41 protein-coding genes, 2 tRNA genes, 1 other RNA gene and 1 pseudogene (2 of these 45 cut by a window edge) are annotated in these 57,671 nt (G+C 65.2%); 12 read left to right on the forward strand and 33 right to left on the reverse strand.

The features are described 5' to 3' along the window. A protein-coding gene (locus PA01_02170; protein ID KON80607.1) for an AMP-binding protein crosses the window boundary here: on the forward strand, positions 1-977 show its 3' portion. Its footprint begins 799 nt before the window's first position; only the last 977 of its 1,776 coding nucleotides appear in the window; its start codon lies off the left edge, out of view; it ends in the stop codon at positions 975-977. Further along, entirely contained in the window at positions 974-2,104 is a 1,131-nt protein-coding gene (locus PA01_02175) for an SDR family oxidoreductase (protein KON80608.1), read from the forward strand. The genes PA01_02170 and PA01_02175 overlap by 4 nt, the downstream gene beginning before the upstream one ends. Before the next feature lie 207 nt (positions 2,105-2,311). Here the strand turns inward: PA01_02175 and PA01_02180 are convergent, their stop codons facing one another. The 6 genes from PA01_02180 to PA01_02205 all read right to left on the reverse strand — a co-directional run bounded on the left by PA01_02180 (position 2,312) and on the right by PA01_02205 (position 11,352). Then, a complete protein-coding gene (locus PA01_02180; protein KON80609.1) occupies positions 2,312-3,124 on the reverse strand; it encodes a THxN family PEP-CTERM protein in 813 nt (270 codons plus the stop codon). Between the two features lie 566 nt (positions 3,125-3,690). Beyond that, the gene (locus PA01_02185; protein ID KON80610.1) at positions 3,691-4,494 is read right to left on the reverse strand and encodes a PEP-CTERM sorting domain-containing protein; all 804 of its coding nucleotides are present in this window, start codon (positions 4,492-4,494) and stop codon (positions 3,691-3,693) included. 424 nt (positions 4,495-4,918) lie between these two features. Next, positions 4,919-6,811, reverse strand: a complete 1,893-nt coding sequence (locus PA01_02190) for a propionate--CoA ligase (protein KON80611.1) — start codon at positions 6,809-6,811, stop codon at positions 4,919-4,921. 124 nt (positions 6,812-6,935) lie between these two features. Beyond that, the gene (locus PA01_02195; protein ID KON80612.1) at positions 6,936-8,117 is read right to left on the reverse strand and encodes a response regulator; all 1,182 of its coding nucleotides are present in this window, start codon (positions 8,115-8,117) and stop codon (positions 6,936-6,938) included. A 43-nt stretch (positions 8,118-8,160) separates the two neighbouring features. Next, positions 8,161-9,159: an oxidoreductase gene (locus tag PA01_02200; GenBank protein KON82248.2), complete on the reverse strand. Its 999-nt coding sequence runs from the start codon at positions 9,157-9,159 to the stop codon at positions 8,161-8,163. Positions 9,160-9,429: 270 nt separating this feature from the next. Next, positions 9,430-11,352 (reverse strand): ATP-binding cassette domain-containing protein, encoded by a 1,923-nt coding sequence (locus PA01_02205; GenBank protein ID KON80613.1) that lies wholly within the window; start codon positions 11,350-11,352, stop codon positions 9,430-9,432. 112 nt (positions 11,353-11,464) lie between these two features. On the opposite strand from PA01_02205, the gene PA01_02210 reads away from it, so the two are divergent. Next, positions 11,465-13,588, forward strand: a complete 2,124-nt coding sequence (locus PA01_02210) for a site-specific recombinase (GenBank protein ID KON80614.1) — start codon at positions 11,465-11,467, stop codon at positions 13,586-13,588. 12 nt (positions 13,589-13,600) lie between these two features. Further along, a tRNA-Arg gene (locus PA01_02215) sits at positions 13,601-13,675 on the forward strand. Positions 13,676-13,706: 31 nt separating this feature from the next. Here PA01_02215 and PA01_02220 read toward each other — a convergent pair. The 11 genes from PA01_02220 to PA01_02270 all read right to left on the reverse strand — a co-directional run bounded on the left by PA01_02220 (position 13,707) and on the right by PA01_02270 (position 29,172). Continuing rightward, the gene (locus PA01_02220) at positions 13,707-14,435 is read right to left on the reverse strand and encodes a serine protease (GenBank protein ID KON82249.2); all 729 of its coding nucleotides are present in this window, start codon (positions 14,433-14,435) and stop codon (positions 13,707-13,709) included. Between the two features lie 65 nt (positions 14,436-14,500). After that, positions 14,501-15,457, reverse strand: a complete 957-nt coding sequence (locus tag PA01_02225; GenBank protein ID KON80615.1) for a transglycosylase SLT domain-containing protein — start codon at positions 15,455-15,457, stop codon at positions 14,501-14,503. A 55-nt stretch (positions 15,458-15,512) separates the two neighbouring features. Next, positions 15,513-16,793, reverse strand: coding sequence for a nucleotide sugar dehydrogenase (locus PA01_02230; GenBank protein KON80616.1), 1,281 nt, complete (start codon positions 16,791-16,793; stop codon positions 15,513-15,515). Positions 16,794-16,843: 50 nt separating this feature from the next. Next, the gene (gene prsT / locus PA01_02235; protein KON80617.1) at positions 16,844-19,633 is read right to left on the reverse strand and encodes a PEP-CTERM system TPR-repeat protein PrsT; all 2,790 of its coding nucleotides are present in this window, start codon (positions 19,631-19,633) and stop codon (positions 16,844-16,846) included. Between the two features lie 2 nt (positions 19,634-19,635). Continuing rightward, positions 19,636-20,994: a PEP-CTERM-box response regulator transcription factor gene (prsR, locus tag PA01_02240; protein KON80618.1), complete on the reverse strand. Its 1,359-nt coding sequence runs from the start codon at positions 20,992-20,994 to the stop codon at positions 19,636-19,638. Then, a complete protein-coding gene (gene prsK / locus PA01_02245) occupies positions 20,987-23,092 on the reverse strand; it encodes a PEP-CTERM system histidine kinase PrsK (GenBank protein KON82250.2) in 2,106 nt (701 codons plus the stop codon). The genes prsR and prsK overlap by 8 nt, the downstream gene beginning before the upstream one ends. 91 nt (positions 23,093-23,183) lie before the next feature. Then, complete coding sequence (locus PA01_02250) at positions 23,184-24,569, reverse strand: TIGR03013 family PEP-CTERM/XrtA system glycosyltransferase (protein KON80619.1); 1,386 nt, start codon at positions 24,567-24,569, stop codon at positions 23,184-23,186. Positions 24,570-24,792: 223 nt separating this feature from the next. Beyond that, the gene (locus PA01_02255) at positions 24,793-25,737 is read right to left on the reverse strand and encodes an alpha/beta hydrolase (protein KON82251.2); all 945 of its coding nucleotides are present in this window, start codon (positions 25,735-25,737) and stop codon (positions 24,793-24,795) included. A gap of 101 nt (positions 25,738-25,838) precedes the next feature. Beyond that, on the reverse strand, positions 25,839-26,168 hold the full coding sequence (locus PA01_02260) for a hypothetical protein (GenBank protein ID KON80620.1): 330 nt from the start codon (positions 26,166-26,168) through the stop codon (positions 25,839-25,841). Positions 26,169-26,281: 113 nt separating this feature from the next. Continuing rightward, entirely contained in the window at positions 26,282-26,545 is a 264-nt protein-coding gene (locus PA01_02265; GenBank protein ID KON80621.1) for a hypothetical protein, read from the reverse strand. Positions 26,546-26,745: 200 nt separating this feature from the next. Then, positions 26,746-29,172 (reverse strand): DUF3141 domain-containing protein, encoded by a 2,427-nt coding sequence (locus PA01_02270; protein ID KON80622.1) that lies wholly within the window; start codon positions 29,170-29,172, stop codon positions 26,746-26,748. 402 nt (positions 29,173-29,574) lie between these two features. Here PA01_02270 and PA01_02275 point away from each other — a divergent pair, with 402 nt between their 5' ends. The 3 genes from PA01_02275 (at position 29,575) to PA01_02285 (ending at position 31,573) form a co-directional block, all read left to right on the forward strand. Beyond that, the gene (locus PA01_02275) at positions 29,575-30,480 is read left to right on the forward strand and encodes a DUF808 domain-containing protein (protein KON80623.1); all 906 of its coding nucleotides are present in this window, start codon (positions 29,575-29,577) and stop codon (positions 30,478-30,480) included. Between the two features lie 223 nt (positions 30,481-30,703). Then, a complete protein-coding gene (locus tag PA01_02280) occupies positions 30,704-30,982 on the forward strand; it encodes a type II toxin-antitoxin system HicA family toxin (protein KON80624.1) in 279 nt (92 codons plus the stop codon). A gap of 126 nt (positions 30,983-31,108) precedes the next feature. Beyond that, the gene (locus PA01_02285; GenBank protein ID KON80625.1) at positions 31,109-31,573 is read left to right on the forward strand and encodes a bacterioferritin; all 465 of its coding nucleotides are present in this window, start codon (positions 31,109-31,111) and stop codon (positions 31,571-31,573) included. Between the two features lie 366 nt (positions 31,574-31,939). On the opposite strand, the gene PA01_02290 is transcribed toward PA01_02285, so the two are convergent. The 13 genes and pseudogenes from PA01_02290 to PA01_02350 all read right to left on the reverse strand — a co-directional run bounded on the left by PA01_02290 (position 31,940) and on the right by PA01_02350 (position 44,893). Beyond that, complete coding sequence (locus PA01_02290) at positions 31,940-32,179, reverse strand: hypothetical protein (protein ID KON80626.1); 240 nt, start codon at positions 32,177-32,179, stop codon at positions 31,940-31,942. Between the two features lie 138 nt (positions 32,180-32,317). Next, on the reverse strand, positions 32,318-32,845 hold the full coding sequence (def, locus tag PA01_02295) for a peptide deformylase (GenBank protein KON80627.1): 528 nt from the start codon (positions 32,843-32,845) through the stop codon (positions 32,318-32,320). A gap of 42 nt (positions 32,846-32,887) precedes the next feature. Beyond that, positions 32,888-33,318, reverse strand: a pseudogene (dtd, locus tag PA01_02300) (D-aminoacyl-tRNA deacylase). Between the two features lie 63 nt (positions 33,319-33,381). Then, positions 33,382-33,457: transfer RNA gene (locus tag PA01_02305), tRNA-Ala, on the reverse strand. 50 nt (positions 33,458-33,507) lie between these two features. After that, complete coding sequence (locus PA01_02310) at positions 33,508-34,557, reverse strand: L-threonylcarbamoyladenylate synthase (protein ID KON80628.1); 1,050 nt, start codon at positions 34,555-34,557, stop codon at positions 33,508-33,510. Next, complete coding sequence (locus PA01_02315; protein ID KON80629.1) at positions 34,544-35,704, reverse strand: 5-(carboxyamino)imidazole ribonucleotide synthase; 1,161 nt, start codon at positions 35,702-35,704, stop codon at positions 34,544-34,546. The genes PA01_02310 and PA01_02315 overlap by 14 nt, the downstream gene beginning before the upstream one ends. An 82-nt stretch (positions 35,705-35,786) precedes the next feature. Next, entirely contained in the window at positions 35,787-36,281 is a 495-nt protein-coding gene (gene purE, locus PA01_02320; protein ID KON80630.1) for a 5-(carboxyamino)imidazole ribonucleotide mutase, read from the reverse strand. Between the two features lie 4 nt (positions 36,282-36,285). Further along, positions 36,286-37,158 (reverse strand): bifunctional methylenetetrahydrofolate dehydrogenase/methenyltetrahydrofolate cyclohydrolase FolD, encoded by an 873-nt coding sequence (folD, locus tag PA01_02325; protein ID KON80631.1) that lies wholly within the window; start codon positions 37,156-37,158, stop codon positions 36,286-36,288. Between the two features lie 62 nt (positions 37,159-37,220). Beyond that, the gene (locus tag PA01_02330) at positions 37,221-37,829 is read right to left on the reverse strand and encodes an indolepyruvate oxidoreductase subunit beta (protein KON80632.1); all 609 of its coding nucleotides are present in this window, start codon (positions 37,827-37,829) and stop codon (positions 37,221-37,223) included. Between the two features lie 5 nt (positions 37,830-37,834). Beyond that, positions 37,835-39,706, reverse strand: coding sequence for a thiamine pyrophosphate-dependent enzyme (locus tag PA01_02335; protein ID KON80633.1), 1,872 nt, complete (start codon positions 39,704-39,706; stop codon positions 37,835-37,837). 107 nt (positions 39,707-39,813) lie between these two features. Continuing rightward, positions 39,814-41,454, reverse strand: coding sequence for a methyl-accepting chemotaxis protein (locus tag PA01_02340; protein ID KON80634.2), 1,641 nt, complete (start codon positions 41,452-41,454; stop codon positions 39,814-39,816). A gap of 120 nt (positions 41,455-41,574) precedes the next feature. Next, complete coding sequence (locus tag PA01_02345) at positions 41,575-42,210, reverse strand: response regulator transcription factor (protein KON80635.1); 636 nt, start codon at positions 42,208-42,210, stop codon at positions 41,575-41,577. Continuing rightward, entirely contained in the window at positions 42,185-44,893 is a 2,709-nt protein-coding gene (locus PA01_02350) for a PAS domain S-box protein (GenBank protein KON82252.1), read from the reverse strand. The genes PA01_02345 and PA01_02350 overlap by 26 nt, the downstream gene beginning before the upstream one ends. A gap of 254 nt (positions 44,894-45,147) precedes the next feature. Here PA01_02350 and PA01_02355 point away from each other — a divergent pair, with 254 nt between their 5' ends. From PA01_02355 to lpdA, 4 genes are all read left to right on the forward strand, one after another. Further along, positions 45,148-46,326, forward strand: coding sequence for an ABC transporter substrate-binding protein (locus PA01_02355; protein ID KON80636.2), 1,179 nt, complete (start codon positions 45,148-45,150; stop codon positions 46,324-46,326). A 415-nt stretch (positions 46,327-46,741) separates the two neighbouring features. Then, positions 46,742-49,417 (forward strand): pyruvate dehydrogenase (acetyl-transferring), homodimeric type, encoded by a 2,676-nt coding sequence (gene aceE / locus PA01_02360; protein KON80637.1) that lies wholly within the window; start codon positions 46,742-46,744, stop codon positions 49,415-49,417. Between the two features lie 21 nt (positions 49,418-49,438). After that, positions 49,439-51,205 (forward strand): dihydrolipoyllysine-residue acetyltransferase, encoded by a 1,767-nt coding sequence (gene aceF / locus PA01_02365; protein KON80638.1) that lies wholly within the window; start codon positions 49,439-49,441, stop codon positions 51,203-51,205. A 12-nt stretch (positions 51,206-51,217) separates the two neighbouring features. Then, positions 51,218-53,044, forward strand: coding sequence for a dihydrolipoyl dehydrogenase (gene lpdA / locus PA01_02370; GenBank protein ID KON80639.1), 1,827 nt, complete (start codon positions 51,218-51,220; stop codon positions 53,042-53,044). Between the two features lie 111 nt (positions 53,045-53,155). Here lpdA and PA01_02375 read toward each other — a convergent pair whose 3' ends face one another. Together PA01_02375 and PA01_02380 are read right to left on the reverse strand one after the other, a co-directional pair. Next, the gene (locus tag PA01_02375) at positions 53,156-54,544 is read right to left on the reverse strand and encodes a DUF3482 domain-containing protein (protein KON80640.1); all 1,389 of its coding nucleotides are present in this window, start codon (positions 54,542-54,544) and stop codon (positions 53,156-53,158) included. Next, a complete protein-coding gene (locus tag PA01_02380) occupies positions 54,537-55,958 on the reverse strand; it encodes a DUF2868 domain-containing protein (protein ID KON80641.1) in 1,422 nt (473 codons plus the stop codon). The genes PA01_02375 and PA01_02380 overlap by 8 nt, the downstream gene beginning before the upstream one ends. Before the next feature lie 385 nt (positions 55,959-56,343). Here PA01_02380 and ssrA point away from each other — a divergent pair. Beyond that, positions 56,344-56,670: a transfer-messenger RNA gene (gene ssrA / locus PA01_18460) on the forward strand. Positions 56,671-56,682: 12 nt separating this feature from the next. Here ssrA and PA01_02385 read toward each other — a convergent pair. Then, positions 56,683-57,671, reverse strand: the 3' portion of a protein-coding gene (locus PA01_02385; protein KON80642.1) for a hypothetical protein. Its footprint extends 250 nt past the window's final position; 989 of the gene's 1,239 nt are visible here — the last part of the coding sequence; the start codon falls outside the window, past its right edge; the stop codon is at positions 56,683-56,685.

The raw sequence follows: 57,671 nt of genomic DNA on the forward strand, positions 1-57,671 counted from the left end.
AGAAGTTGCACGCCGGAATCCTCGGCGAGCTCGCGAAGCAGCCTGCGCCGGTTCGGGGTCTCATCCATGGCGCATGGACTGTCGGCTGCCGCGTTGCCGAGGCGCGCCGCGCCGGCCGACGACCGGCGCGGGTGTGGCGCGCGCTGCACCCGCTCGCGACGCCTCTTCTGCGCCGGGTGCGGTCGGTCATGGGGCACGAACTGCAGTTCATGGTCAGCGGCTCTGCGCCGATGCCGCGCTGGCTGCTGGAGCGTTTCCACGGCCTGGGCTGGCTTGTCCTCGAAGCCTACGGCATCAGCGAGAACGTGATTCCGGTCGCCGTGAACACCCCGCAGCGCTTTCGCTTCGGAAGCGTAGGCCAGGCGCTTCCCGGCAACGAACTGCGGGTGGCCGACGACCATGAGCTATTGGTCCGCGGCCCTGGCGTGTTTTCGGGCTACTACGGCGAAACCGCGGACGTGGCGCCGCTCAGTCCCGACGGGTTCCTGCACACCGGCGATTACGCCCGCATCGACGACGACGGCTACGTCTGGCTCGAGGGACGCAAAAGCGAAGTGTTCAAGACCTCGACAGGCCGCCGCATCGCTCCAGCGCCGATCGAGGCGGCACTGAAGCAGCTTGACTACGTCGATCACGCGGTCATCGTCGGGCGGGATCGACCCTACCCGGTCGCCATTCTTGCGCTCGACGCCCGGCATCCGCTCGCCGGTGAAATTCACACCGCCGCAACATCCACCGCAATCTCGGCTGACGTCGCTGCCGCCTGCGAGGGCTTCAGTGATTACCAGCGCCCCGGAGCGATCATTCTCAGCGTGCATGCGTTCACGGTCACCGGCGGCGAACTCACGGCCAACCTCAAGCTTCGGCGCAAGCCGATCGAAGAACGATTTCGCGCACAGATCGAGGAAGCATATGACCGTGCTTCACATCGCGCGCCAACCACCCCCTCCCGACCCCGAGTGATCAACGCACCATGAATACCTATTTCGTCACCGGCGCGTCAGGCGCTGTCGGCAGCGCCCTGGTTCCTCTGCTGTACGCGGATACGCGCACGCGCGTGCGGATTCTCCTGCGGGCAAAGTCGGAACATCACCTGAATGAACGCCTGGAGGAGTTGTGCCGGTTCTGGAACCTGCCTCCGAACGCCGAAGCTCGCACGCGGCTGACAGCGCTGCGCGGCGATGCGTCGCAGCCCAAGTTCGGCTTGAACGACACCGAGTACGCGACGCTGGGCGCCGACACCACACACATCATTCACTGCGCGGCCAGCGTGCGCATGAATGACACACTCGATGACGCGCGCCGCTCGGCCGTCGGTTCGGCGCAAGAGATTCTGTCGCTGGCCCGCACGCTTGCGCACAACGGAACCTTGCGCAAAGTGGATTTCGTCAGCACCGTAGGCATCGCCGGCAAACGTCCCGGCGCATTGCCCGAACGCTGGATCGACGAACCGCGCGCGTTTCACAACACTTACGAGCAATCCAAAGCAGAAGCCGAAATTCTCGTTCGCGCCGCGATCGAACAGGAGCATCTGCCGATCACGGTGCATCGGCCGAGCATGGTGATCGGCGATTCGCGTGACGGCCGCATCATCCATTTCCAGATCTTCTACTTCATCTGCGAATTTCTTTCCGGCCGCCGTACTTACGTGGTGCTACCGGATCTGGGCGAGGTGCGGCTCGACATCATCCCGGTCGATGCCGTCGCCAGCGCAATCGCACGTGCGACCGTCGATGAGCAGACCGTGGGTCGGATCTACCATCTGTGCTCGGGCCCCGAGCGTTCGATTCCGCTCAAGACACTGCGATCGCGCGTCCAAGAGATATTCGCCCGCCACGGTCTCGCCGTCCCGTTCGGCATCCTGTTGCCGCACCGCTTGTTCTCGGTGCTGCAACAGGCCGCCCTACGTTTCGCTCCGGCACATCGCAGGGGAGCCCTTGCGACTCTTCCGATCTATGTCGACTACCTCGGCGACCAGCAAGGGTTCGACAACAAGGAATATCTGGCTTGGCTAGCGACCAGCGGCACGAGCCTGCCGCGCTGGGAAGACTATCTGCCGCGGGTTCTCGAGCGCTACCTGGATAAAAAACATCCGCGTGGATGAACGAAGCGGGCCTCTCGAGCGCAGTCCTGCCGAATAAGCACGACGCACGCTGCAGGCACGGCAGGAAAAGCGTGGAGGGGCATTCTGGCGAAATGCCCCTCCCGGTTGAAGCTTCGAACACCATTCAATGAAATGCGGAGTAACCCACAGGATTTTTCAGGTCCTGGCGGTTACTCCGCATCCGGTCAACAGGCTGAAACTCTCTCTTCAGGCCTTCTTCGTGCCAGCCTTTTTCGCCTTGCGCCACATGCCCGCTCCGGGCAACGCAGCCAGGCCGATACCCAGCAATGCGAGCGTACCCGGCTCCGGCACCTCGACCTGGTCGATTCGTGCCTGGATAAACAACTGGCTTGTCTCCGCTTCCGCCGTGAAGATGATGTTGCCTTCGTCGTCGAAGAACGTGCCTGTATCCTCGTCGGGATCAATTTGGAAAGAGAGCATCCACCTCTCGCCCAGGGCGGAGAACAGGAACGTGTTGATCACGGCGTCCAAATTCGGTACCGCGAAAATGTCGTCGCATTGGCTCCCGAGCGGATTCGGTGGGTCGCACTCAGTCAGGTTCGGCGTTTCGGTGAAGCTTACATCCAGAATGACTTCCGGAAGGCTGCTGGTGCCCGTGAGATCGAAGGTTGCGCCGGCGAGGGTGAAATTGTCGCGCATATCGACAGTGAAATTGAACGTCGAACCCGGAATGACATTGTTCTCGTGCTCAATCAGGGCGACGTTAAACCACCCGGCATCGGATACGAGGTCAACAGGATCGTTGCTCGGGGGAAGAATCCTCAGGAAGCTATGGGCACTGGCTGGGTTGCCGGTGTCGCGCCATTGTAACTCGTCCTCGGTGGCACTGACAAAACCGCCGAGTCCGACGCCCGGGACGACGGAGCCGGGAATAAACTCGAGGAGGTCTACTGCCTCGAATACCGTTCCTGGCGTTGCATGAGCGACTCCGCCCATGATCATTCCGCCTGCCATCAGGCTAGCTGCCAGCAAAGTGTTGCGGAATCTGCTCGTTGTCATGACAAATCTCCTTTTCCAACATCGAACCTTCGGATCTGGCCGGCCAGAGTCGCGCCTCCCTTGAGGAGCTTCGACGTTTCTCCGCCCGGTTGTCCTCTTGCACAATCCATGCCACATCATTTATCTCTTTCATTTAAATGGGGTTTATGCATGACGCACGGACGCAGAGTGTAAAATATTTCGACGCCGCGAGAGCGGTGCCTGCGCCAGCCTGCGAATGGAGAGAATCCAGGTGATTCGACTTGTGGAGACGCTCCGCCGTACATGGCATGGAAATGCGCACCGATTCCAGAGACGATTGATCGTCCGGGGCAGCGCGTCGATGCGGCGGAGGCGATACGCTCCATGAGCCGTGCCGAATGGGACTCCGCCAAACGGACGAAGGCCCGCGAGGGGGCCTTCGTCATCGGGCGAAAGGTTGCGGGTCAAGCCGGCCAGCTAGGTCCTGATCTTCTCGAGCGTGCGTGGAATGTGCCCGGATCTAGCGGCGCACCATCTTGCCCGAGCGCGCCTTCGGCAGCGGCGGGACAACTCCGACAATACCTTTCTCGTTGGCACCATACTCATTAGGCCGTCTTTACGCCGGCCTTTTTCGATTTGCGCCACATGCCCGCTCCCGGCAACGCAGCCAAGCCGATACCCAGCAATGCGAGCGTACCCGGTTCCGGCACTTGGTCGATACGCGCCGTGATGACGATCTCGCTTATAAAATTTTCCGCCGTGTAGATGATGTTGCCCGCATCGTCAAAGAACGTTCCCTCGCCCGCGCTGGCGTCTACGTCGAACGTGAGGACAAATTGTTCTCCATTGGCCGTAAACAGGAACGAGTCGATGACGAGGTCCAGGTTTCCAATCTGGAAAATGTCGTCGCAGGTGCTGCCGAGCGGATTCGGTGCGGGACACGGTAGACTGTTAGGCGTTTCGGTGAAATCGACGTTCAAGGTCAGTTCGGGAAGTTGGTTGGTTCCGGTGAGGGCGAACGTCGCATCCGAAAGAGTGAACTGGTCGATCAGGTCGACCGTGAAATCGAAGCTCCCCACCGGGATGATGTTGTTCGTATGGCGAATCCGCGCGACCTCTTCCGCTCCCAGATCGGAGGCAATGACCACATCCGTGTTGCTCGGCGGAATAATCGTCAGGAAGCTGTGATTATCGGTCGGGTCGCCCGTCTCGACCCATTCCAGCTGGGTGGAGGACACGCTGACAAACTCACCCGGTCCAATGACGGTAGCGCTGTCGGGGTCGAATGCAAGGCTGTTGTTTCCGGTAAAGAGAGTTCCAGGCGTTGCATGAGCGACTCCGCCCATGATTAATCCGCCTGCCATCAGGCTAGCTGCCAGCAACGTGTTGCGGACTGTGCTCGTGGTCATGACAAATCTCCTTTTCCAACATCGAACCTTCGGATCTGGCCGGCCAGAGTCGCGGCTCCCTCGTGGAACTTCGACGTTTCTCCGCCCGGCTTTCAGCTTGCACAGTCCATGCCAGACGACTTATCTCTTTAATTTGATTGGATTTTATGCTGATGTACGAAAACGGGGTGTAAAAGATCCCGACGGAATCGAAGATGTACTGACGCTAACCTTCGAGTGCGGAGACTTCACGGGATTCGACTTGTGGAGACACACTGCCGCTGGATGACGGGGGAGTTCCCAGATTCGCGGAGCGAGGATGCTCCCGGGCGGCGCTTTGATGCGGCAGAGGCGAGACGGTGCCTGAGCGGTCGTGAATGGTACTCCGCCCACGCGACGAAGGCCCGCGCGAGGAGCCTTCGTCCTGGTGAGAAAGGGCTTCGGGTCAGCTCGCCAGCGACGTCCTGATCTGCTCGAGCGTCGCCGGATCGTCGATCGTCGTCAGGTCGCCCGGATCACGGCCTTCGGCGAGCGCCTGAATCGAGCGGCGCAGCATCTTGCCCGAGCGCGTCTTCGGCAGTCCGGAGATGAAATGCACGCGACCGGGGCGCGCGATTGCACCGAGCAGGGTGTCGACGGTCTTCATGACATCTTTCTCGAGTTCGGCGCGTTTCTCGGCGGTATCGACGCGCGAGGCGTCCTTGACCACCGCGAAAGCCATCGGCATCTGCCCTTTGAGCGGATCTGCGACGCCCACGACCGCGACTTCGGCGATCGCCGCGTTCGCCTGGATCGCCTCCTCGATCTCGCGCGTGCCGAGACGGTGGCCGGCGACGTTGATGACATCGTCCATGCGCCCGAGAATCGTGTGGTAGCCGTCTTCGTCCTTGATGCCCCAGTCGGACGACGAGAAGACAATCGGATCCTTGAACAGCGTGAAATAGGTGCTGACGAAACGGTCGTCCTGGCCCCACACCGTCGACAGGCAGCCCGGCGGCAACGGCGGAACCACGCCGACGATGCCTTTCTCGTTGGCACCGCATTCACTGCCGTCCTCGCGGAAGATGCGCAGGTCGTAGCCATACACGGGGAAGCTCGGCGAACCGTACTTGATCGGCGTCTCCTCGATGCCCCGCACCGCGGAGAGCATCGGCCAGCCCGTTTCGGTCTGCCAGTAGTTGTCGATGACGGGGATGCCGAGCTCGTCCATGATCCACTTGTGCGTCGTCTCGTCGAGCGGCTCGCCGGCGAGGAAAAGATGCTTCAGCGACGACAGGTCGTATTTCTTCAGGAAAGCCGGGTCCTGCTTCTTCAGCACGCGCACCGCGGTCGGCGCCGAGAACATCACGTTGACCTTGTATTTCTCGACGATCTGCCACCAGATTCCGGCATCCGGGCGCAGCGGCGTGCCTTCATACATGACGGTCGCCATGCCGGCCAGGAGCGGCCCGTAGATGATGTAGCTGTGGCCGACGACCCAGCCGATGTCGGAAGTCGAGAACATCGTCTCGCCGGAAAAGCCGGTGAAAATGTGCTTCATCGACGAGGCGAGCGCAACGGCATAGCCGCCGGTGTCGCGCTGCACGCCTTTCGGCTTGCCGGTGGTGCCGGACGTATACAGAATGTAGCTCGGCTCGGAGGACTCGAGCCAGGTCACGGGCACCTGCGCGTCGAGGTGCTTCGCGCGCAGCTCGGCGTAATCGACGTCGCGGCCTGCGACTTTGGAGAAACCCTTGTCGAGCCCGCGGTCCACGATCAGGACTTTCTGCGGCGGGAATTCGGCGATCTTGCACGCTTCATCGACGAGGTGCTTGTAGGGCACCGGTTTGCCGTTGCGCATGCCGGCGTCCGAACTCACCATCAGCACCGGCTTCGCGTCGTCGATGCGGGTCGCGAGCGAACCTGCCGCGAAGCCGCCGAACACGACCGAGTGAATCGCCCCGATTCGGGCGCAGGCGAGCATCGCAAACGCCGCTTCGGCGATCATCGGCATGTAGATCAGCACGCGGTCGCCCTTGCCGACGCCAAGCTCCTGGTAGATCGCGGCCATGCGTTCGACCTCGCGCTGCAACTGCGCGAACGAGTACACCTTCTCCTCGTCGGTCTCGGTCGAGATATATACCAGCGCGCGGTCGTCGGGGCGCACCGCGGCGTGGCGATCCACGGCGTTGTAGCAGAGGTTCGTCTCGCCTCCCTTGAACCACTTGACGAACGGGGGCTGCGAAAAATCGCAGACCTGCTCGGGCTGCTTGTTCCAGTCGATGAGCCGTGCTTCTTCCGCCCAGAACTGGTCACGGCTGTCGATGGAACGGCGATGAAATTCCTTGTACGTCGTCATGAGCATTCCTCTCCCTTCAAGATTCCCGTCATTTGCAAACGACTTCAGGCGCCCCTCCGGCTCCCACTCCCGGACCTCGGGAGCGCCCCGTGACTGCCTTGTATTTTTCTGTTGGCAATGCTGTTCAACTTTCCGCCGCGATGTCGTTTTCCGCACTACCGTCCATTTGGTATTTTTCCAGACGGTCGAGCGGGATTCCGCAACGAAGCCGTGATTCTAGCAACTGCAGCAGCGGAAGCAGCGTGGCGATGACCTGCGGCAGCTGCGACGTGAGCTCGACGCTTTCTCCGGCCTGGATGCGCTCGAGAACCTGGTCGATGCTGACTGCCTGCGTGATCAGCCGATCGACGAACGCCTGCGTGACTTCTCCCCGGTCGCCGATGACACGGTTGCCGCCGGCTTGCCGGCCGGTCTGCGCGCGCTGCGTCGCAAGCCCGACCAATTCGCTGACCGTGCCGATGTCGTCGTTCGTCGCATTCGCTACGCCGATCGTCACGCTGATGCGGATCTGCTCCTCGCGATAGGTCATCACGAGCTTTTCCATCGCCTTCTGCAGGCGCAGCGCGAACGCGCAGCATCCGCCCCAGCCCGCTGCCGGCGAGAGCACGGCGAACCGTGCCGGCGCAAGCTCCGTGACGGTATCTTCCTTGCGCACCTTCGTCGAAAGTATTTTCGACAGCTTGCGCGTGACGAGCTGCGCGACGTGGGCGCCATGCAGCACCACGAGCTGCTCGTAGCGGTCGATCTCGACGACCATCGCGCTGATGTTGCCGCGGCGCCGCCGCACCAGGGCGAGTTCCTGCTCCGCGCGCCAGTGCAGGCAGGCTTCGGCGACGAGGCCCGAGACCGGATCGACGGGACTGTGCTTCGCGTGGGCCGCCCTGCTTTCCTCGAGCTCGCGCCGCGTCTGCGCGAGCCGGGTCAGCGAATCGAGGCGGGCAAGCAGCTCGGCAGCGCCGATGCCTTTGGTGATGAAGTCGTTGGCGCCGAGGCGGCGCGCGCGTTCGCGCGCCGAATCGTCCTCGTCGCCGGAAATCACGATCACCGGCAGGTCATGGATGCGCGACAGCTTCGACGCCCGGACGCGCTCGAGCAGGCCGTACCCGTCGAGCTGCGGCATGCCGATGTCGGTCAGCACCACGTGAATCGTCGGATCCACGAGCAACGCCTGCCAGCCGGCTTCGCCGTCGGCCTCTTCGCGGAACTCGAAACGCCCGCGGATCAGCTTGATGACCGATGCCCGCACCATGCGCGAGTCGTCGACGATCAGCACCTTCGGCAACGGCTGGCGTTCTTCCTCGCTCATGTTCGGGAATCTCCGGTAACGCTCGCCGCGCCGTCGGATGCCTTCAGGCGCCTATGCGCACGACGGTACGGCCTTTCACTTCGCCCTTGATGAAGGCGTCGAACGCGTTCGGCAATTCGTCGAACGCAAGGGTACGGGTAACGGCGGCGAGATGACGCGGCTTGAGATCGCCCGCCAGACGCTGCCAGACGCGCTGCCGCGTCGGAAAACTCATGTAGCCCGAATCGACGCCGAGCAGGCTCACGCCGCGCAGGATGAACGGGAACACCGTCGTCTCCAGATGAAAGCTCGCGGCGTTGCCGATGCTCGCGACGGTGCCGGCCTGCTTCATGGTCGCGAGGATCCAGTGCAGGACCTTTCCGCCGACGTTATCGACCGCGCCGGCCCATTGCGCCGCTTCGAGCGGGCGCACGTTGTCGAAGTCGATCGTGCTGCGCAGGCGCACCTCGGCGGCGCCGAGCCTCTTGAGGTAATCGGTTTCGGCCTCCTTGCCGGTCAGCGCGACGACGTGATAGCCGAGGCGCGACAGCATGTCGATCGAAAGTCCGCCGACGCCACCTGTCGCACCGGTGACGACGACCGGGCCGCGCTCGGGGGCGAGCCCGTTGTCTTCCATCCGCACGATCCCGAGCGCGGCCGTGAAGCCGGCCGTGCCGAGCGCCATCGCTTCGAAGAGATCCAGCCCGTCGGGCAGCGGCACGACCCACCCGGCCGGCACGCGCGCATATTCCGCATAACCGCCGTGGTGCGACACGCCGATGTCGAAGCTCGTTGCGATCACCTGGTCGCCGGGCCGGAAACGGGCGTCCGAGCTTTCGACGACTTCGCCGGACAGGTCGATGCCGCCGACGCATGGAAAACGCCGGATGATCTTGCCCGCACCGGTCGCGGCGAGCGCGTCCTTGTAGTTGATGCTGGAATAATGGACCCGGATCAGCACGTCGCCCGCGTCGAGTTGCTCGCGGCTCAGCGTGGTCATGCGGCTGAAGACTTTTCTGCTTTCGTCCTGATCGATCAGGAACGCTTTGAACGGCGCAGTCACTTGCGGCAACTCCTCTCGGTTGGGATGCTTGGTGAATATGGACGGTTTCGGGTGCTACGTTTTTTGGACCGATTATAGCCAGATCGCCGGCTCGACTTTTTCACGGTCCCCCCAAGCTATGGGACTGCCACGCCCGTTCGGACGGCGCGCAAGCGGACGAATCGAAGGCTTACCGCCAAACCATGCCTCTCGTTGACGCGGCCCTCGATGCGGTCGACGCCGATGTCGAATTTCTGCCCGCGCAGAACGTGCCGGCCGCTTGGCACTCCTTCACCCGCCGGCGCGCGTCTCGAGAGCCTCCCAGCGCACCAGCGCCTCTTCGATTTCCCGCTCCACGGTGTCGAGCCGCTCCTTGATCTGCACGGCTTCGTGCGGCGCTTGCTGGTACAGCGCCGGGTCCGCCAGGCGCGCTTGCAGGGTTCCCTGTTCCGCCTCCAGCGCGGCAATGCGGTCGGGCAAGGCGTCGAGCTCCCTTTTCTCGTTGAACGACAGTTTGCCGGCGCGCGACGCTGTCATCGCGGGTGTTTTGGGTGCGGGCGCAGCGCTTTTGGTCTGCGTCGCGGCCAGCCGCGCCTGCTCCGCGCCGCGCTCCGCTTCGGCCTGCTTGACCCGCTGCCAGTCGGCATAGCCGCCGGCATATTCTCCCCAGCGCCCGTCACCTTCGGCTGCGATCACCTGGGTCACGACGTTGTCGAGAAACGCGCGGTCGTGGCTGACGAGAAACAGCGTGCCTTCGTAGGCGGACAGCAATTCCTCGAGCAGATCGAGGGTTTCGATGTCGAGGTCGTTCGTCGGTTCGTCGAGCACCAGCACGTTGGCCGGGCGGGCGAACAGCCGGGCGAGCAGCAGGCGGTTGCGCTCGCCGCCGGACAGCGATTTCACCGGCGAACGCGCACGCTGCGGCGCGAACAGAAAATCACCGAGGTAACCGATGACGTGCTTGCGCTCGCCGCCGATCTCGACGAAGTCCGAACCCGGGCTGATGACTTCGGTGAGCGGCAGCTCGGGGTCGAGCTGCTCGCGCAGCTGGTCGAAGTAGGCGACCGTCTGACGCGTGCCGCGGCGCACCGTCCCGGCATCCGGGCTGATCTCGCCGAGGATCAGCTTCAGGAGCGTCGTCTTGCCGGCGCCGTTCGGACCGATCAGGCCGATGCGGTCGCCGCGCAGGATCCGCGTCGAGAAGCCGCGCACGACGACGCGGTCGCCGAAGCGCTTCGTCACGTCCGTCAGTTCGGCGACCATCTGGCCGCTCTGCTCGCCCTTGTCGACGGCGAGCTTCACGTTGCCGAGCCGCTCGCGCCGCGCCGCCCGGTCGCGGCGCAGCGCCTCGAGCCGTCGCACCCTCCCCTCGTTGCGCGTACGTCGCGCCTCGACCCCCTTGCGTATCCACACTTCTTCCTGCGCGAGCACCTTGTCGAACCGCGCGCTCGCTTTCGCCTCGGCGTCGAGCTCTTCGGCCTTGCGCCGCTGATAGTCGCTGAAACGCCCGGGATAGCTCGCGAGTTTGCCGCGATCGAGCTCGATGATGCGGGTCGCGACGTTGTCGAGAAACACGCGGTCGTGGGTGATCACGACGACCGTGCCGCGGAAATCCCGGATCAGCGCTTCGAGCCACAGGATGCCGTCCAGGTCGAGGTGGTTCGTCGGCTCGTCGAGCAACAGCAGGTCCGGCTCCGCGACCAGCGCCCGCGCCAGCGACACGCGCTTGACACCGCCGCCGGACAAGCTCGCAACCAATGCGTCACCCGGCAGGCCGAGGCGCAGCAGGACCTCGTCGACGCGCTGGTTGAGCCGCCACGCGTCGGCAGCTTCGACCGCGTGCTGCAGCGCCTCGAGCCGCGCCAGCGTCGCTTCACTGGCCGATTCCGCGACTGCGTGCATCGCCGCGTGATACTCGACCAGAAGGCGCGCGGCATCCCCCAGCCCGTCGGCGATCGTCGCGAACACGTCGCGTTCGAGCGGGAAGTCGGCCTCCTGCGGCACGTACGCGACTTTCAGCCCCGACTGCCGCCACACCGCCCCGTCGTCGAGCGCCGACTGCCCGGCCAACACCCGCAGCAGGCTGGACTTGCCCGAGCCATTTCGCCCGATCAGCGCCACGCGCTCGCCCGCATCGAGCTGGAAGTCCGCATGGGAGAGCAGATCCACGTGTCCGTAAGCGAGACAGGCGTTGTCGACAGAAAGCAGCGGCATGGCGAGGGGACTCATTGGAATGAAAAGCCATTTTACCGGCCTGCTACCATAGCGGCGCATTCGAGCATAATGCGGTGCAACATTTTGCAGACAACACCATCGGCGAGGCGGCATGGAAGCATTGTTGGGGCGGTTCCGCGAAGAACACGACGACGACCTCGCCCTGTGGGTCGCGCTGGTCGATGAGCTGCGCCCGGCCAGTGCGTCCGACACGCAAGCGGCGATCGCGGCGTTGCGCGGCCTGACGCAGACGCTCGCCGTCCGCCACGACCTTGCAGAAGGGCTGTGCGACGCGTTGATCCGGCTCTTTCGCGAGCGCAAGCAGGTGTCGCTGTACGTCTCGTCCGGCCTGCTGCCGTCCACCGGTTTCTTTTCCGAGACGGCGCACCGCATTTCCGGACGGCTGCTGCCCGAAGTCGTCGACACCGACTACATGAAGGACGTGCTGAGCGTCGTCTTCCACCGCAAGGACGACGAGGCCTGGGTCACCGCGATCCCCGACGCGGAGTGGATCGAGTTCCTGCGCAGCGTTTTCGGATCGACTCCGCTCCAGCGCGACAACACCGAAGAGGGTTACGGGCTGCCGCATGCCGCTGCCGAGATCCTCGAGGCGCTGCGGGTATTGTCGTACCACGTGTCGGCGATCGGGCTGGAGCCCGAGCTGATCCGCGTCGATCCGACGCTCGAGGAACACGAATCGCCGTTTCTGGCGCAGAACGAAGAACTGGTGGCCTATCTCAACCACTATCGGCGCGCCTGGAAGGACGGCTCCGAGTTGGTCGAAGACGAAAAGCACCTGCAGGTGATGCTCGACCAGTGCGACGACGTCCTCCTGCGGATTCGCAAGCGCGCGGCGAAGATCGGCACGAGCCTGGCGCTCACGTTCAAGCTCGAACGCCTGCGCCAGCACCTCGACCGGATGGCCGACCTGCTGTTCCTGCTCCATCGGCTGCACGCCGAACGACGCATCGACGCGGTCGCGGCGCAGATCGTCGGGATCTTCAAGCAGCTGGTGCACGCCGAATGCCGCAAGAACAAGCTCTCCGACTACTGGGGGCAGAACGTCGAGCTGCTGTCGATGCGCATGACCGAAAGCGCAAGCAAGACCGGCGAGCACTACATCACCTCGACCCGCCGCGAATACTTCGGCATTCTCGGCTCGGCCGCGCTCGGCGGGCTGATCATCGCGGCGATGACAGGCCTGAAGATCGTGCTGGGCCGCGAGGGTTTCGCGCCGATGACCGAAGCCCTGGCGTTTTGCCTCAACTACGGCATCGGCTTCGTGCTGATCCACATTCTCGGCGGTACGGTGGCGACCAAGCAGCCTGCGATGACGGCCAACGCGATCGCCGCGTCGATCGGCGAAGCGCAGGGCAAGAACAGCAACCTCGAGAACCTCGTCGAACTCATTGCGCGCACCGTGCGCAGCCAGCTTGCCGCAATCCTCGGCAACATCGGCGTCGCGATTCCGATGGCGATGCTGATCGCGATCGGGATCGACTGGCTCACCGGCGATCCATTCACCGAAGCGGGCAAGGCGCGCGAACTGCTCAGGCAGGTCGATCCCCTCAGCGGCGCCGTCCTGTTCGCCGCAATCGCCGGTTTCTGCCTGTTCCTGTCCGGGCTGATCGCCGGCTACTACGACAACCTGTCGGCCTACGAACGCATTCCGCAGCGCCTGTTGCAGCTGCGCTGGCCTCGCCGGGTGTTCGGCGCCGCGCGCATGGAGCGCGTCGCGGCCTATATCGAGAACAACCTCGGCGCGCTGGCCGCGAATTTCTTCTTCGGTTTCCTGCTCGGTGGCGTGACGGCGCTCGGAGTTCTGTTCGGCCTGCCGCTCGACATCCGTCACATCGCTTTCTCGTCCGCGTACGTCGGCTACGCTGCGGTCGGCATGGACTTCACGTTGAGCTGGCAGCTGGCCGCGCTGTCGGCAGCGGGGATCGCGCTCATCGGACTCACGAACCTCGGGGTCAGCTTCGCGCTGACCCTCTACGTCGCGCTGCGCGCGCGTCGCATCACTTTCGCGCAGGGACGCGAGCTGGGGAAAATGATCGTCCGGCGCTTCGTCTCGCGTCCCCGCGATTTCCTGCTACCGCCATCCCCGACGGTGCAGGCCGAAGAACAGAACGGAGAAGCACCGCTTCCTCAGTCCGAACCGCACAACGGCCACGTCAGCCACAAAATCCTCGGAAATGGCAAAGGCGTGCTTGGTCACCGGCGCACGAACGGCTAGAATTGCGCGCTTCTCCTCGTAGTTCAATGGATAGAACGAGCGCCTCCTAAGCGCTAGATGTGAGTTCGATTCTCGCCGAGGAGACCACTTCCCACCCTCCTCCCCGGGGGTCGCCCCGTCACTCCAGGCCTTTCAGCAGTGCCTTCAGATACTCCACGGGAATCGCGTAGCTGATGCCGGACGGGTCGCTCAGGATGTTTTCCTTCGTCGACTTGACGAACACCATGTTGATCACCCCGACGAGTCGCCCCGTCTCGGAATCGAAGACCGGGCTTCCGCTGTTTCCGGGGTAAGTCGTCGCATCGAGCTGATAAATGCGGAAAGGATCGTTCGACAGGCGGCGGATCAGCACCTGGTCGAGATGCTGCGCACGCAGCTGCGGAATTCCGATCGGCGTGATCGCGGCGACGATGCCACGGTGCGTCACGGGCGATAGTCCCAAAACGCTGCCGATCGGAAAACCGGTCAGGGCGATGCTCTGCCCTTCGCGGACGCGGTCGGAAGTCTCGTCGACGGACAGCGAAGGCAGCGGCGGTCCGCCTTCGAGCCGCAGCACCGCGAGATCGTGGTTCTTGTCGACTGCAAGCTTGCTGACTTTGCGGATCGTCGCCTGCCGCTCGCCGGGCACTGCCACCGCGAGCGTTTCCATCTGATCGTCGGCGAGCGCATCGGGTACGACATGCGCATTGGTCGCGATCATCATTCCGTTCCCGACAGCGAAACCGGTGCCGAAGAACTTGAAGGCGGGAGCCCGGGTGCGCTGGAAAGTGCCGATCGCAACCACCGACGGCTTGATGCGCGACACGGTATCGACGAGATCGGCCCCCGCCGGGAGCGAAGTCAGCATCGCACCGGCCGTCGTCGCGGCGACAATGAGGCTGCGCCTAAGCGCACTGTGCGCCGCGCTGAAATTCATGTATCGCTTGCTCCCTCGCTTGCCGGCTGCCCTGCCGGCATCACTGCACTGGGCCGGGCAATCCGGCTGTCGAACGGATGCTCCCGACGCGCGACGAAGTTCAATATGCGCGCCACATAGGCTCGCGTTTCGGGGTAAGGCGGCACCCCGCGGTAGCGGTCCACCGCGCCTTCGCCGGCATTGTAGCCGGCAGCCGCAAGCGCGATGTCGCCGCGAAAATACGCAAGCAGCCAGCGCAAATAGGCGAGTCCTCCCTTGATGTTTTCACGCGGATCGAACGGATCGCGGACGTTGAAGCGGGCGGCCGTGTCCGGAATCAGCTGCATGACGCCCAGTGCATTCTTCGGCGAAACGGCTGCTGCATCGAGCCGCGACTCGGCCAGCGCGATCGCGAGCGCAAACCGGGGGCTGATCTGATAGGTGGGGGCGAGTTCGATGATCATGCGGGCAATGCGCTGCCGTTCGGCTGACAGCGATCGGATGTGGGTTTCCGGATTCCATTCCTGATCGTCGAGCGCGACCGCCGGCGCGGCCTTCAGGCATGGAGGAACCTGCCCGCTGTGACCGCCGGTAAAGCGCAGCATCCGCCGCGCCTGCATGTCCCCTCGCGCGGCCGCCATCGCGAACAGGGTGCCGGCATATGCATCGCTGCGCTGCGTCCCTCGTCCGTTGGCATACATCCAGCCGAGGGCGTACATCGCTTCCGCATCGCCGAGGCGTGCCGCCTCGCAATAATGCGCGACTGCCCGGGCGGGATTGCGGGGCACGCCCTCGCCATGTTCGTGGGCGACGCCCTGCTGGACAAGATAGCGTGCATGCGCTGCGAGCTTTGCGTCGGTGCCACCCTGCTCCTTGCGCTCGTCCGCATATGCCGGGGGCGCCATGGCGCCGGCCGCGAGGACGAAAAGCAGCGCTGCATGACAGCGATCATTGCGGAGTTTGTAGCGTTTCATCATCCCCCCAATGGCATTGGCCCGGCTGCCGATACAGGTGTTCTAGCAGATGCTCCTAGAGTCGCCAAACCGTTACACCCGCCTTGGCCAATGCATCGGCGTCATAGGACGATTTCACGTCGGAGAAAACGCCGCCCGGCAGGAGCTTGCCTGCGAGCTCATCCAGCTGCATATCGAGATAGGGCGCATGGGAAACGGCCGCCACCATTGCCGCAGCCTTCGGCAGCGCTGCCCACGGCTCCAGACGAATGCCGTATTCGCGGATTGCCTCGGCAGGCGCGGCGACAGGATCATGGACATGCACAGTGCAACCGAAGCTCTCGAGTTCGCGGATCACGTCGATGACCTTGCTGTTGCGCAGGTCGGGGCAATTTTCCTTGAACGTGAGCCCCAGCACGATGACATCGCAGCCCCTGATCGAGTGCCCCGCCTGGATCATCTGTTTGACGGTTTGTTCGGCGACGTATTTCCCCATGCTGTCGTTGATGCGACGCCCGGCCAGAATGACCTGCGGATGATGACCGAGCATTTCCGCCTTGTGCGTCAGGTAATACGGGTCGACGCCGATGCAGTGACCGCCGACGAGGCCGGGCCGGAACGGCAGGAAGTTCCATTTCGTCCCGGCCGCCCGAAGCACTTCCGTGGTATCGATTCCGATCTTGTGGAAAATTACCGCCAGTTCGTTCATCAGCGCGATATTGAGATCGCGCTGCGTATTCTCGATGACTTTCGCCGCCTCGGCGACCTTGATGGAACTGGCCGGATAAAGCCCGGCGCTTATGATTGCCCCATAGACTTCCTTGACCTTCTGCAGCGTCTGCGGCGTATCGCCTGAAACGACCTTGACGATTTTCGTCACCGTGCGCTCCTTGTCGCCCGGATTGATGCGCTCAGGTGAATAACCGACAAAGAAATCCTGCTTCCACTTCAACCCCGATTCCCGTTCGATGATCGGAATGCAGACTTCTTCGGTTGCTCCCGGATACACGGTCGATTCGAACACCACGATCGCCCCGCGCTTGAGGTTGCGTCCCACCGTTTCCGACGAGCGGATCAAGGGGGTGAAATCCGGCTTGTGAGCAATATCGACCGGCGTTGGCACGGCCACGACGATAAAGTCCGCGTCGCGGATGCAGGCCGGATCGGAATGACAACCGAGATGAATCGCGGCGCGAAGATCGTCCGACGACACTTCCCCGGTCGGATCGACGAAGTCGCGGTAAGCCGCGACCTTGTCGGCCGCGAGGTCGAAGCCGATGGTCTTGAACTTCTTGCCGAACTCGACAGCCAGGGGAAGCCCGACGTAGCCGAGGCCGATCACAGCGAGAGTTGTCATGGCGGGAGTCCTTTTTTGATGTTCGTATCGGGGTGTCCGAATCCTGTGCCTTACAAGCCCTGCTTCAGACTCGTCACCTGCGCGCGGAGCGGACTGCCTTCGGGTGCCTGCCGGGCAAGGTGCTCGAGTTCCTTGAGCGCATCGCTTTTGCGATCGGCCTTGAGATATGCCTTGGCGAGATTCAGCCGGATCACTCCCGCTTCCGGCGCCAAGCTGACGGCCTTGCGCAGGTTGTCGAGGCCCTCGTCACGCTGCCCGTGCTCGACCTGAAGCATCCCCAGCGTATCGAGGATCGCGGGATTGTCGGGGAACAGGGACAACGCCTGCCGGGCAAGCTCGATCGCTGCCGGATCGCCACGCTGACCGGCGATCCAGGCGAGGTTGTTCATCACGGAAGGGTTGTTCGGAATGAGCTCGTCGAGCTTTCCGTACAGCTTCCGCGCTTCGTCGAGGCGCCCCTCGGCAACTGCCCGCTCCGCCAGATAGTTGCGCATCGCCACATCCTGTGGATGCGTGCGTATCCAGTCCGTAGCCGTCTTGGCTGCATCCGCCGCTTTCCCGGCCCTGAACTGGGCGGCATGAAGCTTTACGGCGGCCTGCGGCGATGCGGCAAGCTGGAGCGCCTTGCCATACGCCTGAACCGCTGGCGTCCAGTTGCCGGCGGCCACGTGGATATCGCCTTCGGCGAGTAGGCCGATGGACTCTTTCGGACGCTGCCGCTGAACTGTTTTCGCAACGGCCAAAGCCTCCTCGATCCGCTTGTCTTCGACAAACAGGGAGACCAGACGCTGCTGCGCGTCGAGGAAATCCGCCTTGTGCTCGAGCGCACGTCGAAGCGAGCGTTCAGCTCCCGAATGATCGTTGGCGAGCCGCTGCAGGTCTGACAGCTTGATCAGCGGACCCGGGGTCTGGGGCACCAGGCCGGTGAGCTTGTTGAGAGACGAGATCGCCTGCTGCCGATCGCCTGCCGCAAGCTGGGCCTGTGCCAGCAACCCGATCACCTGTACATCCGACGGATGGGCAACTGCCAGCTCCTGCGCTACGGTCAGCGCCTTTTTCGCCTCGCCGGCGACCAGATGATGACGCGTCACCGCGAGCCGCGGCGCTACCGCCGATGGATTGGCGCTGGCCGCACGTTCGAGCGCCGAGAGCACTTCGCCGGGTTTGGCTCCCGTGCGCTCCAACATCGTGGCGAGGAACAAATGGGCGTCGATATTTTTGGGATTGGCTGAAACGATCTTCTCGAATCGCCTCCTGGCATCGTCCGGACGACCGTCGGCAATATCCATTCGGGCGAGATTGGCGGACGCGGCGAGGTAGTCCGGATCCAGTTCGAGCGCTTTTTCGAACGCCGCGCGCGCACCCGCGACGTCCTTCTTGCCCATCAGGATTCCGCCCTTCAAGATGTGGGTCTGCGGATTATCCGGCTGCTTGGCTTCGAGTTGCTGCTGGGTAGCCATCGCCTTGTCGAATTCGCCGCGCCGCAGATGGACGAGAACTAACGCGAGATCGGCCTGTCCGCCCTCGGACTCGAGGTCGGATGCCGCTTCGAGGTCTGCGATGGCGTGCTCGGCGTCGCCGCCCATCAGGCGTGAAACCCCGAGACGCGTGCGCGCGCTCGCGTTCTCGGGCTCGGCAGCCGAAACCTTCGCGAAATATTCCGCCGCCCGGTCGAGATCGCCGCTCGCGGTGTAGATCCTCCCCGCAAGCGCCATCGTCGCACTATCCACCGACGCTGCATCGAGCAGCGGCTGCAACGTCTCCAACGCGCGGCTCGGTTCGCCCGCAACCAGTTGCGACGCCGCTAACATACGGCGCGCCAGCACCTGGCGCGGAGCCCGTTTGAGCACCACACCGAGGTGTTCCTGCGCGAGCACTTGCTGGTTCAGGCGGCCGTAGACGACGCCTGCAAGCAGGCGCGCCGCGAGAAAGTCGGGTGCAAGGCGAACAGCTTCGGCAACATGGTCCCGCGCCTCCGTCATCCGGTTGTTACGGAATTCCACCAGCGCCTGCAGGTAACGTGTCGACGGATGCCCCGGCGCGATCTTTTTCATCGCATCGAGGCGCGAAACCGCTGCCTCGAACCGGTTTTCCCGCAGCAGCGCCGACACGAGGGCAAAGTGGTAGTTGACCGCTTCGGGACGTGCCGCGACTGCAGCCTCGAGAGCAGTCACGACCTCCGCAGGCCGGCTGCGCACCATCATCACGTCGGCCCGCAACGCATGCGCTTGCGCAGCGTCGGCCTTGAGCGCGAGGGCCCGGTCCGCCTCGGCGAGCGCCCCGTCGGCATCGCCGCCGAAAAGCTTGACGCGCCCCAGGCCGATGCGGCTCTGCGCATCGGACGGCGCCACCGCCACGGCTGCCTCGTAGGAGGCCCTCGCTTTTTCGAGATCCCTCTTCGCGAAATAGGCATCCCCGAGCGCCCCGAGCAGCGCCGCCTGGCCGGCCGGATCTTCGAGCACCTTGCCGTCGAACGCCTTCAGCACCTCATCGAACTCTCCGGAGCGGACCAGGGCACGCGCAAGCAGCGGGCTGACTTGCGCCTCCGGATAACCGCGCTCGGCAGCGCGGCGCAGCTCTTTCACCGCACCGGCAACGTCGCCGTGCTCCAGATTGATCTGTCCGAGAAGGAAACGTGCCTCGGCAAGACTGCCGTCCTTCTGCAGCGCGTTCTTCAGCTGGATCGCCGCCGCGTTGGTGTCCCCTTTCGCCAGATATTCCTTCGCCGATCGGAGCATCGTCTCCGGATCGTCGCCGCAGGCGGTGAGCAGCGCCGCGCACAGCGCGGCGGTGGCGATGCGACCCGCGAAGGACCGCGCTGAAACTTTCCGCTCGGACACGATCAGTTCTCCTTCTTCAAAGCGAAACGGTTCATGAGGTCGTAAAGCGACGGGCGGCTCACACCGAGAATGTCCGCGGCGCGAGCGATGTTGCCGTTGGTGCGTGCCAACACCCGCACCACGGCACGCCGTTCCGCCTCGTCGCGTACCTGTCGCAGATTGAGGTGCTGCAGATCGGGGTCGACGCTGTCCAGCCCCAGATCGTCGGCCGTGATGCGGTTTCCCTCGGCCATGATGACCGCGCGCTTGAGACAGTTCTCCAGTTCCCGCACGTTGCCAGGCCAGCGATGCGATTCAATTGCCGCCACCGCGTCGTCGCCCAGGTGCATCGTTCCCCGTCGGTTGGCCTGCGCGAAGCGCTGCACGAAAGCATGGGCGAGAAGCACCGCGTCGCCGTCCCGATCGCGCAGTGGCGGGATTTCGATGACGATTTCGGCAAGCCGGTAATAGAGGTCCTCGCGGAACAGCCCGGCGCTGATCTGCGCCTTCAGATCGCGGTGCGTCGCGCACACGATCCGCACATCGACCGCGATCTCTTCCCTGCCGCCGATCCTCTCGATGACCCGCTCCTGCAGGAAACGCAGCAGCTTCGCCTGCAAGGCCATCGGCAGATCGCCAATTTCGTCGAGGAAAAAAGTACCCTTGTGCGCCGCTTCGATCTTGCCCTGCGTCTGTTTCACGGCCCCGGTAAAAGCCCCTTTCTCGTAGCCGAACAGTTCGCTTTCGAGCAGCGTCTCCGGGATCGCGGCACAGTTGATCGCGACAAAGCGCTCCTTGGCGCGCGTCGACATCGCGTGCAGGCCGCGCGCCAGGATTTCCTTGCCGGTGCCGCTTTCTCCGAGGAGCGCGATCGTCACGTTCGCCGGCGCGACTTTCTCGACGGTGCGGCAGACCTTGAGCATCGCCGAATCCCGCGTCAGGACGGCGGACAGACTGCTTCCCTGCAGCGTCGCCAAACGCAGGTTTTCCATTTGCAGGTCGTGCAGGCGAAAAGCGCGGTCGATCGTCAGGCCGAGCAACTCGGGTTCAAAAGGCTTGCCGAAGAAATCGTAGGCCCCCATCGCGACCGCCTTGACCGCGTTTTCGCGGTCATGCTGCCCGGTCAGGACGATGACTTTGGTATCGGGGGCGAGCGCGAGCATCTCCCCCAGCAGGCGAAATCCCTCTACCCCGTCATCGGGGGCGGGGGGCAGTCCGAGGTCCATCGTCACGACCGCCGGCTCATGACGCCTCAATTGCGTGATCGCGCTTTCCCGATCGCTCGCAACAACTGTTTCGAAAGCGTCGAAAGCCCAGCGCATCTGTTTCTGAAGCGCCGGATCGTCCTCGACGATCAGCAGCGTACGCCGCTTGTCATTCATGATTTTCGCGTACCTTTTCCCGTATAGCTGGCAAATCCGGATCGGCCCGGGCAGAAACGGGCAATACCACGGTCACGCAGGTCCCGCGCCCCGCTTCACTGTCAAAATGAATGCGGCCTCCCAGTTCGTGAATGTACTGCTGGGTCTCGTAGACCCCAATACCCATTCCCGTGGATTTACTTGTGTGAAACGGCTTGAACAGGCGCTCTTTCATGAACTCCGACGTCATTCCGCAGCCGGTATCCTCGACCGTGATACGGGCCGAAGAGAGGTCCGGCATATCCACCCTCATTGTCACCTTGCCATCGTCCTGAATCGCATCGAGCGCGTTCTGCACCAGATGCCCGATCACACGCTCGAGCCGCTCGGGATGCGCCAGGACTTCTAGGGGCTGATCGCGGTCCGCGAACACCTCCACCTTCGGCTGCTGATGGCGCTTCACTGCCTGGATACGCTCGGCCAAGGCACCAAGATCCACTCGCCGGCGCGGATCGATCGAACGTTTTTCCTGCAACTGCGCCATCAGCGCGCGCATGCGCGATTCGACATGCGCGATGGTGTCGAGCATGTCTTCCTGGAACGCCGGATTGTGTTTGTGGCGCTCGGCGTTGCGCAGCATCAGCGACAGCTGGGCGACGAGATTCTTCAGGTCGTGAACGACGAACGCCGACATGCGGTTGAAGGAGTCGAACTTGCGCGACTCGAGCAGGGCTTCGGTCACCTGCATGCGAGCGAGATAGCTCGCGGCTTGGCGCTGCGCCGTCTTGAGCAAGTCGAGCACTTCCCAGTCGACCTCGAACGCGGTGCGAGGTGAATTGAGCACCACAAAGCCGACCAGTGCGCCCGACGATTTGAGCGGCACGACGAGCCACGCGTCGGGGATCCCGGAGAGCCACATCGGCAACACCAGCCCGTCATAGTGGGCGGGACGCGAGCGGAATTCCTCGAGATTGACGATCCATTCGCGCTCGTCGAGAAAGCGGCACAGAGCGCTGCCATCGTCCTCGAAAGCATCCGAAAGTCCTTGATTGAGGCGCGCATTGACCGAGAAACGCCCGCTCGCGTCCTTCAGCCACAGCGTTCCACCGGAACTCTCGACCAGGTCCGAGAGGGCCTTTATGACCGATTGTCCGAGATCGAGGGTGCCGCCCGCAGAGGAAAGCGCCTGCGTGAAGCGCAACCATTCGTTGCGATAATCGTAGCGGTAGGGGAACAGGTGCTTGTTGATGAATACTCTCAAGCGGGCGCGCTGCGATCCGGAGAAGAGGAAAACCAGCAGCAGCAGGAACCCGGCGAACAGCAGCGTCAGCTGCAGGGCCCTGCCCCAGTTCCCGCCAAAATAGCGAACGTAATATCCGGCCGCGGCGATCACCAGCAGGTACAGGCCCGACACCGCGAGCGCAGTGGAATGGAACGCCATTTCCCGTGATACCGAGATCTGTAGCGTCCAGGACGGCGTACGTGCCGCTGAAACCGCGACCAGAGGAATCACCAGAGCATGGGCGATGCCGCGCACCCCCCACACATCCGGATCGAGCCGGCCGAACAGGAATCCGTCGGCGAACAGATACAGTTCGAACACATAGCCTGCGGCGAGGCCGAGGCACAACGGTTTCAGACCCCAGCGCGATTCCGCCGGTATCGCGCGGAACAGCTGCTCGACGAGCACGAGGCCGAACACCGCAGCCGCCAGAAAGGCGGCGAGCATCAGATTTGCCGGCTTGAGGTCGACGGTCAGATCCAGGGCGGAAAGCGCGACCGCGACCAGCTCGGCGGCGACCACGAGCGCCGCGAACCCGCCCGGCCATCGCAGCCGATTTCCCCCCAACGGGCGCAGCAGCACAAGCAGGAACGCAAACCAGCAGGCACTGCGGAAGACATCCAGCGCGGCCGCCACCACCGCCAGCCACGCGCTCGGATACAGCACGAGAAAAGTGCCCGCGAGCGCCCACGACGCGCTGCTGCCCACGGCAAGAAGCAGAAAACCGCCGGGAACGCCGCCGCGCCAAGCGAGCAGAAGGTACAGACCGAAAAGAAGGTAAGCTGCCGCGGCTCCGCCGTACCCCCACACCGCGACGTCGGACAGCTCGACACCCATCAGCTCCCCCCCGAGCAAGTCGTTTCGGCGCCCGCAGGATCCGGCTTGTCGCTTCCGCCGTGTCTGGCAAAAGGCGGCAGCCGGTATCCGGTCAGTTCGCGCCCTCTCCGGTCAGGACGACCCTGACCGTTTCGAACAGTACGAGGGTGTCGAGCACGACGGTATGGTTCTTCACGTAATACAGATCGTATTGCAGCTTTTGAATGGCATCGTCCACCGAAGCGCCATATTGGTATCGAACCTGCGCCCAGCCGGTGACGCCTGGCTTGACGCAGTGGCGAACGGCATAGAACGGGATCTCCTGCGCGAGTTGGTCGACGAAGAACGGGCGCTCCGGGCGGGGTCCGACGAGGCTCATTTCACCTTTCAGGACGTTGAAAATCTGCGGAAGCTCGTCGATGCGCAGCTTGCGGATGACCTTCCCGACCCGCGTGACCCGGTCGTCGCCGGACACCGCCCATCGCGGCTTGCCGTCCTGTTCGGCGTCGCGTCGCATGCTGCGAAACTTGATGACGCGAAACACCCGTCCGCCCAGCCCGACCCTCTCCTGCCGATAGAAAATCGGCGCGCCATCCTCGAGCACGATCAGCAGCGCGGTGACCGCCATCACCGGCAGCGCGACCAGCAACAGGATCGACGAGGCCGCCAGATCGAAGCAGCGCTTGACGAACGCGCGCGCAAGGCCTTGCCGGAAGCCGTCGCCATAGATCAGCCAGCTCGCCTTCAGCGAATCGATGCGCACCTGTCCCTGCACGCGCTCGAAGAAGGATGACAGATCCAGCACCCGGACGCCCCACACCTTGCAGTCGAGCAGTTCACGAATCGGAAGCACTCCCCCGCGGCGTTCCCGCACTGCGACGATCACCTCGTTCACCCGAAGCTCCCGGACCGTCTGAAGAAGGTCCTTGCAATCGAGCACGCGGTTCCGGTCGACATCGACCGAATCCTCCCCTTCCACCGCGTAGAAGCCGACTACTTCCATGCCGCTGCGCATCGGGCTGCCGAGCGATCGCTCGACCGTCACCGCGTCCGTTCCGGTACCGATGATCAACACGCGCGGGGCAAACATCGAAGTCGCCCAGTGGCGGTTGATCATCGCCCGCATCAGGAGAACCAGACCGAGCAAGAGCATTACCGAGAGCTGCATTGCCTCGGAGGCGAAATAGTTCCACGGAAGCACGAGGAACACTCCGAACGCAACCGGGATACTCACGACAATCGAGATCAGCACGCGCCCTATCGTGGTGCGCGTCGACCGCTCCCCTTCGGCCGGCCGATACAGGCCCATCGCGCTGTTCAGCAGAATCATCGCGAACGCGAAAAGCAGCGCCGAAGGCACGATGACGCGCCAGTCGACAGCCCCGCCGCTCACCTGTGCCGCCACCGCGAATATCACCGCCATGAAAAGCACGAGGCCGTCGAAAACGACCTGTTGCAGGACGTGGGACGGAAAATAGTGACTGAATATTTTTAGCATCGGCACATCCTGGATTACGTGAGCAATCGGAATCACGCGGCCCCGAAAGGATTCTTCCCTTGCGGACCGAAACACCTACCTGCTGCGATTTCATCCATCTCGGCTCGTCCACACGATAGTCCCTGCGGAACGGCCTGTACATCAGAAGTGCATATTCGTGGTGCCCCTTCTACCCACCGTGGGCAGCGCTGCAAATTCAGGCGACGGGCAGGTGAATCGACCCTCAGGGCTCGAATGCTTGGCGCAGGCCGGCAGTGATCCGGTCCACGGCATGCGTGGCTTGCGGAAAAAACTGTCCCAACGTGATGAAGCCGTGGACGACGCCATCCACCGTGACGTGTTCGATCTCTCCCCCCTCCGCTCGTACCCGTTCTGCAAAAGCCACGCAGTCGTCCGCCAGAGGATCGCATTCCGCCGTGACGAGAAGGATCGGCGGTAATCCGGCCAATGACGGCGCGCGCATCGGCGACGCCCGCCAGTCTTCGTCCTCGCCTGCCCGGAGGTAGTGACCGTAAAACCATTCGAGGCTCTCGCGGTCGAGGAGATACCCTTGGCTGAAAAGTTGGCGCGACGGACGCTCACTGGCGATCTGGGTGCTCGGGTAGACCAGGAACATGAACCGGATCGCGACACTTGCCCGTTTATGGGCCAGGAGCGCGCCGACAATCGAAAGGTTTCCGCCCGCACTATCCCCTCCCAACGCGATACATCCCCGGTCTATGCCCAGCAGTTGCGCCTGTTCTGCTGCCCACTCAATAGAAAAAATAGCATCCTCGACTGCGGCCGGAAAGGGATTCTCAGGCGCGAGCCGATAGTCGATCGACAGCACCGCGCAGCCGGAGCCGTTTGCCAGCTGACGACAAAGAACGTCATAACTTTCAAGGTCGCCGACGCACCAGCCGCCGCCGTGAAAGTAGATCAGCAGCGGAAGCTCGTCTTCCCCGGCGCTCTCCCGCGGGCGGTACAGGCGCGCGTTCAACGTGCTCCCGTCCGCACGCGTCATCACCACTTCCGCTGTCGCCGCAACCGCCGGAGAAGGCAGACCGCATGCCCACTGCAATTTCCGGAATGAATGTCGCGCCTGATCGACGGACAGCTCGTGAAAACGCGGGGCGCCGACACGGTAGACCATGTCCAGCAGTGCCTTCGCCTGGGATGAGAGGGGCATGCGCAGAATGCGGGGCCGGCAGGGCTGAGCCCCGATATGAAAATCAGGAGCCCCCGATTCTAACGGAGGGCAGCGACATGACGGAGGATCGAAACAGACGGTTAATATTCGGACGGAACAATGCGCGCACCGGACTGCCGCAGGATGAGTTCCATCGCCTTGCGGTCAGCGTTCGAGGCGAGTTCCACGGTAAGCACACACGCGCCGATATGCGCCATGTCGGCAACATCCGGCAATTCCTCGCCCGGCCCCTGCCCCGGCTGATTCGAATACGTCTGACCGGGAAATTCGGCCGCGACGCCGTCCGCGGTGAGATCCGTGCTGATGGCAATGCAGTTTTCCGCGATACCCGCTTCCAGAAGCCGCGCCTTCGCCTGCTGCGCCTCGCCCGGGCTGGCGAACACCCCCGTCATTACGGTGTTGCGTGTCATCTTCGACTCCTGTTTGTCGCGCACCCGCAAACGAGTTCGCACGGACGAGTTCACGCCGCCGGCATCCCGGCAACCCGGCAACCCGGCATCCCGGCCTCCAGCGCGAGATGCGATCAGTTCGCCGCCGGGTCCGTCCTGCCGCCCTCCTTGAATGCCGGGTTCGAATGGTCGTTCGCCTGCCCGGGGAGCGGCGTGGGAGGAGTCGGCTCGTTGGGCGGATCCGCTTCCGGGAGCGGCGGAGGCGGGGTCACCGGCAGCGGCGCGTTTTCCTGCTGGGCGGGCGGCTGGGCGGGAACGTCGGGAGGCGGTTCCTCTTTCTTCTCGCATCCGGCAATGAACAGTGCCGCAGCGACGACGACTGGTACGACATACGTCATGGTCCGCATCCTTCGAGAATGTCTCGTCTATTCTTAGCATCCACTGTCGTCCCTCGCCAGCGGAACGCGACGTAGGCCGTGGCCGGAGCTTGAAACGACGCAGCCGCACGAGGTCGTGCGGCTGCGTTCCTTCTCCCGACTTCCAGCCGATCAGTGAGGTTCGGCAGACGGAGGGAGCGTGGCGTGACGGCGAGGCGCGATCAGGCTTTCGGCTTGCGCGCCGCGCGTCGTCGCGGGGCCGCGGCGGGCTTGCCGCCATCCGGCGTCCGGCCGCTGTCGCCATCCTGCACGTGCTGCACCTGCGCCACCGGCAGAGCGCTCGCGACTGTTTGTCGAGCCTCCCCACTGCTGGCTAAGGGCGCAGGCGAGGCGGGCTCGGTCATCTCGACCGGTGACGATTGCGAGCCCGCGCTCGCGGACGTCGATGCCACTGCGAGGGCGTTCGGTCGCGCACGCAGGAACAGCGACTTGATGCGATCGAATCGATCGGCCGCATGCGCACTCAGGTCGCCGCTGGCGGCCAGCACGTGCTCGATCTGCTTCAGGTGCGCATCGATCTCGGCGTCGCTCTGTCCTTTGAGCAAAGTCGGGATCGCCTCCAGCGCCGCCTCGCGGTCATACTTGAGGATGAAGAATTGCTCGCGCAGCAGATGCTTGAAGTCGGCCAGTTTGAGGCCCGGCTCGAGTTCCGCACGCGACGCACGCATCCGCTTGAAGTTGCGCTCATCGGTCGCCGGGGCGCCACCAAGCACGTAGATGATCGAACGCATCTTGGCCTCGTGACTGCCCCCCGCTTCAATACGGGCATGAAGCTCGGCCTGACGGCGCTCGATGAAGCGACGATGCTCCAGTTCGGTGCCCGGACGGCGGCGGTGCGCCTGTCCGTCGGCGCGCAGGCCAACCAGAACCTGCAGCAGCGGCTGGCCATAGATGCTCAGGAAAAGCTGTTCACTGGCCTTGTCGCGCAGGTCGCGCCACGTGTCGAGACCGCGGGCGATCTGCTCGGACATGACGGTCTCGGCCCTGCGAAAGACGTTGTCCTCGCCGACCGGATGGCGGTCGGCGCGCACTTTCTCGGCGAGTGCCGGCAGCGACAGGGTGAGCGGGTTGCGGTTGGAAAGCAGGCGGTAGCCGAGACGGTTCGGATGCATGCGGCGCATCCATTTGGCCGACGCGGGCGTCGACATCGCGCGCACCCAAGGCTGCAAGAACAGGCGATAGAGGCCCAGGTTGATCTCGGAAATGCGGGCGACCGTGGCGAAACGCGCTTCATCGTCGGGACGGTGGCCGATCTCGCGATCGAGTTCGGCGACCGTGCGCGGCGTAAACTCGAGCAGGTACTCGCGCTCGATCAGCCCCGCATCGGCACGCTCGTCGGCGCGCGAAATCGACGTCTCGTAGAGTCCCGGCGGCAGCACGTCGATGTAGTCCATGTTGGCGGTGAACTCGGTGTGCTCCTTGCGCGAGACGCTGCCCGAGACGAAGATGCCCAAGTGACCGGTGCTGTCGTGCACGCAATACACAATCGTCTGTTCGTTGGCGATGATGCCGTCAACCCCTTCATAGAGGTCGCGCACCCAGCCCAGGGCCTGCGGCGGCGGGGTGATGTCATCGCCCCGCGAGCAGAACACCACGACCGGCGAGCGCACGTTGCGCAAGTCGATGCGCCGCCCGTCGGACGTCATCAGCTGGGCGGTCGAAAGACGGTTTCCAATGAACAGGTTATCGACGATGTACTGGATCTCCTGGCCGCCGAGCACGACGTGCCCGCCCCACCAGCGCTCGAACTCCAAATAGCGCACAGCCTCGGTATCGACATTCGCGAACACTCGGTACTGCTTGGTCCACCACGTGTTGGCCGGGTTGAGGTTTTCGAAGTTCTGGACCAGCCAGGCGCCATCGAACAGCCCGTTGCCCATGTCGCTCAACAGTGCCGTCATCCAGCTGCCGCCGGACAGGCCCCCGGTATAGCGCATCGGCGCCTTGCCCCGCTCGCCCGCCCAGTATGAAAGCGGCGAGCCGGCGATCAGGATCGGGCCGAACAGGTCCGGCTCCAGAGCCGCGGCCATCATGATCTGCCAGCCCGCCTGGCAGTTGCCGACGACCATCGGCTTTTCCGCGGTTTTCGGGTGACGTTCGATGACGCAACGCAGGAACGCGACTTCCGCCTCGACGACGTCTTCGACGGTCTGCCCCGGTTCGGGATAGGGCAGAAAACCGACGAAGTAGCACGGATGACCCGCGCGCAGCGCGACGCCGATCTCGCTGTCGGGCTTGAAACCGCCGATGCCGGGGCCGTGCCCGGCGCGCGGATCGACGACGACGAAAGGCCGCCGCTGCGGGTCGATCTCGATGCCCGGCGGAGGCAGGACCCGCATCAGTTCATAATTCACCGGCCGCGGCAGTTCGCGGCCGTCCATCAGCACTTCGGTCTCGAAACCCAGCACGCTGGGCTTGGTCTTCTCGATATGCTCGAGGTACTGGTTACCACGATGGCGCATCACGTCCATGAACAGCACGCTGCGCTCGACGGCATCCCGCCAGTAGTCGAAGGCGGACCGTGCGAAACCGAACGGATCCATCAGGGGCAGTGTCGCTGCCGAAGGTACCGGTATCGGGAAATTCATTCTGAACTCCATGTATTGTCGTGGCGGAAGGCAAGTGCCATGCTCCACGAAAGTCTAACTTGCCGCCCGGCCTCGTAAGCCGGGCCATGCCAGCGTTAGGTGACACTCGCAAGTGGAAAGTGTTCCAGGCGCTTTGCTGCCGATGCTGGCGTCGTCCCGGCAACGGGCGAACGAAGCGGTTGTGACCGGCGTTTCCCTGGCTTGCGTTTGTTGTCCGACGCGCGTCGGCAGCAATGTTCCGCCTACAAGCTCGAGCCGTCTACCAGGACGTCGCATTCCCGCGGCGAGATTTGGCGAAAGTACTCGCTTCAGCGCTGCGTTTGCCGAAATCCGTGCGCGCCTTCGTCCAAATCTGCTACAACCGACCATCCCCTCCTTTCTGTCCGTTACGGAGCCTTCGCCATGGCCGGAACCACCTTGCTCACGCTGATCGACGACATTGCGAGCATCCTGGACGACGTCGCCACGATGACCAAGGTGGCGGCCAAGAAGACCGCCGGCGTGCTCGGTGATGACCTGGCCCTCAATGCGCAACAGGTCACGGGTGTGCAGCCCGACCGCGAACTGCCAGTCGTCTGGGCGGTGGCAAAAGGTTCATTGCTGAACAAAGTGATCCTCGTCCCGTCGGCGCTGCTGGTCAGCTGGCTCGCGCCGTGGCTCATCACCCCGTTGCTGATGGTCGGCGGTGCATTCCTGTGTTTCGAAGGCTTCGAAAAACTGGCCCACAAGTTCCTGCACTCGCCTGCGGAGGATGAAGCGGAACACCGGAAAACCTTGCAGGCGCTGAGCGACCCAGGCGTGGATCTGGTTGCGCTTGAAAAGGAAAAGATCAAGGGGGCGGTGCGCACCGATTTCATCCTTTCGGCGGAGATCGTGGTCATCACGCTGGGCACGGTGGCGGCCGCCTCCCTGATGCAGCGGGTGAGCGTCCTGGTCGGCATATCGCTGCTGATGACGGTGGGCGTATATGGTCTGGTGGCCGGCATCGTCAAGCTCGACGACCTCGGTCTACACCTGCAGCGCGGCCCGTCCCCCCTGCGTCGCCGCCTGGGCGAAGGGCTGCTGCGCACCGCACCTTGGCTGATGAAGACGCTCTCGGTCCTGGGCACTGCAGCGATGTTCATGGTCGGCGGCGGCATCCTGCTGCACGGCTGGCCCACGCTCGCTCATGCCGTCGAAGAATTTTCGGCAGCTTTCGGCGGGCTGCTCAGTAGCTTGCTGAATACGGCGGCAGGAGCCGGGATCGGCGTGATCGCCGGCGCCGTCGTGCTGGGTGCCGTCACATTGCTGCAACGCTTGCGCCGATGACTCGAACGACATGGCTGAATGAAGAAAGTCGAGCGCGAATCGATGGTCGAGCCGCTCGCCAATTGCGTCACGGGCCGGCAAGGGCTAGGATTTATTTAATCATGTCGCATGGCTCTGGAGACTGCGATGCGTTCGACGAGGCGACTTTTCGCCATTCTTGTGCGATGCGTGCCAGCAGGGGCAGCCGACTGAGCGTGATGCCCCATTGACGGGAGGCCGGATCATGAGTCACAAACACCGGGCCGTTCTGGAATCGATTTTTCACGAACCGCCGAAAAGCAACATTCAGTGGCGCGAGGTCGAGTCCTTGCTCAACCATCTCGGCGCTGTCATCGAGCCAGGCCACGGCGGACGCTTCCGTGTCGAGTTGAACCGCCACGAGTTCTTCCTCCACCATCCCCACCACAGCAACGAGTTCAGCAAGCAATCCGTCAAACAGTTGCGCGAGTTTTTGGCCGACGCCGGAGTCACTCCCTCGCTCTACGAGGCGAATCACGAATAAGGAACGTCGACCTCGACCACGCGCGTCCGAGCTTGCCCTCCCTGCGCCGGCAGCACAGCGGCTCGTGGTCTAGAGTGAATCGACGCGCAGGCTGGTCCCGCGCGGAGTGTCACAACGGAGGGTGTCATGGGGGAATTCGACAAGGAACCGGTCGTCGCGGTCCTGAACCGCATCCTCGAATCCGAACTGGCCGGCGTCGTGCGCTACACGCATTACTCCTTCCTCGTGTTCGGCTTCGGCCGCATCCCGATTGTCTCGTGGCTGCGCGAGCAGGCCGACGAGTCGCTGATGCATGCGCGCATGGTCGGCGAATGGGTCACGACGCTCGGCGCCTACCCGTCGCTCGCGATCGGTCCGCTGCTCGACTCGCACAAGCACGATATCGGGGCGATCCTGCGCGAGTCCCTCGAAGCCGAGCGCGCCGCCCTGCAGCTGTACCGCGATCTGCTCGCGCTCGTCACCGACCGCTCGGTTGCGCTCGAGGAATTTGCACGGCGGATGATCGAGGTCGAGGAATTGCATCTTGCGGAAGTCGACAAGATGTTGCGCAAACCCGGGGACGTGTCGGCGTTCGCCCCGCAGTCGCCGTAGGAATGTGGGTGCGGGCGCTGGTCGCACCGGGGGCAGGCCAAGCGCGTTCCTCCCCGGCATAGTACGTCACGCCATCACGAAGCCGGCAAAAGGCTTCCATCCGGCTTTCCACAGGTTGCGCACTGCGTCATGTCATTTCCCTATCTCTGGCACGGGAATGTCGGAACACCAAGGGGAATGCGGATGATTAATCGAAGGATAAAAAAATTCGTTGTCTATTTTGTTGCGCCGCACAAGGTCTTCGCCTATTCTTCAGCTGTCTCCTCCACCCTCCTCCTTTGGTGTGGATTTCAGCCCGGGCCCGAAAGTGCTCGGGCTTTTTCTTGGTTTCTGAGGACCTCGTTTCTGCGGACTTCTCGAGGGACGTCAGGGGTTCGGATCGTTCTTCCTGACACCGCGCAGGTTCATCGCGAAAAGCCCGATCTGCAGTCCGATCAGTGCGTAGGCGCCGTCGTGCCAGCCCCACGCGATCCACAAGGCGTTGCTCGCGATAAAGCACCAGAAGCCCCAGTTGCGCTTGCGTGAATCCTGCGAACCGACGAACCATGCGGCGACGAGCGTGACGATCATCGCGGGCCACTGCAGTGCGTCCAGAAATTCCGTCATCACCGCCCGCCGGGGAGGAGTCGGGAAGGATTTTTCAAGGTTTGCGCGTGAGGAGGCCGACCAGAGCACTCGTGCGCTGGGCACGGAGCGGTGATTGCGACTTCGTCCGGTCGGAGCACGACCACGAATCGCATCGGACTATGCCTTGTCCAGATCGGGAAACAACACATCGGTGTAGCCGAAGCGACTGAAGTCGCGCACCCGCATCGGGTAGAGCACTCCAGCCAGGTGGTCGCACTCGTGCTGCACCACCCGGGCGTGAAAACCTTCGGCAACGCGATCGATCGTCTGGCCACGCGGATCGACGCCCTGATAACGGATACGCGTGTGGCGCGGAACGATGCCGCGCAGTCCGGGCACCGACAGGCACCCTTCCCAGCCCTCCTCGACACGTTCATCGAGCGGGGTGATCACCGGGTTCAACAAGACCGTCCGCGGCACCGGTGGAGCGTCCGGGTAGCGTTCGCTGCGCTCGAAACCGAAAATCACCACCTGCAGCCCGACGCCGATCTGTGGCGCCGCCAGCCCGACACCGCCGTGGGCCGTCATCGTGTCGAACAGGTCGACGACGAGCGCGGCGAGCGCTGCCGTGCCGAAGGCGTCGACCGGCGCGGCGGGCTGGAGCAGGCGCGGGTCGCCCATGCGAAGAAGTGTGCGGATCGTCATCGATTCGGTCGGCTATCGAAAATAATCAAAACAACGCTCGGATCAGGGCGGCGGCGCCGTCGGCACGATCCTCAACGGCCCGTGACCGGCCCGTCGTTGACCAGATGAACCTGCATCTCGGCACCGAATTCGCCGCTCTGGACCTCGGGGTACGAGGCGCGGGCACACCGCACGAAGGCCTCGTACAGGCGCAATCCGTCGGCGGGCGCGGCGGCTGCGCTGAAGCTGGGCCGATTGATTGCCGCCCGAGGTGTCGGCAGCCAGGGTGAATTGACTCACGATCAACAGTCCCCCGCCCACATCCTGCACCGACCGATTCATACGTCCTGAACGTCCGCAAAGATGCGCAGCTTGAGCAACTTGGCGAGCAGACGCGCGCCTTCGGCTTCGGTATCGCCGCGCTCGGCGCACAAGAACACCAGCAGCCCGTGGCCAATTCGGCCTACGACTTGAACGATCTGCCAGTGAATGATTGCGCCAACACTGGCGTCTGCGACCCATAAGGAAAAAGCCAGCACGAGGCTGGCTTTTGGAATTGGTGGACCGAAAGGGGATCGAACCCTCGACCTCTGCATTGCGAACGCAGCGCTCTCCCAGCTGAGCTATCGGCCCTCAAGAGCGGCGAATTATAGCGGTGGTGTTTTCATTTTGAAAGGGGTTTTTCACGTTTCGTCGGCGTCGCCCGAGCCGGCGGCGGCGCGTCCGAGGCGGTCATTGACCGCTTGCCACTCGTCGGTGGCGGGCAGGGTTTCGACGACGATGCAATCGGCGCCGCAGGCGTCGAGGTCGCGCAGGTTGGCGTAGAGCGCGTGGGCATAGCCGGCAGCATCGAGCGGCACGGCGCGCCAGGTCAGGCGCGCATCGTGCGGATCGTCGCAGCGGTGCGCGAGAACGGCGACGCGGCTTCCTTCGGCGGCGAGCGTTGCCGCGAGTTCGACGAGCTGCGAAGCGGCGACCATCTGCAGTGGCGTGCGCGGTGCGTAGTGCGCCGACAGCGAGCCCGATACGCGCGGTTCGCCGTCGTCGGTGGCACCGCCCGTTTCGTCCGCGACGCTGGCCTCGCCGGTCGGCGTGGGGCGGGAGCGCGGGAGGCGGCCGATGACGGAGGCGATGTCTTCGGCAGAGATCGCGCCGGGGCGCAGGATCTGCGGCGCGTCGCGCGACAGGTCGAGGATCGTGGATTCGATGCCGACCGCGCACGGGCCGCCGTCGAGGATCAGCGCGACCTTGTCGCCGAGTTCCTGCCGCACGTGCTCGGCAGTGGTCGGGCTGATGCGGCCGAAGCGGTTGGCGGAGGGCGCGGCGATACCGGAACCGAAAGCCTGCAGCAGCGCGAGCGCGACGGGGTGGTCCGGCACACGCAGGCCGACCGTGTCCTGACCGCCGGTGATGACGTCGGGGACGCCGTGCTGACGCTTCAGGATCAAGGTCAGCGGCCCGGGCCAGAAGGCGCGGGCGAGCGCGAAAGCATCGTCCGGAATCTCGCGCGCCCAGCGCGCCAGATGGCGAGCATCGGGCAGGTGAACGATCAGTGGGTGATCGACGGGGCGCCCTTTCGCGGCGAAGATCCGGCCGACCGCGGCAATATTGAGCGCGTCGGCGGCAAGCCCGTAGACCGTCTCGGTCGGCATGCCGACGAGTTCGCCGGCGCGCAGCAGCCCGGCGGCGCGACGGATCTCGTCGTTCGCCGCAGCGACGTCAGCGCTCGTCATCGCGAATGCCGATCACTGCCCGCCCGTGCAGCGCCGCGGCCAGCGTTTTTTCGGCGTCGTCGCCGATCACGGTGAAATGCCCCATTTTTCGCCCGGCGCGCGCGTGATATTTCGCGTACAGGTGCAGGCGGAGATTCGGTACCGCGTGGAGCACGGACCAGTCCGGTTCGCGGTATGGGCTGCCGGCAGGCGCGCCGTCGTACCAGAGTTCGCCGAGCAGATTCACCATCACGGCGATGCTGTGCGCGCGCGGCTCGCCGAGCGGCAGTCCGCACAGTGCCCGTACCTGCTGCTCGTACTGGCTGGTGACGCAGGCATCGATCGTGTGATGGCCGCTGTTGTGCGGGCGCGGCGCCATTTCGTTCACGTAAAGCGCGCCGCCGCAGACGAAGAACTCGACACCGAGCGTGCCGACATAGCCGAGCTTTCCGGCGATCTGTCCGGCGACTTCGCGGGCCCGCGCGGTGAGTGCCGGGGCGACCCGGGCTGGCGCGATGGTGACATCGAGAATGCCGTGGCGGTGGCGGTTTTCCGACGGGTCGAAGCAGCGCATGTTGCCCGACTCGTCGCGCGCGAGGACGACCGACAGTTCGCAATCGAGGTCCAGCATTTTCTCGAGCACGCAGGCTTCGCCGCCGAACTGGTGGAACGCGTGCAAGGCTTCGTCGGAGTTTGCGACACGCGCCTGGCCCTTGCCGTCATAGCCGAAGCGCGCCACCTTGAGGACTGCCGGGAACAGCCCGGGACCGGCATTGCGGACTTCGGCCTCGTTGCGCACGACCGCGAACGGGCCGTGCGGCAGGTCGTTGTCGGCAAGGAAAGTCTTCTCTGCGATGCGGTTCTGGCAGACCGCGACCGCGCTCGCCGAAGGGTGCACCGAAAGGAATTTGGCGAGGTAATCGAGCGTCGCGGCCGGGACGTTTTCGAACTCGGTCGTCACCCCGGCACAGGCCGCGGCGAGTTCGTCGAGCGCGGCGTAGTCATCGTAGGCGGCGACGAGGTGGCGGTCGGCGATCAGGCCGGCCGGGCTGTGCGAGTCCGGATCGAGGACCCACACGCGGTACCCCATTTCGTGGGCGGCAGAAACGAAGAAGCGGCCGAGTTGGCCGCCACCGAGCATGCCGAGGGTTGCGGGAGGGAGGATCATCGCGCCCTCCGCCGGGGCAGGCCCGAAAGGACGTTCGCCCGCGGGGGCAGCGTAGCGGCCAGCGCCGCAAGCGCGAGGGCCGTCATACCGGGTCCAGCGTCATGTCGAGCACCGCCTGCGTCTGCCGGGCGCGGAACGCGGCGAGTTTCTCGGCGAGTGCGGCGTCTTCGTTGGCGAGCAGCGCGACCGCGAAAAGCGCCGCATTGGCCGCGCCGGCTTCGCCGATCGCGAAAGTCGCGACCGGGATGCCTTTGGGCATCTGTACGATCGACAGCAGCGAATCCTGCCCAGACAGCGCTTTCGACTGCACCGGCACGCCGAGCACCGGCAGCGTCGTCTTCGCCGCGACCATGCCCGGCAGGTGTGCCGCGCCGCCCGCGCCGGCGATGATCGCCTTGAGGCCGCGTTCGCGCGCGCTGTCGGCATAGACGAACATCAGATCGGGCGTGCGGTGGGCGGACACCACGCGGGCCTCGTACGGCACGTCGAATTCGGCGAGCATCTTCGCTGCCGCGTGCATCGTCGGCCAGTCGGAATTCGAACCCATGATGATTCCGACGAGAGGTTTGTCGCTCATCGTCTCAACCTTTGCGGCGCGCGACGCGCTCGGCCGACTCGACGGTGTTCGCGAGCAGCATCGTGATCGTCATCGGGCCGACGCCGCCCGGCACCGGCGTGATCAGCGACGCAACTTTCCGAGCCGACTCGAAGTCGACGTCGCCGCACAGCTTGCCGGCATCCGGCCCTTCGGTCAGGCGGTTGATGCCGACGTCGATGACGACAGCGCCCGGCTTGATCATGTCGCCCGTGACGAAGCGCGGCTTGCCGATCGCCGCGACGAGGATGTCGGCGCGGCGGGTGTGGAACGCGAGGTCACGCGTCTTCGAGTGGGTGACCGTCACGGTCGCGCCGGCGTTGGTCAGCAGCATCGCCATAGGCTTGCCGACGATGTTCGAGCGGCCGATGACGACCGCTTCGGCGCCCTGCACCGGCACGTCCCCGGCTTCGAGCATCTTCATGACGCCGTGCGGCGTGCACGGCAGGAACGCTTCCTGGCCCTGCGACAGGCGGCCGACGTTCTCGGCGTGGAAACCGTCGACGTCCTTCTCGACGCGGATCGCCTCGAGCACTTCGGCTTCATTGAACTGCTTCGGCAACGGCAGCTGCACGAGGATGCCATGCACTGCGGGATCGGCGTTGAGCTCGGCGATCTTCGCCATGACTTCGGCAGCATCGACATCGGCGGCGAAATCGAAACGCAGCGAACGGATACCCGCTTTCTCGCACGCGGCAACCTTGTTGCGCACATACACTGCCGACGCGGGATTCGCGCCGACCAGGATCACCGCGAGACACGGCTGCACGCCCCGGGCGGCAAGCGCAGCGGCGCGCTCGGCGAGTTCGCCGCGGACGCGCGCGGAAAGGGCGTTGCCGTCAAGAATGCGAGCGGTCATCGTCGTTATCCCAAAAACCGGCGATTTTATCGCACGATCAGGGGCTTGTGCGCGTGCGACGCTCACGCGGCGAGCGTTTCTCCGGCAACCGCCTGCCGGCCGGCGGCGAACGCTTCGCGATTGGCGTCGACGAGCTGCGGTTTGCGGCTGCCGAAGCGCGCCAGCACCGCGTCGCGCAGCACTTCCGCCGGGAACGGCAGCCAGTCCGAACTCGCGCCGAGCATCACCGTGTTGCCGAGCCGGATGTTGCCGAGTTGCACCGCGAGCGCCGTCGCGTCGAAATCATGCACCCGCAGGCCGAGCGCGCGCATCTGCGCGACCGGTTCGTCGGGATAGTCGAACAGTCCGATATTGACGACCGGCGGCACGATGCGCCCGCTGTTGACGAGCGCGACGCCGCCGGGGCGCAGCATGTGACCCCAGCGCAGCGCTTCGGCGGACTCGAAGCCGATCAGCAGGTCGGCGTCGCCGGCAAGGATCTGCGGCGACAGCACCTCGGGACCGAAGCGCAGGTGCGACGTGACGACGCCGCCGCGCTGGCTCATGCCGGCGACTTCGGTTTTCTTGACGTCGAAGCCGAGCGAGATCGCCGCTTCGGCGAGGATTTCGGTGGCGGTCATGACGCCCTGCCCGCCGACGCCGCACACGAGAATGTTGGTGACTTTCGACATATCGCTCATTTCCTGACGAACTGCACGGGCTGCAGCGTTTGCACGGGCTCGGCGTGGATGATCGCTTCGGGGGCGCACGGCTGCACGCACAGGCCGCACCCGGTGCAGGCCGACGTGTCGATGCGTACGAACGACAGGTCGACTTCCTTGCCGGATGCCTTGACCTCCTTGTCGCGCCGCGTCACGTGGATCGCCGGACAGCCGACATCGACGCAGTTGCCGCAGCCGGTGCAGCGATCCTCCTTCACCAGGTACGGCTTCGTCGGCACGTAATGGTCGATCAGCACGCACGGGCGATCGGTGATGATGACCGACGGCTCCTCGATTTTCGTCTCTTCGCGCAGCGCCTTGAACAGCACCGGCAGCTGGTAGGGATCGAGGACGCGAATGCGCTCCTTCTTCACGCCGAGCGCTTCGCACAGCTTGGCGAAATCGACGCGGGTGGTTTCCTCGCCGTGCAGGTCGCGCCCGCTGCCGGGGTTGTCCTGGCCGCCCGTCATGCCCACGGCACGGTTGTCGAGCAGCAGCACCGTGACGTTGCCGCGGTTCCACGTGATGTCGAGCAGGCCCTGCATGCCCATGTGCATGAAGGTCGAGTCGCCGATCACGGCGACGACCTTCTTGTTCTCATCGACCTTGCCGCGGCCCTTGTCCATGCCGAGCGCGGTGCCCATCGACGCCCCCATCGAGATGCAACTGTCGAGCGCGTTCCACGGATGGCCGGCACCGAGCGTGTAGCAGCCGATATCGCCGGCGATCATCACGTTGCGCATCTGCGACAGGGTGTAATAGACGCCGAGATGCGGACACGCGACGCACATCGTCGGCGGACGCGGGAACACTTGTTGCGGCACGACGTGTTCGGGCTCGGGGACGGCTTCGCCGCGCAAGCGGGCGACGCCCAGGTGCAGCGCGTCGGGCGCGAGTTCGCCGGTGCGCGGCAGCACGTCCTTGCCGTAACATGCGATGCCGGCGGCCTTGAGCTCGGTTTCGAGCAGCGGCTCGGTCTCCTCGACGACCAGCAGGCTGTCGACGGTCGCGGCGAATTCACGGAGGCTTTCGAGCGGCGGCGGACAGGAAAGACCCAGCTTGAACACCGGCGCATCCGGGAAAGCCTCGCGCACGTGCATGAACGCCGGGCCGGAAGTCACGAAGCCGATACGCCGGTCGCTGCCGTCAACAACGAAGTTCAGCGGCGAAGTCTGGGCTTCGGCGCGCACCGCCGCTTCGCGCTCGAACATCAGCGGCAGGCGCGGCTTCGCATTGCCCGGCACCATCACCCAGCGGCGCGGGTCCTTCGTGAAGCCGCCCGGCTCGACCGCCTCGCGCTCGCCGGCGACGACAACACCCTTGACGTGGCAGATGCGCGTCGTCAGGCGCAGGATCACCGGCGTGCGAAAGCGCTCGGACAGTTCGAACGCCGCGCGCGTCATCGCATAGGCTTCCTGCGAGTCCGCCGGCTCGAGCACCGGCACGTGCGCGAATCGCCCCCAGTACCGCGAATCCTGCTCGTTCTGCGACGACGACATACCGACGTCGTCGGCAACGGCGATCACGAGCCCGCCTTCGGTGCCGGTCACGGTCATCGTCATCAACGCGTCGGACGCGACATTCAGGCCGACGTGCTTCATCGCGCAGAACGCGCGCGCGCCGACCATCGAGGCGCCGAGCGCGACTTCGAGCGACACTTTCTCGTTGATCGACCATTCGGTGTACAGGTCGGGATACTTCGCCAGCACTTCGAGAATTTCGGTCGACGGGGTGCCGGGATAGGCGGCGGCGACACGTGTGCCGGCCTCCCACACTGCACGCGCCACGGCTTCGTTGCCGGACAGGAAAAGCCGGGCCGCTGCCGGCACGGGCTGGGACGCAGACATCGGATGGACCCCGGGGATTATGGAGCGCAAAGATTACCGATCGGTCGACTTTACTCCGTTGATCCAGATCAAGCGGCGCCACGTTGCCGCAGCTGGACACGAAAAAGTCAGCCGATACGGAATCCGGCCGTCAGCTGCTCGAGCGCTTCGGCGCTGTGCCTGAGCCGCGCCGTCGACTCGTTGCTGCCGCGGATCTCGGCGCTGCTGCGCTCGGCGACCTCGGCGACTTCCTGCATGTTCGTCGCGACGCTGTTGCTCGCCGAAGACAACTCCTTCATCGACGACACCACTTCCTCGAGGCGCACCAGCGTGTCCCGCGCGCCCTCGCGAATCTCGTGCAGCGCCTCGGCCGCCTGCTTGGACAGGCGCGCGCCCGAATCGACCTTCGACACGATCTGCTCGATGCTGGCGACGGCGCTCTCCGTTTCCGCCTGCACCGAGACGATGACCTGCGAGATCTGCGTCGTCGCGGCGCCGGTGCGCTCGGCGAGCTTGCGCACCTCGTCGGCGACGACCGCGAAGCCGCGTCCCTGTTCGCCGGCCCGCGCCGCCTCGATCGCGGCGTTCAGGGCGAGCAGGTTCGTCTGGTCGGAAATCTCGCGGATGACGTTGGCGATCTTGCCGATTTCACCGGAGCGGTCACGCAGCACCTGGATCTGCGCCGCAGCGCTGGTGACGGTGGCGGAGATCTGCGCGATGCCCTCCGACGCATCCCGCGCCAGCCCTTCGCCACGCAGCGCGACTTCGACCGTGCGCTGCGAGTTGCCGCATACTTCTTCGGTGTTCTCCGACACATGCGCGATGCTCACCGCCATCTGCTCGATCGCCGCCGCAGTGCCGCCCGCGACTTCCGACTGGCGCATCGACGCCTCATGGATCGAGCGCCCGGTATCGGCCGCTTCGCGCACCGCCACCGTCACGTCGCGCGCGTTGTCGCGCACCCGCCGGATCACTTCGGCCAGGCGTGACTGCATCTGCTCCATCGCATACGTGATGCTGCGCGTGTCGTCCGCTTCGACTTCGAGGTGCGAAGTCAGGTCGCGTTCGGCGATCTGACCGGCCACCTGCTGCAGCTCCGACGGTTCGCCGCCGAGCTGGCGCAGGATTCCGCGCCCGATGCGCCACGACAGCAGGATCACGAGCAGCGCCGCAAGGGCGCCAAAAATGAACGTGTAGCGCGTGTGCTGCCAGAACGTCTCGTCGACATCGTCGACATACACGCCGCTGCCGACCAGCCAGCCCCACGGCGCGAACCCCTGCACGTAGGAGACCTTCGGCTGCGGTTCGCTCTTGCCCGGCTTCGCCCACACGTAGTCGACGTAGCCGGCGCCAGATTTGCCGACGACTTCGACGAACTCCATGAACATGCGCTTTCCGTTCGGGTCCGCGGCGCCGCGCATGTCCTTGCCATCGAGATCGGGATTGACCGGATGCATCAGCGTGTGCGGATGCATGTCGAGGATGAAGAAGTATTCTCCCTCACCGTAACGCATGCCCTTGATGACCCCCATCGCCGCGGCCTGAGCGTCGTCGCGGGTCATCTCGCCGGCGACTTCGCGCCGCTGGAAATACTCGAGCACGCCATGCGCCGACTCGACCGCGTGCCTGGTGCTGCTCTTGCGTTCGTCGAGCATCACCTCGCCCAGGGAGCTGAGCGACTGCCACATGACCACGGCGAACAGCGCGAACGCGATCAGGACGATCAGACGCAGGCGGGTGCCCACTTTCAAATGAAAAAAACTTGGCACGAAACACCCCGGGGAAATATTGAAGCGGAAACCGACGAGGTTCTTATCGGACCGGGGCAGCGAAACTTTAGGCGCGCCGCCCGCGCCGGCGTGCCGGCGCCTTCCCGGGAGGGAAACCGTTCAGCGCGCCGCGTCCGGCTCGGCGGAAATGACGTGCTGAACCAGTTGGGCGAGCGAGTGGGCGCCCATCTTCTCCATCACTCTTGCGCGATGCACTTCGACGGTCTTGATGCTGATGCCGAGGACGTCGGCGATCTGCTTGTTGAGCTTGCCGGCGATGATCAGGTCGAGCACTTCGCGTTCGCGCTGCGTCAGGCTGCCGAGCCGGCGCGTCGTGTCGGCTTCGAGCCGGCGCTTGCTGCGGCTTTCCTGTTCGGCGGCGAGGCACCGTTCGACCAGCCCGAGCATGTCGCGGTCGCCGAACGGCTTCTCGATGAAATCGACTGCGCCTTTCTTGACCGCCGACACCGCCATCGGCACGTCGCCGTGGCCGGTGATAAAAATCACCGGCAGCGTCGAACGCTGGCGGCGCAGTTCCTCGAACAGCTCGAAACCGCTCATGCCCGGCATCCGCACGTCGAGCACCACGCAGCCGGTCATCGCCGGCTGGTACGAGGCGAGAAACTGCTCCGCCGATTCGAAGGCGATCGCGCGGTAGCCGCTCGATTCGAGCAGCCACACGAGCGAATCGCGCAGCGCCTCGTCGTCGTCGACGATATAGATGTTCTGGTCAGGCACGCCGGACGACTCGCTCACTGGCAACCTCCGTAGGCAGCGTAAAGGAGAAGATGGTACCGCCTTCAGGGTTCGAGTCGACCACCAGACGCCCATCGTGGAACTCGATGATCGAACGGCAGATGTTCAGCCCCATCCCCATCCGTTCGGTCTTGGTCGTGTAGAACGGCGTGAAGAGGCGCGCCCGATCGTCGTCGCCGATGCCGTGGCCGCGATCGATGACCGACACTTCGACGGCGCTCGGCCCGAGCGCGCGCGCCCTCACGATCAGCACGCGTTCGTCGCGCGGCAGCTCGGCCATCGAATCGATGCCGTTCTTGACGAGGTTCAGCACGACTTGCTCGATCATGATGCGGTCGGCAAACACCGCCGGCAGTGCGTCGGCAACGTCCGCGACGATGCGCGAGCTCATCCTTTTCGCGTCGATTTCGGCGAACCCGATCGCGTCGTCGAGCACCTCGGAAATCTGCACCGCGCTGCGGCGCGGCTCGCTCTTTTTCACGAACTCGCGCACCCGGCGGATGATCTTGCCGGCGCGCTCGGCCTGGAAGCTCGCTTTCTGCATCGCCGCGAGCAGGTCTTCGCCGCGGACGTTCCCCGACTGGATGCGGGTCACGCAGCCCATGCAGTAGTTCGCGATCGCGGCCAGCGGCTGGTTGAGCTCGTGCGCCAGCGTCGAAGCCATCTCGCCCATCGTGATCAGGCGCGACGTGCGCTGCAGGCGCTCGGCCTGCTGGCGCGAGACTTCGGCGGTCTGCTTGCGCTCGGTGATATCGGTGGCGATCCCCATGCGCACGACGCGGCCGTCGACCCAGCGCGTCGCGCGCTCGCGCACGTGGTACCAGCGCCCCGACAGCGGATGCTGCAGTTCGCCATCGAAGAGTTCGCGCGGCACGTCGGTCGGCTTGAGGCCGCGCGGATCGAGCCGGTAGTCACCGCGCTCGGGCTGCGGCACCGCGACGCGATGCACGGTGCGCCCGACAGCGTCGAAACCGTGGATGCTCTTGAAGGCGCGGTTCGCGAACAGGATTTCGTCGCTGCCCGCGTCGGCGACGAACACTGCCGCTTCGAGCCCGTCGAGCACCGCCTCGAAGCGCTCGTGGGCGGCTTCGAGCGCCGCGCGGATGCGCTTGGGCTCGGTGATGTCGGTCACCGAGGCCATCCAGCCGGTCTGCGTCCCGCTGTTGTCGATCAGCGGCGACAGGTAGAAGCGCGCGTCGAGCCGCTCGCCGTTCTTGCGCCGGATGCGCATCTCGAACCCCGCCGACGGCGCCCGCCCGAGCAGTGTCAGGTCGAGGTTGTCGCTGCACAGCTGCAGGTCCTCGGGGGGCCAGTACGGGAACGGCCGCGACGCGCCGATGAGTTCGTCGGGTTCGAAACCGACCAGGCGGCAAAACGCGGGGTTCACATAGATGATGCGTCCGTCGAGGTCGATCGCCCGCATCCCGGTGACGACGGATTCCTCCATCGCCTTGCGGAACGACGACTCGGCGCGCAACGCATCCTCGCCCGCCTTGCGACCGGTGATGTCGTGGGCGACCGCATAGACGAGCTTCTCCTCGCGCACCGGATTGATGCTCCACGCAAGCCACTTGAAGCTGCCGTCGACGCAGCGGCAACGGTTCTCCAGGCTCACCGGCTCGCCCGCCGACAGCCGGCGCATCTGCTCGACCGTCGCGGAGACGTCGTCGGGATGCACCAGATCAAGCAGCGGGTGACCGGGCAGGTCGTCGGGCGCGTAGCCGAGAATCCGCTCGAATGCGGGGTTCGCGCGGCGGAACACGCCATCGAGGCCGACGATGCACAGCAGGTCGAGCGACAGGTTGAACAGGCGGTCGCGTTCCTTCTCGACCTGGACGCGGCGCTGCACGTGCGTGCGCAGCAGCCACAGGCTCCACAGCACGATCACCGACAGGCCGAGGATCATCGCCGTCGGCAAGGCCTGGGGCAGCTGGCCGCCGGTGCGAAACGCGGTGGCCCGCAAGGTCAGCCCGTTGCCCGGCGGGTCGAGCGGGATCTGGTACGACACGCTCTCGTCGAGATCGCGCACGCGCGAATTGACCGCGAGGCTCTCGCCCTTGTCGCTGATCAGCGCGAGCCGGTATTTTTCGGCGAACCAGCTCGGCACGAGGTGGCGGACCATGCGGTCGATCGAATACACGCCGACCACCGCGCCGAGGAATTCGCGCCCGCGCCGCACCGGCACATAGACTTCAAGCACGACCTTGTCGCGCGGATTCGCGTAGGGCGCGCCGTAGCTCGGCCGTGAAAGTTCGCGCGCGCGGTAGAACGCCTGCGTCTGCAGGCCGGACAGCCCGTCGCCGACGAGCCAGTCGGTGGTGTCGAACGGCGCCGACCAGCGCACCGCCTCCTCCGGACCGACCCACACGATGTTCACCAGCTCGGCGTTGTTCGCGATGTGCTGGTTCGCGCGCACCTGGAAGCCGTCCATGTCGAGCGCGTCGGCAGCCAGGTCGCGCGCGAGCTGCCCGAGAAACTCCTCGGTGCCCTGCATGTGCAGGCGCATCGTCTGCTCTGCCCACTGGACGTCGCGCGCCACCGCGTTGCGCTCGCTCTCGGCTTCGCGCGTCTGCAGCAGCCACACCAGCGCGAGCATCGTCAGCGCGAACACGCCCACGGCGACATAGGGCGCGGTCCAGTACCAGCGGGCTCGCGTGAAACGGGACGAATCGATGTCGTTCATGAAAGCGAAAACCAGGGCAGGCGGCAGTTCCGAAATGAAGCGCACGGCAGCGAAAGCGTCGCCCGATGGCTCGAGCGCATTCTTGCCGCGGCGCGTCATCGGCGACATCGGGTCTTTCCCCTACCATCGGCGCGGATTCAGGAGGCCCGCGCGCGGAATGGGGCGCAATCCGACGCTGCGGGTTTTCGCCAATTCTTGCCCGGACGCATGCCGCGTAAATTGCGCCTTCGACGACAACCCCGGCGGACTTCCGCGTGCGACGCCTGATCCTTGCCCTCTTGTGCCTGCTCGCGCTGTCGGTCCACGCCGCGCCGCCGCTGCGGATCGGCGTGTCCGGCCCTTTCACGGGCGGCTCGAGCCCGATGGGCATCTCGATGCGCGAGGGGATCCGCATCGCCGCGGCCGAAATCAACGCCGGCGGCGGCGTCCTCGGCCGACCGATCGAACTCGTCGAACGCGACGACGAGGCGCGCAACGAACGCGGCGCCCAGGTCGTCCAGGAACTCGTCGAGAAGGAGCACGTCGTCGCCGGCCTCGGCATCGTCAACACCGGCGTCGCGCTCGCGAGCCAGCGCGCGTACCAGCATGCGCGCATTCCGGTGATCACGTCGGTGGCGACCGGCTCGGTCATCACGAAGCAGTTCGTGCCGCCGCAATATCCGGACAATTTCGTCTTCCGCATCTCGGCGAACGATACGCTGCAGGCGGCGATGATCGTCATGGAGGCGATCGACCGGCGCGGCCTGAAGCGGGTGTCGATTTTTCACGATGCGACCAACTACGGGCAGCTCGGCCGCGAGGACCTCGAGCGCGCGCTCGCCGCACGCGGCGTCCATCCGGTCACGGTCGAACGCTTCCAGATCCGCGAATCCGACATGACGACGCAGTTGCGCCGCGCGCGCGAGGCCGGCGCCGAAGCGATCCTGACCTACGGCATCGGCCCCGAACTCGCGCAGATCGCCAACGGCATGGCGCGGATGAACTGGCGGGTGCCGCTGATCGGCAGCTGGACGCTGGCGATGTCGAACTTCATCGACAACGCCGGCCCGAACGCCGAAGGCGCGCGGATGCCGCAGACTTTCATCGCCGAGCCGACGACCCCGCGGCGCCGCGCGTTCCTCGACGCGTGGAAGAAATCGAGCGGCAGCGCGCGCATCCCGGTGCCGCCGGCCGCGGCGCAGGGGTATGATTCCCTCCTATTGCTCGCCGCCGCGATCCGCCAGGCAGGCAGCACCGAAGGCGACCGGATACGCGAGGCGCTAGAAGAACTGCGCGAGAAGGTCGAGGGAGTCATCATGACTTATCGCCAGCCCTTCTCGAAGGACAACCACGAGACCATCACCAGCGTTCATGACATTTTCATGGGCGAGGTACGAGACGGCAAAGTGGTGTTCGCCTATGACGAGGATCGGCGCAGAGCGTCAGGCAAATGAGCCGGGCGCCTCCTCTCCCGTTTTACCCATCGGCCGGGGGACCTCTCCCTCCCTCCCTCTCCCCCGGCCGATTTTTTTCCGCTGCTCCGCCCCTTCCGCAATCGCGCCGTTTTGCGCGACTCCGGACATCGTCGCGACCGCTTCCGCCGGACCCTTCGCGCGGCAGGCGCGTCGCGTTTCACCGCGGAACACGTTCGCCCGGTCCGTCCCGCCGCGCGCGGCCTGTGACCTGCCTGCACGCCCCCCGCTGCAAAACCTTCGCCGTGAAATTTGCTGCGCCTTTATTGCGCATCACGAAAACACATTTTAGAATGTGAAACTTGCTGACCGGATGCAGGGTCGGCGATCCACGCTTCAGCCCCGACTGCTCCACAAGAGCGGAAACCGCAAACCTCAATCGATGAGGAGACAGAGAATGGCCGCTACATCGAACGTGATCCTGCAGCCCGACCAGGACAGCCAGGAAACCCAGGAATGGCTCGACGCGCTTGCCGGCGTCGTCGCCAACGAAGGCCCCGAACGGGCCCACTTCCTGATCGAGAAAATGATCGAGGCCGGCCGCGAGGAAGGGATCGACATCCCTTATTCCGCGACGACCCAGTACATCAACACGATCCCCGCCAGCCAGCAGCCGAAATACCCCGGCAACCCGGACATGGAGATCAAGCTGCACTCCTACATCCGGTGGAACGCGATGGCGATGGTCGTGCGCGCGAACAAGCACACCAACGTCGGCGGCCATATTGCATCGTTCGCGTCGGCGGCCGCCCTTTATGACGTCGGTTTTTCGCACTTCTGGCGTGCGCCGACGAAGGACAACGGCGGCGACCTGATCTTCTTCCAGGGCCACTCGGTGCCGGGCGTCTATGCCCGCGCGTACATGCTCGGCCGCCTCACCGACGAACAGCTCGACGGCTATCGCCAGGAAGTCTCCGGCAAAGGCATCTCGTCGTACCCGCACCCCTGGCTGATGCCGGACTTCTGGCAGTTCCCGACGGTGTCGATGGGGCTCGGACCCTTGTGCGCGATCTACGCGGCGCGCTTCATGAAGTACCTCGACAGCCGCGGCATGGTCGAAGCGAAGGACCGCAAGGTGTGGGCTTTCGTCGGCGACGGCGAGACCGACGAAGTCGAGACGCTCGGCGCGATCGGCATGGCCGCGCGCGAGAAGCTCGACAACCTGATCTTCGTCATCAACTGCAACCTGCAGCGTCTCGACGGCCCGGTGCGCGGCAACGGCAAGATCATCCAGGAGCTCGAAGCCGAATTCCGCGGCGCCGGCTGGAACGTCATCAAGGTCATCTGGGGCACGCACTGGGATCCGCTGCTCGCGCGCGACACCAAGGGCCTCCTGAAGAAGCGCATGATGGAATGCGTCGACGGCGAGTACCAGACTTTCAAGGCGAAGAACGGCGCCTACGTGCGCGAGCATTTCTTCAACACTCCGGAACTGAAGGCGATGGTCGCCGACTGGACCGACGACGAGATCTGGCGCCTAAACCGCGGCGGCCATGACCTGTTCAAGATCTTCTCCGCGTACAAGGCAGCGGTCGAGCACAAGGGCCAGCCGACGCTGATCCTCGCGAAGACGATCAAGGGCTTCGGCATGGGCCAGGCCGGCGAGGCGATGAACATCTCGCACCAGCAGAAGAAGCTCGACACCGACGCGGTGCGCCGCTTCCGCGACCGTTTCGAGCTGCCGGTGCCCGACGACCAGATCGCGGAGGTGCCGTACCTCAAGTTCGCCGACGATTCGCCCGAGCAGAAATACTTGCTCGAACGGCGCATGGCGCTCGGCGGCTTCCTGCCGGCTCGCCGCCGCCAGGCCGAAACGCTGCCGGTGCCGCCACTCGCCACTTTCGCCGCGCTGCTGAAATCCTCCGGCGAAGGCCGCGAGCTCTCCACGACGATGGCCGTGGTGCGCATCATGAACACGCTGATGAAGGACAAGCAGATCGGCCGCCATGTCGTGCCGATCGTCCCCGACGAATCGCGCACTTTCGGCATGGAAGGCATGTTCCGCCAGTACGGCATCTGGAACCAGGAAGGCCAGAACTACGTTCCGGAAGACCATGACCAGCTGATGTTCTACAAGGAATCGAAGACCGGCCAGGTGCTGCAGGAAGGCATCAACGAAGCCGGCGCGATGGCCGACTGGATGGCCGCGGGCACCGCATATTCGGTGCATGGCGTGCAGATGATTCCGTTCTACATCTTCTATTCGATGTTCGGCCTGCAGCGCACGATGGACCTGTGCTGGGCCGCAGGCGACCAGCGCACGCGCGGCTTCCTGATCGGCGGCACATCAGGCCGCACGACGCTCAACGGCGAAGGCCTGCAGCACGAGGACGGCCACAGCCTGCTGCTCGCGAACATGATCCCGAACTGCGTCAGCTACGACCCGACTTTCCAGTACGAAGTCGCCGTCGTCGTGCAGGACGGCATGCGCCGGATGTTCGCCGAACAGCAGGACGTGTATTACTACGTCACCGTGCTGAACGAGAACTACGAGCATCCCGAGATGCCCGCCGGCGCCGAAGCCGACATCATCAAGGGCATGTATGCGTTCCGCAAGGGCGGCGAGTCGGCAAACAAGCTGCGCGTGCAGCTGCTCGGTTCGGGGGCGATCTTCCGCGAAGTCATCGCCGCCGCCGACCTGCTGAAGAACGACTGGGGCGTCGAGTCCGACCTGTGGGGCTGCCCGAGCTTCAACGAGCTCGTCCGCGACGGCCAGGACGTCGAGCGCTTCAACATGCTGCATCCGCTCGATGCGCCGCGCACGAGCCACGTCGAGAAGTGCCTCAAGGACACGAGCGGCCCGGTTGTTGCCGCAACCGACTACATCAAGATGTTCGCCGAGCAGATCCGCCCGTTCATCAAGCGCACCTACGTCACGCTCGGCACTGACGGTTTCGGCCGCTCCGACACGCGCGAGAAGCTGCGCCACTTCTTCGAAGTCGATCGCCGCTGGATTGCGGTTGCCGCGCTGAAGGCGCTCGCCGACGACGGCCTGATCGAGCGCGACAAGGTCGCCGCCGCGCTGCTGAAGTACCAGCTCGATCCGAACAAGCCGAACCCGATGACCGTCTGAGCGCCCCAGGGAGACAACAACATGAGCGAACTCATTGAAGTGAAAGTCCCGGACATCGGCGATTACGCCGACGTGCCGGTGATCGAGCTGTTCGTCAAGCCCGGCGACACGATCAAGCTCGAAGACCCGATCGCGACGCTCGAATCGGACAAGGCGACGATGGACGTGCCGTCGACCGCCGCCGGCGTCGTGCGCGAAGTGCTGGTGCAGGTCGGCGACCGCGTTGCCGAAGGCAAGGTGCTGATCAAGGTCGAGGCAGCCGGCACCGAAACCGCTGCGGCACCGGAAGCCGCCAGCAACGCGGCGGCACAGGCGACGCCCGCGAACGCCGGCGCCGCGCTGGAACAATCGAAAGCCTCCGCGCCGGCCGGTGCCGCTGCGCCCGCCCCCGCCCCGCCGCCTGCCCCTGCTCCCGCACCTGCCGCGACCGGCCGCAGCACCGAAGTGAGAGTCCCGGACATCGGTGACTTCTCGGACGTTCCGGTGATCGAGCTGTTCGTCAAGGTCGGCGACACGATCAAGCTCGAGGACTCGATCGCGACGCTCGAATCGGACAAGGCGACGATGGACGTGCCGTCGTCGGCCGCCGGCGTCGTCAGGGAAGTGAAAGTAAAGGTCGGCGACCGGGTGTCCGAAGGCACCGTGCTGATCGTCGTCGACAGCGCGGCGGGTGCGGCTGCTGCTCCGGGTGCCGCTGCAACGCCCGCTCCCGCCGCGGCACCCGCCGCCGCCCGCATCGCAGCTGCCGATGCGACGCCGGCCGATGCGCCCGAGGCGTTCGAGCAGTCGAAGCTGTCCGCTCCTGCGCTGGCGCAGGCCGGCGCCCCGTCCGCGGTGGCCTTGGGCGGCAAAGTGCATGCGAGCCCGTCGGTACGCGCCTACGCTCGCGAACTCGGCGTCGATCTCGCGCAGGTGCGCGCGAGCGGCCCGAAAGGGCGCATCGTCCGCGAAGACATCACCGCGTTCGTCAAAGGCGCGATGCAGTCGGGCATCGTGCCGGGCAAGGCCGCAGCGGCCGGCGCGGGCGTGAGCCTCGGCGGCGGGCTGGATCTCTTGCCGTGGCCGAAAGTCGATTTCTCGAAGTTCGGCGAGATCGAATCGCAGCCGCTGTCGCGGATCAAGAAGATCTCCGGCCAGAACCTCGCCCGCAACTGGGTCATGGTCCCGGCAGTGACCTACCACGAGGACGCCGACATCACCGACCTCGAGGCTTTCCGCGTCGCGATCAACAAGGAGAACGAGAAGTCCGGCAAGAAGCTGACGATGCTCGCGTTCATCATCAAGGCATCGGTGCGCGCATTGCAGCAGTTCCCCGAGTTCAACACCTCGCTCGACGCGAGCGGGGGTGAACTGACCCTCGTCTACAAGAAGTACTTCAACATCGCGTTCGCCGCCGACACGCCGAACGGGCTCGTCGTGCCGGTGATCAAGAACGCCGACAGGAAAAGCGTGTTCGAGATCGCCGCGGAATCGGGCGAGCTCGCGAAGAAGGCGCGCGACGGCAAGCTGGGGCCTGCCGACATGTCCGGCGCGTGCTTCACGATCTCGTCGCTCGGCGGCATCGGCGGCACGTACTTCGCGCCGATCGTCAATGCGCCCGAAGTCGCGATCCTCGGCGTCAACAAGTCGGTCATGAAGCCGGTGTGGGACGGCAAGGAGTTCGTGCCGCGCCTCACCTTGCCGATGTCGCTGACCGCCGACCATCGCGTCATCGACGGCGCGCTCGCGACGCGCTTCAACGTCTATCTAGCGCAACTCTTGTCCGACTTCCGTCGGGTCATGCTGTAAGGAGGCCGCGACATGAGCCAGATCGTTGAAGTGAAAGTCCCCGACATCGGCGATTTCTCCGACGTGCCGGTCATCGAGCTGTTCGTCAAGGCCGGCGACCGCATCAAGGTCGACGAGTCGATCTGCACGCTCGAGTCCGACAAGGCGACGATGGACGTGCCGTCGTCGGCCGAGGGCGTCGTCCGTGAAGTGCTCGTCAAAGTCGGCGACCGCGTCGGCGAAGGCGCCGTGTTGCTGCAGGTCGAGGCCGAAGGCGCCGGCGCGGCGCCGGCCGGTGCGGGCGACGCGAAGGTCGCGCCGGTTTCGGCCGCGGCTCCGGCAGCACCGGCCGCTGCCGCACCGACCGCGGCAAAGCATGGCGGCGGCGCGGACATCGAGTGCGACCTGCTCGTGCTCGGCGCCGGCCCCGGCGGCTACTCGGCAGCGTTCCGCGCGGCCGACCTCGGCCTGAAGACGGTGATTGTCGAGCGCTATGCGACGCTCGGCGGCGTGTGCCTGAACGTCGGCTGCATCCCGTCGAAAGCGCTGCTGCACGTCGCCCAGGTCATCGACGAAGCCGAGCACATGTCGGCCGCCGGCATCAAGTTCGCGAAGCCGGAAGTCGATATCGACGCGCTGCGCGCGCACAAGGACAATGTCGTCGGCAAGCTCACGGCGGGGCTCGCCAGCATGGCGAAAGGCCGCAAGGTCGAAGTCGTGCGCGGCTACGGCCAGTTCCTCGACCCGAACCACGTCGAAGTCGAACTGACGACCGGCAGTGGCCAAGACAAGAGCGGCGAGAAGAAGGTCGTGAAATTCCGCCAGTGCATCATCGCGGCCGGATCGTCGGCGGTGCATCTGCCGTTCATCCCGCAGGACCCGCGGATCGTCGATTCGACGGGCGCGCTCGAGCTTCGCTTCGTCCCGAAGAACATGCTCGTCATCGGCGGCGGGATCATCGGCCTCGAGATGGCCACGGTGTATTCGACGCTCGGCACGCGCGTCGATGTCGTCGAGATGCTCGACCGGCTGATGCAGGGCCCGGACGCGGACGCGGTCAAGGTGTGGGAGAAGCAGAACGCCCGGCGTTTCGACAACGTCATGCTCAAGACCAAGACGGTCGCGGTCGAGGCGAAGGACGACGGCCTGTGGGTCACGTTCGAAGGTGCCGAAGGTGGCAAAAGCGCCCCGCAAGAGCCGCAGCGCTACGACATGATCCTGCAGGCGGCTGGTCGCAGCCCGAACGGCAAGAAGATCGGCGCCGACAAGGCGGGCGTCGTCGTCACCGACCGCGGCTTCATCGAAGTCGATGCGCAGCTGCGCACGAACGTGCCGCACATCTACGCGATCGGCGACGTCAATGGCAACCCGATGCTCGCGCACAAGGCGGTACATGAGGCGCATGTTGCCGCCGAAGTCGCCGCCGGGCAGCAGCTCGGCTCGACCGAGCTCTCACGCGCGGCGTTCGACGCGACCGTGATCCCGAGCGTCGCCTACACGCACCCCGAAGTCGCGTGGGTCGGCTACACCGAAGAGCAGGCGAAGAAGGAAGGGCGGAAGGTCGAGACCGCGAAGTTCCCGTGGGCCGCTTCGGGTCGCGCGATCGCGAACGGCGCCGACTACGGCTTCACGAAGCTGATTTTCGATGCCGAGACGCATCGCGTGATCGGCGGCGCGATCGTCGGCCCGTCGGCCGGCGACATGATCGGCGAAGTGTGCCTCGCGATCGAGATGGGCGCGGACGCGGTCGACATCGGCAGGACGATCCACCCGCACCCGACTTTGGGCGAAACCATTGGTCTTGCCGGCGAAGTCGCGCACGGCAGCTGCACCGACATTCCGCCGATGCGCAAAAAGTAGGCTCGACCGCTTCAACGGCAAGCACGGGGGCGCTGCGGCGCCCCTGTTTCATCCGGCCTTGACCATCGATAAAAGTCCGGAACAGTGACTGCAGCAGGCTTTTCCCGGCCTTCAGGCGCTCGCCGTTGCCGCTTCCGACAAGAATTGCGCCAACGTATCGACCGCTTCCTGTCGCGCGTCGTCCGCCGGCCCCAGGCCGAAAAGTCCCGACCATTCACGATGCGCGCGCGCGCGCAGCAAGGGCTCCGGGATCGGCCCTTCGCGCCATTGCCGCAGCTGCGGGTCGACGAGCCGGATCGGCGCGATCGCCGCGTGGCCGCGGGTTTCGAGCGCGTCGATGAGACGCAGCTGGCGCATTGCAAGGAGCCGCAGGATCGCGTCGTCGACACTGAGCTCGCGCTGCCCGCGCAGCTTCTCGACCACGCGGTCGCCGAACTGGCGCACCGCCTGCCAGCCGCCGCCGGCGAGCGCACCGAGCGCAGCCGCGGCGCCGAGCGTCAGCCCGCCGAGCATCAGGTCGATGCCGACTCCGGCGGCCGCGCCCGCCGCCGCCCCGGTGCCGAGCCGCACGCCCATCGCGCGGAAAGTCTCCGGGTTGAACAGATCACTCTCCCAGCGCCCGTCGAGCAGCGGCAGATCGGCCGCATCGACATCATCGGAACGGAACCGGTAGAGCGCGAGCAGCGCGTCGACGCAAGCCTGTTCGCGCCGCCGCACGCGCTCGTGCAGCGCCACGACCGCGCGCTCGATCCTCTGCGCTTCGGTCGCAACGGCAACGCGCGCCGCGGCGACGTCGACCAGCAGCTCGGCAACGAGCTTCAGCGCCGCGCCATGCCGGGCATGCGCCTCGCGCTCGCGGCACGCGACGAGGCGTTCGAGCGCCGGGCGATGCGCGTCGACGAGCGTCGCGAGCTTCTCGTACAGGCGCCGCTCGCCGTCGCGCTCCGGCGCGACCGTGTCGAAGCGCACCACTGCGTGCAGACCGAGCCGCGCGAGCGCCTCGCGCCACGATGATTCGTTCGTGGCCGGATCGCGCACGAAATTCAGCACCGGCAGCAGCGGGATCGCGCAGCTGCCGAGGATCGCGAGCTCGTCACGGTGCTTCGCGAGGACCGGATCGCGTACATCGACAACGTAGAATGCCGCGTCGCTCGCGAGCGTCTGGCGCAGCACTTTCGCCTCCTGCTCGAAGCGATGGCCGGCAACCGGGGTCGCGAGGAAGCGCTCGATCCGTGCCGTGTCGTCGAGCCGCTCGTCGCCGCGGGCCTCGATCGCCTCCAGCCGCTCGAGCAGCGCGATCGGATCTTCGAGCCCGGGCGTGTCGTACAGCTCGACGAGCACTTCGCCGTCGGCGAGCAGGCGAGCGCCTTCGACGTGACGCGTCGTGCTCGGCCGGCTCGACACTTCGCCGAAACCGGTGTCGCGCGTCAGCGTGCGCATCAGCGACGTTTTGCCCGTGTTGGTGTGGCCGACGACGGCGATGCGCAGCGGTCTAGTCATTTTCGGCCCCCGTCCCGGCGTCGCGCAGCCAGTCCATCGCCGCCACCCGCGTGTCGACGACCCGTTCGGCGGTCATGCCGATGCGGTCGAGCGACTCCCGCCAGTGGGGCGCCTGCGTGCCGGTACCGGCGTCCCCTGTCAGCCATACCCGACAGTCGCCCGCGTGGCGCGACAGCTCGGCAATCAGTTCGAGGCTGCCGCGGTCCGGCGTCTGGCGCGCATCGCACGCGACCAGCAGCCGCGACGGCGGGTCGGCCTGCAGTTCGGCAACGAGGCGCTTGCGCTGCTCGCGGCTGTCGATGATTCCGGCATCGCGCACCCCCCCCGGCAGCGCGGGCGGCCACCCCGCGCCCGTCGGCAGCTCGAGGCCGACCGCGAGCGGCGAACCGCTGCCGAGCGGGTGCGCGCCGTCAGCCCGCGGCCCTGCGAAGCGTCCCGGATCGGCGTCGGTGATGCCGATCCGCTCGCTCGCCGGCGCGAGCCGCGCGGCGAGCACCGCGTAGCCGGGCAAGGTCAGGTCGAGCCGCAGACGCGCACATCCGGCCCGCCACAGCACGAGACACATCGCCCACAGCAGTGCGCGCGGCACGATGCCGTACATCGTCACGCAGCCCACGAGCCACGACGACCACGCGATGCGCGCCGCTTCGTCGACGGCGGCGGCCGCGCCGCTCGCGCGCACATGCTCCGCATCGGGTACCGCGAAGCCGACCTGCGCCGGCAGCCAGCCGACGATACGGACGAGATGCACGAACACGTCCGCCGACAGGATCGTCGTTTCCCAGACGAAGCCATAACGTCGCGCCGACAGCGTCGCGAGCAGGCCCACCAGCGCACCGCACAGCGCAGCGAACCATAATCCGTGCGTCACCGCTCCGAGCCACCAACGCAAAAGCCGCGCGCGCCCGAGCAGCCCTGCGAGCGCCTTCGCGACGTACATTGAAGCGGGACCGGCCGGCGACAGCCGCGTCGACAGCCACAGCCAGACGCGCCCGAGTGCTCCGCCCGCATCCCGCCCGCCGAACGACAGTCCGACTCCCCACAGCAGCAGGCTCAGCAGGTGCACGCCGAGCAGGCCGCCGAGCGCCCATACGACATTGACTGCGCGCGTGCCGTCGCCGAGCACCGCGAGCGCGGCACCGAACCCGCTCGCCAGCGCGACGGCCGACGCCACCATCAACACCACGCGGGACCGCGCGCGCCACGCCGCGATCATCCCGGCCATGCCTTCGCGCTCGTCGAGCAGCAGCGCGCGGCGCACGATCCGCTCCTCGACGCCCCCGTCGGTCGCGCGCACCGCGGCCAGCGCATCGCGGTCGTCGAGCGGCCCGGCCGCTTCCTCGCGCAGCCGGATCGCCTCCGCGAGCCAGCGCGATTCGAAGGCTGTCAGTCGCGTGGAATCGGGGGCAGGCATGCGCGAAATCGGGTCCGGGTCACGATCAGGACGACAGGATAGCGGATCGGCAGCTGCAGTCCCCCGCTCCGCTGCCGTCCGCCGTGTTCCTCGCCCTGCTCTGCTTTCAGCGTCGGTGCAGGATGCGGGGAGCAAGGCGGGCAGAAAACCTCGGGTGATATGATATTTGCATCAAACGAAGATATGCCTGTCAAAACAGGAATGCCCAAAGCGTGAATTAATCCGAAGGGCCGCGCGCTGCCCACAACACATTCACAACCGACTGTTGCAGAAAGGAAAAACGAACTGCCACGACGGTGTCCAGGAAAAAAGCGAGAAGGGTCGTGAAGCCCTGCTTCGATCAAAAACCCGCTTTCGCGCCGGCGCGTAAAAACTCGCTACAAAAAAACTCCCGTGCACTTGAATCGAAGGGGCACTGCCCTTATAGTGCAAAGCATGGTTGTAATTCCGGCAACCCGGAGACGTTCTGGACGCGGGTTCGATTCCCGCCACCTCCACAGTGGGCATTCTCGAGAGTGTCCAGTGTGGGGGTGCACCGGTTTCGACAGGGCGGGCAATGGTGAGCAGGCAACCCGAGAGGCGACGGACGTAATCCGCGCAAATCCACAAACGCCAACGATGAGCGTTTCGCTGTAGCCGCTTAAGGCAACAGCCGGGGCCGCCTGAGCCCTGTTACCAAAGACGGCTGGCGGGGGCTTCGGCCCCCGCTTCACGTTCACGGCATTCACCGGACCAGGAACGGCAGGTTTGCCGTCGCAGCCTTGCCGTTGCGGTCGCGCAGGGTGATGAAGAGCCGGTACGCACCGGGGTCGCGGGGGGCGACGAAGCGGACGGTGGCAGCGTCGGCATGCAGCGTCTGCACCACGACACGAGCGGGCACCGGCTCGGTATCGGCATCGGGCTTCCAGCCCGGGCTCTCGGCCAGCACTTTCCATTCGGTGCTTAACTTGGATCCGTCGAAGGAGACTGCGTCCACGCCGGCCGAGATTTCCTGTCCCGGCGCGAACTCGTCGGCAGCGATGCCGATGCCGCGGATCAGCGGAGCGGGCTCGGACACCGGTTGGCCCCACGCGCGACTTAGCACGTCGGTCATCGCCGTGAGGCTGCCGTCGGGCAGCAGAAGGCCGTGCCAGGTTTCGGTCTGCTCCTGCTTCGCGCCCCACAGGAAGGGGAAAACGCCGACGACCTGCGGCTCGCGCGCGAGATGGTCGAGCGCGTCACGGAAATAGACCGCCTTTTCGGTGCTCGTGAGCTCCACCGGCGCACCCCAGGGTTTGCGTCCGGCGTGCCATTGACCGAGCGGCCCCAGCTCGGCGATCACGATCGGTTTGGCGACGCCTGCCGCCTGCAGCCGGCGCACGATCTCGAACGCCGAGCCGCCGAACGCATTGATGCCGAGCAGATCCGCGTTCGGGCAGCAATCAGCGAGCCGTCGGAGATTCTCGTCGCTGTTGTCGGACACCACCATCAACGTCGGATGCGCCGGGTCGAGCGCCTTGACGATACCGGCGAGGCGGTTGACCTCGCGCCAGGCCGGCATCGGCCCGGGCTGCGCGAGCTCCACCTCGTTGCCGACACCCCACGCCAGCAGTGCAGGATGATTGCGATGCCGAATGACGAAGTCGCGTATGCCCTGCTCCTGCGCGCGCACCATCGCAGGGTCGTCGAGCCGGAAGCCCAGCCGCGGATGAGCCACCCACAGCCCCATCACCA

Source organism: Azoarcus sp. PA01 (genome assembly GCA_001274695.2).
GTDB lineage: Bacteria > Pseudomonadota > Gammaproteobacteria > Burkholderiales > Rhodocyclaceae > Aromatoleum.

Bases quoted from the DNA above. Each gene is read 5' to 3' on its own strand.
- PA01_02175 (KON80608.1), top strand. From the start codon at position 974: ATGAATACCTATTTCGTCACCGGCGCGTCAGGCGCTGTCGGCAGCGCC.
- PA01_02180 (KON80609.1), bottom strand. From the start codon at position 3,124: ATGACAACGAGCAGATTCCGCAACACTTTGCTGGCAGCTAGCCTGATG.
- PA01_02185 (KON80610.1), bottom strand. From the start codon at position 4,494: ATGACCACGAGCACAGTCCGCAACACGTTGCTGGCAGCTAGCCTGATG.
- PA01_02190 (KON80611.1), bottom strand. From the start codon at position 6,811: ATGACGACGTACAAGGAATTTCATCGCCGTTCCATCGACAGCCGTGAC.
- PA01_02195 (KON80612.1), bottom strand. From the start codon at position 8,117: ATGAGCGAGGAAGAACGCCAGCCGTTGCCGAAGGTGCTGATCGTCGAC.
- PA01_02205 (KON80613.1), bottom strand. From the start codon at position 11,352: ATGCCGCTGCTTTCTGTCGACAACGCCTGTCTCGCTTACGGACACGTG.
- PA01_02210 (KON80614.1), top strand. From the start codon at position 11,465: ATGGAAGCATTGTTGGGGCGGTTCCGCGAAGAACACGACGACGACCTC.
- PA01_02220 (KON82249.2), bottom strand. From the start codon at position 14,435: ATGCTGACTTCGCTCCCGGCGGGGGCCGATCTCGTCGATACCGTGTCG.
- PA01_02225 (KON80615.1), bottom strand. From the start codon at position 15,457: ATGAAACGCTACAAACTCCGCAATGATCGCTGTCATGCAGCGCTGCTT.
- PA01_02230 (KON80616.1), bottom strand. From the start codon at position 16,793: ATGACAACTCTCGCTGTGATCGGCCTCGGCTACGTCGGGCTTCCCCTG.
- prsR (KON80618.1), bottom strand. From the start codon at position 20,994: ATGAATGACAAGCGGCGTACGCTGCTGATCGTCGAGGACGATCCGGCG.
- prsK (KON82250.2), bottom strand. From the start codon at position 23,092: ATGGGTGTCGAGCTGTCCGACGTCGCGGTGTGGGGGTACGGCGGAGCC.
- PA01_02250 (KON80619.1), bottom strand. From the start codon at position 24,569: ATGCTAAAAATATTCAGTCACTATTTTCCGTCCCACGTCCTGCAACAG.
- PA01_02255 (KON82251.2), bottom strand. From the start codon at position 25,737: ATGCCCCTCTCATCCCAGGCGAAGGCACTGCTGGACATGGTCTACCGT.
- PA01_02260 (KON80620.1), bottom strand. From the start codon at position 26,168: ATGACACGCAACACCGTAATGACGGGGGTGTTCGCCAGCCCGGGCGAG.
- PA01_02265 (KON80621.1), bottom strand. From the start codon at position 26,545: ATGACGTATGTCGTACCAGTCGTCGTCGCTGCGGCACTGTTCATTGCC.
- PA01_02270 (KON80622.1), bottom strand. From the start codon at position 29,172: ATGAATTTCCCGATACCGGTACCTTCGGCAGCGACACTGCCCCTGATG.
- PA01_02275 (KON80623.1), top strand. From the start codon at position 29,575: ATGGCCGGAACCACCTTGCTCACGCTGATCGACGACATTGCGAGCATC.
- PA01_02280 (KON80624.1), top strand. From the start codon at position 30,704: ATGAGTCACAAACACCGGGCCGTTCTGGAATCGATTTTTCACGAACCG.
- PA01_02285 (KON80625.1), top strand. From the start codon at position 31,109: ATGGGGGAATTCGACAAGGAACCGGTCGTCGCGGTCCTGAACCGCATC.
- PA01_02290 (KON80626.1), bottom strand. From the start codon at position 32,179: ATGACGGAATTTCTGGACGCACTGCAGTGGCCCGCGATGATCGTCACG.
- def (KON80627.1), bottom strand. From the start codon at position 32,845: ATGACGATCCGCACACTTCTTCGCATGGGCGACCCGCGCCTGCTCCAG.
- PA01_02310 (KON80628.1), bottom strand. From the start codon at position 34,557: ATGACGAGCGCTGACGTCGCTGCGGCGAACGACGAGATCCGTCGCGCC.
- PA01_02315 (KON80629.1), bottom strand. From the start codon at position 35,704: ATGATCCTCCCTCCCGCAACCCTCGGCATGCTCGGTGGCGGCCAACTC.
- purE (KON80630.1), bottom strand. From the start codon at position 36,281: ATGAGCGACAAACCTCTCGTCGGAATCATCATGGGTTCGAATTCCGAC.
- folD (KON80631.1), bottom strand. From the start codon at position 37,158: ATGACCGCTCGCATTCTTGACGGCAACGCCCTTTCCGCGCGCGTCCGC.
- PA01_02330 (KON80632.1), bottom strand. From the start codon at position 37,829: ATGTCGAAAGTCACCAACATTCTCGTGTGCGGCGTCGGCGGGCAGGGC.
- PA01_02335 (KON80633.1), bottom strand. From the start codon at position 39,706: ATGTCTGCGTCCCAGCCCGTGCCGGCAGCGGCCCGGCTTTTCCTGTCC.
- PA01_02350 (KON82252.1), bottom strand. From the start codon at position 44,893: ATGAACGACATCGATTCGTCCCGTTTCACGCGAGCCCGCTGGTACTGG.
- aceE (KON80637.1), top strand. From the start codon at position 46,742: ATGGCCGCTACATCGAACGTGATCCTGCAGCCCGACCAGGACAGCCAG.
- aceF (KON80638.1), top strand. From the start codon at position 49,439: ATGAGCGAACTCATTGAAGTGAAAGTCCCGGACATCGGCGATTACGCC.
- lpdA (KON80639.1), top strand. From the start codon at position 51,218: ATGAGCCAGATCGTTGAAGTGAAAGTCCCCGACATCGGCGATTTCTCC.
- PA01_02375 (KON80640.1), bottom strand. From the start codon at position 54,544: ATGACTAGACCGCTGCGCATCGCCGTCGTCGGCCACACCAACACGGGC.
- PA01_02380 (KON80641.1), bottom strand. From the start codon at position 55,958: ATGCCTGCCCCCGATTCCACGCGACTGACAGCCTTCGAATCGCGCTGG.